47 protein-coding genes and 1 tRNA gene (2 of these 48 only partly in view) are annotated in these 57,671 nt (G+C 66.6%); 6 read left to right on the top strand and 42 right to left on the bottom strand.

Features of this window, described 5'->3' with window-relative positions:
* From gap to polA, 11 genes are all read right to left on the bottom strand, one after another.
* A protein-coding gene (gap, locus tag ACFQB0_RS05145) for a type I glyceraldehyde-3-phosphate dehydrogenase (protein WP_386728394.1) crosses the window boundary here: on the bottom strand, nucleotides 1-797 show its 5' portion. 211 nt of this gene lie to the left of the window's left edge; only the first 797 of its 1,008 coding nucleotides appear in the window; its start codon is at nucleotides 795-797; its stop codon lies off the left edge, out of view.
* Nucleotides 798-891: 94 nt separating this feature from the next.
* Nucleotides 892-1,518: a superoxide dismutase gene (locus ACFQB0_RS05140; protein WP_386728391.1), complete on the bottom strand. Its 627-nt coding sequence runs from the start codon at nucleotides 1,516-1,518 to the stop codon at nucleotides 892-894.
* 106 nt (nucleotides 1,519-1,624) lie between these two features.
* A complete protein-coding gene (gene whiA / locus ACFQB0_RS05135; protein WP_386728388.1) occupies nucleotides 1,625-2,605 on the bottom strand; it encodes a DNA-binding protein WhiA in 981 nt (326 codons plus the stop codon).
* A gap of 52 nt (nucleotides 2,606-2,657) precedes the next feature.
* Complete coding sequence (gene rapZ, locus ACFQB0_RS05130) at nucleotides 2,658-3,530, bottom strand: RNase adapter RapZ (RefSeq protein ID WP_386728385.1); 873 nt, start codon at nucleotides 3,528-3,530, stop codon at nucleotides 2,658-2,660.
* Nucleotides 3,531-3,590: 60 nt separating this feature from the next.
* Nucleotides 3,591-5,450, bottom strand: a complete 1,860-nt coding sequence (uvrC, locus tag ACFQB0_RS05125; RefSeq protein ID WP_386728382.1) for an excinuclease ABC subunit UvrC — start codon at nucleotides 5,448-5,450, stop codon at nucleotides 3,591-3,593.
* Nucleotides 5,451-5,466: 16 nt separating this feature from the next.
* On the bottom strand, nucleotides 5,467-8,367 hold the full coding sequence (gene uvrA / locus ACFQB0_RS05120) for an excinuclease ABC subunit UvrA (RefSeq protein ID WP_386728379.1): 2,901 nt from the start codon (nucleotides 8,365-8,367) through the stop codon (nucleotides 5,467-5,469).
* Nucleotides 8,368-8,455: 88 nt separating this feature from the next.
* Entirely contained in the window at nucleotides 8,456-10,522 is a 2,067-nt protein-coding gene (uvrB, locus tag ACFQB0_RS05115) for an excinuclease ABC subunit UvrB (protein WP_386728376.1), read from the bottom strand.
* Nucleotides 10,523-10,567: 45 nt separating this feature from the next.
* Nucleotides 10,568-11,185: a dephospho-CoA kinase gene (gene coaE, locus ACFQB0_RS05110; RefSeq protein ID WP_386728374.1), complete on the bottom strand. Its 618-nt coding sequence runs from the start codon at nucleotides 11,183-11,185 to the stop codon at nucleotides 10,568-10,570.
* Nucleotides 11,186-11,272: 87 nt separating this feature from the next.
* Nucleotides 11,273-12,727, bottom strand: a complete 1,455-nt coding sequence (gene rpsA / locus ACFQB0_RS05105; RefSeq protein WP_386728372.1) for a 30S ribosomal protein S1 — start codon at nucleotides 12,725-12,727, stop codon at nucleotides 11,273-11,275.
* Between the two features lie 189 nt (nucleotides 12,728-12,916).
* On the bottom strand, nucleotides 12,917-14,593 hold the full coding sequence (locus ACFQB0_RS05100) for a DUF885 domain-containing protein (RefSeq protein WP_386728369.1): 1,677 nt from the start codon (nucleotides 14,591-14,593) through the stop codon (nucleotides 12,917-12,919).
* A 40-nt stretch (nucleotides 14,594-14,633) separates the two neighbouring features.
* Nucleotides 14,634-17,321, bottom strand: a complete 2,688-nt coding sequence (gene polA, locus ACFQB0_RS05095) for a DNA polymerase I (RefSeq protein WP_386728366.1) — start codon at nucleotides 17,319-17,321, stop codon at nucleotides 14,634-14,636.
* 63 nt (nucleotides 17,322-17,384) lie between these two features.
* Here polA and ACFQB0_RS05090 point away from each other — a divergent pair, with 63 nt between their 5' ends.
* On the top strand, nucleotides 17,385-17,801 hold the full coding sequence (locus ACFQB0_RS05090) for a hotdog fold thioesterase (protein ID WP_386729660.1): 417 nt from the start codon (nucleotides 17,385-17,387) through the stop codon (nucleotides 17,799-17,801).
* Between the two features lie 13 nt (nucleotides 17,802-17,814).
* Here the strand turns inward: ACFQB0_RS05090 and ACFQB0_RS05085 are convergent, their stop codons facing one another.
* On the bottom strand, nucleotides 17,815-18,420 hold the full coding sequence (locus ACFQB0_RS05085; RefSeq protein ID WP_386728365.1) for an ANTAR domain-containing response regulator: 606 nt from the start codon (nucleotides 18,418-18,420) through the stop codon (nucleotides 17,815-17,817).
* 37 nt (nucleotides 18,421-18,457) lie between these two features.
* Between ACFQB0_RS05085 and ACFQB0_RS05080 the strand changes: the two genes are divergently transcribed.
* The 5 genes from ACFQB0_RS05080 to ACFQB0_RS05060 all read left to right on the top strand — a co-directional run bounded on the left by ACFQB0_RS05080 (nucleotide 18,458) and on the right by ACFQB0_RS05060 (nucleotide 22,421).
* Nucleotides 18,458-18,540 (top strand) — tRNA-Leu (locus ACFQB0_RS05080).
* Nucleotides 18,541-18,681: 141 nt separating this feature from the next.
* Complete coding sequence (locus tag ACFQB0_RS05075) at nucleotides 18,682-19,620, top strand: ABC transporter substrate-binding protein (protein WP_386728363.1); 939 nt, start codon at nucleotides 18,682-18,684, stop codon at nucleotides 19,618-19,620.
* The gene (locus tag ACFQB0_RS05070; protein WP_386728361.1) at nucleotides 19,617-20,645 is read left to right on the top strand and encodes a FecCD family ABC transporter permease; all 1,029 of its coding nucleotides are present in this window, start codon (nucleotides 19,617-19,619) and stop codon (nucleotides 20,643-20,645) included. Before ACFQB0_RS05075 ends, ACFQB0_RS05070 begins: the two co-directional genes overlap by 4 nt.
* Nucleotides 20,642-21,622, top strand: a complete 981-nt coding sequence (locus ACFQB0_RS05065; protein WP_386728359.1) for a FecCD family ABC transporter permease — start codon at nucleotides 20,642-20,644, stop codon at nucleotides 21,620-21,622. Before ACFQB0_RS05070 ends, ACFQB0_RS05065 begins: the two co-directional genes overlap by 4 nt.
* Nucleotides 21,615-22,421: an ABC transporter ATP-binding protein gene (locus ACFQB0_RS05060; protein WP_386728356.1), complete on the top strand. Its 807-nt coding sequence runs from the start codon at nucleotides 21,615-21,617 to the stop codon at nucleotides 22,419-22,421. Before ACFQB0_RS05065 ends, ACFQB0_RS05060 begins: the two co-directional genes overlap by 8 nt.
* 61 nt (nucleotides 22,422-22,482) lie before the next feature.
* Here the strand turns inward: ACFQB0_RS05060 and pyk are convergent, their stop codons facing one another.
* From pyk to ACFQB0_RS04910, 30 genes are all read right to left on the bottom strand, one after another.
* Nucleotides 22,483-23,925: a pyruvate kinase gene (pyk, locus tag ACFQB0_RS05055; protein WP_386728354.1), complete on the bottom strand. Its 1,443-nt coding sequence runs from the start codon at nucleotides 23,923-23,925 to the stop codon at nucleotides 22,483-22,485.
* A gap of 76 nt (nucleotides 23,926-24,001) precedes the next feature.
* Nucleotides 24,002-25,459, bottom strand: coding sequence for a glutamate synthase subunit beta (locus ACFQB0_RS05050; RefSeq protein WP_386728352.1), 1,458 nt, complete (start codon nucleotides 25,457-25,459; stop codon nucleotides 24,002-24,004).
* Nucleotides 25,452-30,029, bottom strand: a complete 4,578-nt coding sequence (gene gltB / locus ACFQB0_RS05045; RefSeq protein WP_386728350.1) for a glutamate synthase large subunit — start codon at nucleotides 30,027-30,029, stop codon at nucleotides 25,452-25,454. Before gltB ends, ACFQB0_RS05050 begins: the two co-directional genes overlap by 8 nt.
* Before the next feature lie 121 nt (nucleotides 30,030-30,150).
* Nucleotides 30,151-31,122, bottom strand: coding sequence for a prolipoprotein diacylglyceryl transferase (gene lgt, locus ACFQB0_RS05040; RefSeq protein WP_386728348.1), 972 nt, complete (start codon nucleotides 31,120-31,122; stop codon nucleotides 30,151-30,153).
* A gap of 99 nt (nucleotides 31,123-31,221) precedes the next feature.
* Entirely contained in the window at nucleotides 31,222-32,034 is an 813-nt protein-coding gene (gene trpA, locus ACFQB0_RS05035) for a tryptophan synthase subunit alpha (protein WP_386728344.1), read from the bottom strand.
* On the bottom strand, nucleotides 32,031-33,242 hold the full coding sequence (gene trpB / locus ACFQB0_RS05030; RefSeq protein WP_386728342.1) for a tryptophan synthase subunit beta: 1,212 nt from the start codon (nucleotides 33,240-33,242) through the stop codon (nucleotides 32,031-32,033). The genes trpA and trpB overlap by 4 nt, the downstream gene beginning before the upstream one ends.
* On the bottom strand, nucleotides 33,243-34,013 hold the full coding sequence (gene trpC, locus ACFQB0_RS05025; RefSeq protein ID WP_386728340.1) for an indole-3-glycerol phosphate synthase TrpC: 771 nt from the start codon (nucleotides 34,011-34,013) through the stop codon (nucleotides 33,243-33,245).
* A 3-nt stretch (nucleotides 34,014-34,016) separates the two neighbouring features.
* Nucleotides 34,017-34,247: a DUF6704 family protein gene (locus tag ACFQB0_RS05020; protein ID WP_386728338.1), complete on the bottom strand. Its 231-nt coding sequence runs from the start codon at nucleotides 34,245-34,247 to the stop codon at nucleotides 34,017-34,019.
* A 71-nt stretch (nucleotides 34,248-34,318) separates the two neighbouring features.
* Nucleotides 34,319-34,924 carry a Trp biosynthesis-associated membrane protein gene (locus ACFQB0_RS05015; RefSeq protein WP_386728336.1) on the bottom strand — a complete coding sequence of 202 codons (606 nt, stop codon included), beginning with the start codon at nucleotides 34,922-34,924 and terminating at the stop codon, nucleotides 34,319-34,321.
* Entirely contained in the window at nucleotides 34,921-36,474 is a 1,554-nt protein-coding gene (locus ACFQB0_RS05010) for an anthranilate synthase component I (RefSeq protein WP_386728333.1), read from the bottom strand. The genes ACFQB0_RS05015 and ACFQB0_RS05010 overlap by 4 nt, the downstream gene beginning before the upstream one ends.
* Nucleotides 36,475-36,496: 22 nt before the next feature.
* On the bottom strand, nucleotides 36,497-36,859 hold the full coding sequence (hisI, locus tag ACFQB0_RS05005; protein ID WP_386728330.1) for a phosphoribosyl-AMP cyclohydrolase: 363 nt from the start codon (nucleotides 36,857-36,859) through the stop codon (nucleotides 36,497-36,499).
* Entirely contained in the window at nucleotides 36,856-37,620 is a 765-nt protein-coding gene (gene hisF, locus ACFQB0_RS05000; protein WP_386728327.1) for an imidazole glycerol phosphate synthase subunit HisF, read from the bottom strand. Before hisF ends, hisI begins: the two co-directional genes overlap by 4 nt.
* A 10-nt stretch (nucleotides 37,621-37,630) precedes the next feature.
* Complete coding sequence (gene hisG, locus ACFQB0_RS04995) at nucleotides 37,631-38,470, bottom strand: ATP phosphoribosyltransferase (protein ID WP_386728324.1); 840 nt, start codon at nucleotides 38,468-38,470, stop codon at nucleotides 37,631-37,633.
* 55 nt (nucleotides 38,471-38,525) lie between these two features.
* A complete protein-coding gene (locus tag ACFQB0_RS04990) occupies nucleotides 38,526-38,789 on the bottom strand; it encodes a phosphoribosyl-ATP diphosphatase (protein WP_386728321.1) in 264 nt (87 codons plus the stop codon).
* Nucleotides 38,790-38,801: 12 nt separating this feature from the next.
* Nucleotides 38,802-39,470, bottom strand: coding sequence for a ribulose-phosphate 3-epimerase (rpe, locus tag ACFQB0_RS04985; protein ID WP_386728320.1), 669 nt, complete (start codon nucleotides 39,468-39,470; stop codon nucleotides 38,802-38,804).
* A gap of 65 nt (nucleotides 39,471-39,535) precedes the next feature.
* Nucleotides 39,536-40,966, bottom strand: coding sequence for an RsmB/NOP family class I SAM-dependent RNA methyltransferase (locus tag ACFQB0_RS04980; RefSeq protein WP_386728318.1), 1,431 nt, complete (start codon nucleotides 40,964-40,966; stop codon nucleotides 39,536-39,538).
* Nucleotides 40,963-41,880, bottom strand: coding sequence for a methionyl-tRNA formyltransferase (fmt, locus tag ACFQB0_RS04975; RefSeq protein WP_386728315.1), 918 nt, complete (start codon nucleotides 41,878-41,880; stop codon nucleotides 40,963-40,965). Before fmt ends, ACFQB0_RS04980 begins: the two co-directional genes overlap by 4 nt.
* A gap of 3 nt (nucleotides 41,881-41,883) precedes the next feature.
* The gene (locus ACFQB0_RS04970) at nucleotides 41,884-43,872 is read right to left on the bottom strand and encodes a primosomal protein N' family DNA-binding protein (RefSeq protein ID WP_386728313.1); all 1,989 of its coding nucleotides are present in this window, start codon (nucleotides 43,870-43,872) and stop codon (nucleotides 41,884-41,886) included.
* A gap of 2 nt (nucleotides 43,873-43,874) precedes the next feature.
* Nucleotides 43,875-45,068 carry a methionine adenosyltransferase gene (metK, locus tag ACFQB0_RS04965; RefSeq protein ID WP_386728311.1) on the bottom strand — a complete coding sequence of 398 codons (1,194 nt, stop codon included), beginning with the start codon at nucleotides 45,066-45,068 and terminating at the stop codon, nucleotides 43,875-43,877.
* 45 nt (nucleotides 45,069-45,113) lie between these two features.
* A complete protein-coding gene (gene coaBC, locus ACFQB0_RS04960; protein WP_386728309.1) occupies nucleotides 45,114-46,364 on the bottom strand; it encodes a bifunctional phosphopantothenoylcysteine decarboxylase/phosphopantothenate--cysteine ligase CoaBC in 1,251 nt (416 codons plus the stop codon).
* 20 nt (nucleotides 46,365-46,384) lie between these two features.
* Nucleotides 46,385-46,642 (bottom strand): DNA-directed RNA polymerase subunit omega, encoded by a 258-nt coding sequence (rpoZ, locus tag ACFQB0_RS04955; RefSeq protein ID WP_386728306.1) that lies wholly within the window; start codon nucleotides 46,640-46,642, stop codon nucleotides 46,385-46,387.
* A gap of 74 nt (nucleotides 46,643-46,716) precedes the next feature.
* Nucleotides 46,717-47,652 carry a guanylate kinase gene (gene gmk, locus ACFQB0_RS04950; RefSeq protein ID WP_386728303.1) on the bottom strand — a complete coding sequence of 312 codons (936 nt, stop codon included), beginning with the start codon at nucleotides 47,650-47,652 and terminating at the stop codon, nucleotides 46,717-46,719.
* Nucleotides 47,642-48,520, bottom strand: a complete 879-nt coding sequence (gene pyrF, locus ACFQB0_RS04945; RefSeq protein ID WP_386728301.1) for an orotidine-5'-phosphate decarboxylase — start codon at nucleotides 48,518-48,520, stop codon at nucleotides 47,642-47,644. Before pyrF ends, gmk begins: the two co-directional genes overlap by 11 nt.
* The gene (carB, locus tag ACFQB0_RS04940) at nucleotides 48,517-51,804 is read right to left on the bottom strand and encodes a carbamoyl-phosphate synthase large subunit (RefSeq protein WP_386728298.1); all 3,288 of its coding nucleotides are present in this window, start codon (nucleotides 51,802-51,804) and stop codon (nucleotides 48,517-48,519) included. The genes pyrF and carB overlap by 4 nt, the downstream gene beginning before the upstream one ends.
* Entirely contained in the window at nucleotides 51,804-52,994 is a 1,191-nt protein-coding gene (gene carA, locus ACFQB0_RS04935) for a glutamine-hydrolyzing carbamoyl-phosphate synthase small subunit (protein WP_386728295.1), read from the bottom strand. Before carA ends, carB begins: the two co-directional genes overlap by 1 nt.
* A 1-nt stretch (nucleotide 52,995) precedes the next feature.
* Nucleotides 52,996-53,544 (bottom strand): PH-like domain-containing protein, encoded by a 549-nt coding sequence (locus tag ACFQB0_RS04930; protein WP_386728292.1) that lies wholly within the window; start codon nucleotides 53,542-53,544, stop codon nucleotides 52,996-52,998.
* Nucleotides 53,537-54,883, bottom strand: a complete 1,347-nt coding sequence (locus ACFQB0_RS04925; RefSeq protein ID WP_386728291.1) for a dihydroorotase — start codon at nucleotides 54,881-54,883, stop codon at nucleotides 53,537-53,539. The genes ACFQB0_RS04930 and ACFQB0_RS04925 overlap by 8 nt, the downstream gene beginning before the upstream one ends.
* Nucleotides 54,884-55,834, bottom strand: coding sequence for an aspartate carbamoyltransferase catalytic subunit (locus ACFQB0_RS04920; protein ID WP_386728288.1), 951 nt, complete (start codon nucleotides 55,832-55,834; stop codon nucleotides 54,884-54,886). It abuts the gene before it with no gap.
* A complete protein-coding gene (gene pyrR / locus ACFQB0_RS04915; protein ID WP_386729657.1) occupies nucleotides 55,831-56,376 on the bottom strand; it encodes a bifunctional pyr operon transcriptional regulator/uracil phosphoribosyltransferase PyrR in 546 nt (181 codons plus the stop codon). The genes ACFQB0_RS04920 and pyrR overlap by 4 nt, the downstream gene beginning before the upstream one ends.
* A 79-nt stretch (nucleotides 56,377-56,455) precedes the next feature.
* A protein-coding gene (locus ACFQB0_RS04910) for an HNH endonuclease signature motif containing protein (protein ID WP_386728286.1) crosses the window boundary here: on the bottom strand, nucleotides 56,456-57,671 show its 3' portion. The gene runs 50 nt beyond the window's last position; the window shows 1,216 of its 1,266 coding nt (coding positions 51-1,266); the start codon falls outside the window, past its right edge; the stop codon is at nucleotides 56,456-56,458.

The raw sequence follows: 57,671 nt of genomic DNA, 5'->3' as shown, positions 1-57,671 counted from the left end.
GCGGCCTTGTACGCCGCGTTGATCTCGGCGACCGTGACGGGACGCGAGGCCGTGACCGTGAGGTCCGTGATCGAGCCGGTGATGACCGGAACGCGCAGAGCATAGCCGTCGAGCTTGCCGACGAGCTCGGGGAGCACGAGGCCGAGTGCTTTGGCGGCGCCGGTCGACGTCGGGATCACGTTGGCGGCGGCTGCGCGGGCGCGACGCAGGTCGCTGTGCGGTCCGTCCTGGAGGTTCTGGTCTGCGGTGTACGCGTGGACGGTCGTCATGAGGCCGCGCTCGATGCCGAAGCTCTCCATGAAGACCTTGGCGAGTGGCGCGAGGCAGTTCGTGGTGCACGATGCATTCGAGATGACTGCGTGGATCGCAGGATCGTAGCTGTCCTCATTGACGCCGAGCACGATGGTGGCAACATCAGAACCGGTGGCGGGGGCCGAGACGATAACCTTCTTGGCACCGGCCTGGATGTGCTTGCGGGCATCGTCGGACTTGGTGAAGCGACCCGTTGACTCGATGACGACGTCCACCCCGAGAGCGCCCCAGGGAAGGTTGGCCGGGTCGCGCTCCTCGAACACCGTGATCGGCTTGCCGTTGACGATGATCTTGTCTCCGTCGAGCTCGACGGTCGCATCGAGACGCCCCGTGATGGAGTCGTACTTGAGCAGGTGGGCCAGCGTCCTGTTGTCGGTGAGGTCGTTCACCGCCACGATCTCGAGATCACTGCCCTTGGCCAGGGCGGCGCGGAAATAGTTGCGACCGATACGGCCGAACCCGTTGATGCCGATCTTTACGGACACGTATGACTCCTGTTACTGGGGCGCGAACGCACATGGGTAGGGGCGAACAAGAACGGACGGCAGTGTCCCCGGACGGGTCCGGGGACGCCATCCGCTACGACAGTAGCAGCAGGCCGCTCGTCTTTTCACGCGCCGCTTGGAAGCGCTCCTGGACGTTGCCCCAGTTGGCGATGTTCCAGAAGGCTTTCACGTAGTCGGCGCGAACGTTCTTGTAGTCGAGGTAGTACGCATGCTCCCAGACGTCGAGCATGAGCACCGGAACAGTGCCTGCTGCGAAGTTCGCCTGCTGGTCGAAGAACTGCTGCACGATGAGCTGCCGGCCGATCGAATCCCAAGCCAGCACCGACCAGCCGGATCCCTGGACGCCGAGCGCGGTCGCTGTGAAGTGCGCTTGAAACTTCTCGAAGGAGCCGAAGAACTCGTCGATCGCGCTGGCGAGTTCGCCGACCGGCTTGTCGCCTCCGTCTGGCGACAGATTGGTCCAGAAGATCGAGTGGTTCACGTGTCCGCCGAGGTTGAAGGCCAGATCCTTCTGAAGCTTGTTCACGTTGGCGAGGTTGCCGCTGTCGCGGGCCTCGGCGAGCTGCGTCAACGCCGTGTTCGCGCCGGTCACATAGGCCTGGTGGTGCTTGCCGTGGTGCAGCTCCATGATTGCGCCGCTGATGCTCGGCTCGAGCGCCGAGTAATCGTAGGCGAGTTCAGGCAAGGTGTATTCAGCCATTGATCTTCTCCTCATTTCGTGACCGCGAGTCCCACGGACGTTGACGACTTTCCCAGTCTAGTTACGGCAACCCGACGAGCCGCCAGTTCCTTCCCGTGGCAGCTCCTCACACGTCATCGAGGTCGGGGGGCAGGTTCGCGTCCGTTCCCGGGATACCCAGATCGACGGCCTTCTTGTCGGCCATAGCAAGCAGGCGGCGGATGCGACCTGCCACGGCATCCTTCGTCATGGGCGGCTCGGCGTGGTGACCGAGCTCGTCGAGACTCGAGTCGCGGAACCGCAGACGCAGCTCCCCCGCGTACTTGAGGTGGTCGGGGATGCCCTCTCCGAGGATCTCCATCGCGCGCTCGACCCTGGCGCACGCCGCGACGGCCGCCTGAGCGGAACGACGGAGATTGGCATCGTCGAAGTTGACGAGGCGGTTGGCGGTCGCACGCACCTCACGACGCTGACGCAGCTCCTCCCAGCTACGCACCGTCTGAGTGGCCCCCATGTGCACGAGCATCGCGCTGATGGCATCGCCGTCTCGGATCACGACGCGGTGGACGCCGCGGATCTCACGCGCCTTCGCCGAGATCTTCAGGCGGCCTGCGGCCCCCACGAGCGCCATGGCCGCCTCATTGCCGGGGCAGGTCACCTCGAGCGCGGCGGACCGGCCTGGATCGGTCAGACTGCCGTGGGCGAGGAAGGCGCCGCGCCACACCGCCGCGATCTCCTCACGCGAGCCTGTGGTGAGGCGGTTCGGCAGTCCTCGGATGGGGCGACGACGGGCGTCGAGCAGCCCCGTCTGACGAGCGAGCGTCTCACCGCCGTCGAGCACGCGCACGAGATAGTGGCTCGTGCGGCGCAGTCCGGAGGCGGCTATGACGCTCACGTCGCCACGCACCCCGTAGAGCTCCGAGAGATCCTTGCGCACCCGGCGCGCTATCACGGCCGAATCGAGTTCGGATTCGACCGCTATGCGACCCGAGATGAGGTGGAGCCCGCCCGAGAAACGCAGGATCGTCGCCAGTTCGGCCGCCCTGACAGTGGTCTTGCTGACCTCTACTGTTGCGAGTTCTTCTTTGACATCGGCGGTGAGTGCCAATCGTGTTCCATTCTGTTTCTGTTGCTGTGCGGTAGGCCGACGGACGGCCGTCTTATTCGCGTCCGAGGTCCCGGTGCTTCACGCTGACGGCCACCCTCGGGAGGGCGCCGAGCAGCATGGCCAGTTCGCGCGCGATCGCGACCGAACGATGTTTGCCACCGGTGCATCCGATAGCGATCGTGACGTGACGTTTGTTCTCGCGCTGGTATCCCGCGAGCACGGGCTCGAGCGCTTGGGCGTAGCGGTCGATGAACTCGCGGGCACCCGGCTGGCCGAGCACGTAGGCGGCGACATCGGCGTCTTCGCCGGTCTTCGAGCGGAGTTCGGGGATCCAGAAGGGATTCGGCAGAAAGCGGGCGTCGACAACGAGGTCGGCGTCGGCCGGCAGACCGTACTTGAAGCCAAAGCTCATGAGGGTCACCCGCACACCCGCGGTGTTCTCCGCCGCGAACTGTTCGATGATCGTCGTGGCGAGCTGGTGGATGTTGAGATCGGAGGTGTCGACAACGATGTCGCTCGCCTCTCTGATCGTGCTGAGCCGACTGCGTTCGGCGGTGATGCCGTCGAGGATCGTGCCATCGCCCTGGAGCGGGTGCGGCCGTCGCACGGATTCGAAACGTCGCACGAGCGCGGCATCCGTCGCGTCGAGAAAGATCACGCGAAGCTCGGTTCCGCTCCGCAGCGCCTGGATGATGTCCTGCAACTCGAGAAAGAAGTCTCGCCCACGGATGTCGACGACGGCAGCGATCTTCGGAAGGGTGGCTCCCGCGCGCTCGACCAGATCGACGAGCGGACGCAGCATCTGGGGCGGCAGGTTGTCGACGACATACCAGCCCAGATCCTCGAGCGCATTGGCCACCGTAGACCGTCCGGCACCTGACATGCCCGTGACGATCAGCATCTCCTGCTTCTCGTGCTCCGTCATTCTGGGTCGCGCCTTCGGTCGGAGGTGGGTGGGCTTACAGCCTACCGATCCGCGAGGCTTTCAGGAGCGCAAGTGCCGGTGGACGCCCTCCGCGAGAGCCGGTCCGATCCCGCGGACCTCGGCGATCGCCTCAACGTCGGCCCGCCGAAGCTGCGCGACAGACCCGAAATGCCGAAGCAGCACCTTGACCCGTGCAGGGCCGAGACCGGGCACCTCGTTGAGAACGGAGGCGATGTCGCGCTTGCGCCGGGCTCGTTGATGTGTGATGGCGAAGCGGTGCGCCTCGTCGCGGATGCGCTGGAACAGGAAGAGCGCATCGCTGCTGCGCGGCAGAATGACCGGAAAGTCGGAATCCGGCAGCCAGATCTCCTCGAGCCTTTTCGCGATGCCGCAGAGTTGGATGCCTTCGACACCCGATTCGCGAATCGCGCGCGCCGCGGCCTCCACCTGCGGCTGACCGCCGTCGACGATGAGCAGATTGGGCCGGTAGCTGAACTTGCGACGCTTCGGCGCGACCTCGAGAGCGTCGGCCTCCTCCGGATCCGCGAGATAGGCCAGGCGCCTGGCGAGGGTGCGATAGATCGAGTCCGTGTCGTCCGTCGACTCGGGGATGCTGAACCGACGGTATTCGTCTTTGCGGGGCAGGCCGTCCTCGAAGACGACCATCGACGCGACGATGTTCGTGCCGCTCAGGTGGGAGACGTCGTAGCACTCCATGCGCAGCGGAGCCTCGGTCATGCCGAGCGCCTCCTGGATGTCCTCGAGCGCCCTGGATCGCGCCGTGAAATCGGAGCTGCGCCGGGTCTTGTAGAGCATGAGCGCGTGTTTCGCGTTCTGCGTCGCCGTCTCCAGCAAGGCGGCTTTGTCACCGCGCTGCGCGGCACGAAGCTGCACCTTGCCCGTTCCGAGGCCCGTGAGCCATGTTTCGAGCGCGACCGCGTCGTCCGGCAGCTCAGGAACGACGATCTCACGGGGAGGGACGGATCCATCGGAATAGACGGTCTGAACGATCGAGTCGACGAGCTCCCCCATCGAGACGTCGAGCTCCTTGTCGACCATCCACCCTCGCACACCGCGAATGCGACCTCCGCGCACGATGAACTGTTGCACGGCCGCGGCAAGCTCGTCGTGCTCGATGCCGAAGAGGTCGATGTCCACGGAGTCGCGCAGCACGACGGCGCTCTTCTCGAGCACCGCCTCGAGAGCCAAGACCTGATCGCGGCGTTTCGCCGCGAGCTCGTAATTCTGTGCGACCGACGCAGCATGCATCTCCTGAGTGAGTTCGGCGATCATTCGCCGATCCTGGCTCGACATGAAACTCACGAAACGTTTGACGACCTCGCGGTGCTCCTCGATGGTCACCGTGCCGGAGCAGGGACCGAAGCACCGCCCGATCTGGCCGGCGAAACACGGCTTGCCTGTCTGCATCGCGCGCTTGTAGTCCGATTCCTTGCAGGTGCGGATCGGGAACGCCTTGAGCATGAGCTCGATGGTCTCGTAGACGGCCCACACCTTGGGATACGGGCCGAAGTAGCGTGCTCCGCGAATGCCGGTCTTTCGGGTGACGAGCACACGCGGGGCCTCTTCTGCGAGGGTGACGACCATGTACGGATAGGACTTGTCGTCCTTGAACATGACGTTGAACGGCGGGTCGAACTCCTTGATCCAGGTGAATTCGAGCTGGAGCGCCTCGACCTCGCTGCCGACAACGGTCCACTCCACGCTCGCCGCGGTCGTCACCATGCGTCGCGTGCGCTCGTGCAGGCTCTCGAGCGGCGCGAAGTAGTTGCTCAGTCGTGCGCGGAGACTCTTTGCCTTGCCGACGTAGAGCACTCTCCCCGAGAGGTCGCGGAAACGGTACACCCCCGGCTCTGTGGGAATCTCACCGGTCTTCGGTCGGTAGCTCAGCACATTCGCCATGCCGCAGGTCCTGCTGCTACCCCGCGGCCTTCGCCAACGCCGTCGTCCCGGCGTCCGCCGCGAGGATCTCGCGCAGAAATACTCCCGTGTGGCTCTTCTTGTTCGCCGCCACGTCTTCGGGCGTTCCGGTGGCGATGACACGCCCGCCACCTGAGCCTCCCTCCGGCCCCAGATCGATCACCCAGTCCGCCGATTTGATCACGTCGAGATTGTGCTCGATCACGACGACCGTATTGCCCTTGTTGGCGAGCTCGTTGAGCACGATGAGCAGCTTGCGCACATCCTCGAAGTGGAGCCCCGTCGTCGGCTCGTCGAGCACGTAGACGCTGCGGCCGTTCGAGCGCCTCTGCAGCTCGGTCGCGAGCTTCACCCGCTGAGCCTCACCACCTGACAGGGTCGTAGCGCTCTGTCCGAGCGTGACGTAACCCAGTCCGACTTCGACGAGCGTCTTGAGGTAGCGGTGAATCGCCGAGATCGGCTCGAAGAACTCGGCCGCTTCGCTGATCGGCATCTGGAGGACTTCGGCGATGTTCTTGCCCTTGTAGTGCACGGTGAGCGTGTCACGGTTGTAGCGGGCGCCGTGGCAGACCTCGCAGTCGACGTAGACGTCCGGCAGGAAGTTCATCTCGATCTTGATCGTCCCGTCGCCGGAGCACGCCTCGCAGCGGCCCCCTTTGACATTGAAGCTGAAGCGCCCCGGCAGGTAGCCGCGCGCCTTCGCCTCCGCCGTCTCCGCGAACAGCGTGCGGATGCGGTCGAACACGCCCGTGTACGTCGCCGGGTTCGAACGCGGCGTACGCCCGATCGGTGCCTGGTCGACATGGATGACCTTGTCGAGGTGGTCTACTCCTGTGACCCTGGTGTGCTTGCCCGGCAGCTTCCTGGCACCGTTGAGACGGTTGGCGAGAACCCGATAGAGGATGTCGTTGACGAGCGAGGACTTTCCGGAGCCGCTCACGCCGGTGACCGCGATGAAGGTTCCGAGCGGAAAGCTCACGGTCACCTTGCGCAGGTTGTTCGCTTCGGCGCCAACGACCGTGATCTCACGCGCCGGATCGACCGGTCGACGGGTGTGCGGCGTGACGATCTCCCTGCGGCCCGCGAGATAGTCGCCGGTAACGGAACGCTTGTTGTCGAGGAGGTCCTCGTACGAGCCCGAGTGGACGACACGACCCCCGTTGATCCCGGCCCCCGGGCCGATGTCGACGATCCAGTCTGCCGTGCGGATGGTGTCCTCGTCGTGCTCGACGACGATGAGAGTGTTGCCGAGATCGCGTAGCGCGACGAGTGTCTCGATGAGACGCCGGTTGTCGCGCTGATGCAGGCCGATGCTCGGCTCGTCGAGCACGTAGAGCACCCCCGTCAGACCGGAGCCGATCTGCGTCGCAAGACGGATGCGCTGCGCCTCACCGCCCGAGAGCGTCGCGGCGGCCCGAGCGAGGTTGAGGTAGTTGAGCCCGACGCGGATGAGAAAGTCGAGGCGGAGCTTGATCTCGCGCAGCACCTGCGCGGCAATCGCCTGCTCGCGGTCGGTGAGTTCGAGCTTGTCCATGAAGGCGCGCGCCTCGATGAGACTCAGCTCGCAGACATCCGCAATGCTCTCTTCGTGCACGAGCACGGCAAGCACCTCGGGCTTGAGACGTTTGCCCTGGCAGACTGGGCAGGGGATCTCACGCAGGTACTCCGACCAGCGCACGCGCTGCGTGTCTGTCTCGGCCTGCAGGTATTGACGTTCGATGTAGGGCACGACGCCCTCGAAGCCGGAGGTGTAGCTCATCTCGCGACCGTAGCGATTCTTCCATTTGACCCGGACCTCGAAGTTGTCGCCCCGCAGCACGGCATTGCGCACCTCGGGACTCAGCTCCTGCCATGGGGTGTCGAGCGAGAAGTCGAGATCGCGTGCGAGTCCCTCGAGGAGCTTCTCGTAGTAGTTGAAGAGTCCCTTGCCCTGGGTCGTCCAAGGCAACACGATCCCCTCGGCGATGCTCAGTTCCGGGTCTCCGAGCAGCAGGTCTTCGTCGACGGACATCCGGGTGCCGAGACCGGAGCATTCCGGACAGGCGCCGAAGGGGGCGTTGAACGAGAACGTGCGCGGCTCGATCTCGGTGAGCTGGATCGGATGGTTGTTGGGGCAGGAGAGCTTCTCAGAGAAGGTCTGCCACGAGCCGGGACCTTCGTTGTCGACGAAGTTGATCGTGACGAGACCATCGGTCAGGCGGAGCGCTGTCTCCAGGGAGTCGGTCAACCGGCTCAGGATGTCGGGCGACGCGACGAGGCGGTCGACGACGACAGCGATATCGTGCTTGACCTGCTTCTTGAGCTTCGGTGGCTCACTGAGCTGGATCTGCTCGCCGTCGACGAGCGCACGCGAATATCCCGCCGCCGCGAGCTCTTTGAACAGGTCGACGAACTCGCCCTTCTTCTGAGACACGACGGGGCTCACCACTTGATAACGGGTTCCCGTCTCGAGTTCCATGAGCTGGTCGGCGATCTGTTGCACCGTCTGGCGCTGGATCTGCTCCCCGCAGGTCGCGCAGTGCGGAACGCCGATGCGCGCCCAGAGCAGGCGCATGTAGTCGTAGACCTCCGTGATCGTGCCGACGGTGGACCGCGGATTGCGGTTGGTCGATTTCTGGTCGATCGAGACGGCCGGGCTGAGACCCTCGATGAAGTCGACGTCGGGGCGATCGACCTGCCCGAGAAACTGGCGAGCGTAGGCCGAGAGAGACTCGACGTAGCGACGCTGCCCCTCTGCGAAGATCGTGTCGAAGGCGAGAGAGGACTTGCCGGAACCTGAGAGGCCGGTGAAGACCACGAGGGAGTCGCGCGGGATCTCAAGGTCGACATTCCGCAGGTTGTGCACGCGGGCACCGCGGACACTGAGTTTGGAGGTCGACTCTACGCGTGAAACTGACACCTCAGAAGTCTATGCACTGCCTCCGACACTCGGCGCTCAGTGCCGCATGCCCGTAGCGAACGCGCTCCGAACGACCCTGCTCGGAGCGTCAGCCCAGGTGCCCGGCCTTCTCCATCTGCCGAAGCTCCCGCTTCAGATCGGAGAGCTCGTCGCGCAACCGCGCGGCGAGCTCGAACTTGAGCTCACCGGCGGCCTCGAGCATCTGTCCGTTGAGATCGGCGATGAGCGTTTCCAGCTCGTTCGCACCCTCGGCGGCGATACCCTCGCGGCGCAGCTTCGGGGTCGGCGACTTCTTGCGCGGGTCGCGCCCCGCGAGCAGTGCCGCGGTGTCCGCCTCTTCCCTGGCCAGGACCTCGGTGATGTCCGCGATGCGTTTGCGCAGAGGCTGCGGGTCGATGCCGTTGGCCGTGTTGTAGGCGACCTGCTTCTCCCGGCGCCGGTTCGTCTCCTCGATGGCACGCTCCATGGAGTCCGTCACTCGGTCAGCGTACATGTGCACCTGACCGGAGACGTTGCGTGCGGCACGTCCGATGGTCTGGATCAGCGATGTCGACGAACGCAGGAAACCCTCCTTGTCGGCGTCGAGAATCGAAACGAGCGAGACCTCCGGCAGGTCGAGACCCTCACGGAGCAGGTTGATGCCGACGAGTACGTCGTATACCCCCTGGCGCAGTTCTGTGAGCAACTCCACCCGGCGGAGGGTGTCGACGTCGGAATGCAGATAGCGCACGCGCACGCCGGCCTCGCCGAGAAAGTCGGTGAGCTCTTCGGCCATCTTCTTGGTGAGCGTTGTGACGAGCACGCGCTCGTCGCGCTCAACGCGGATCCGGATCTCCTCGAGCAGGTCGTCGATCTGACCCTTCGTCGGCTTGAGCACGACTTCGGGGTCGATGAGACCCGTCGGACGGATGATCTGCTCGACCACTCCGTCGGCGATGCCCATCTCGTATTTGCCCGGCGTCGCCGAGAGGTAGACGGTCTGGCCCACGCGGTTCTTGAACTCGTCCCAGGTGAGCGGCCGGTTGTCGAGGGCGCTCGGGAGCCGGAAACCATGCTCGACCAGGGTTCGCTTGCGCGAGGAGTCACCCTCGTACATCGCGCCGATCTGAGGAACCGTGGCGTGCGACTCGTCGATGACGACGAGGAAGTCGTCGGGGAAGTAGTCGATCAGGCAGTGGGGGGCCTCCCCCGGCTCACGCCCGTCGATGTGCCGCGAGTAGTTCTCGATGCCGGAGCAGAAACCGATCTGCTCCATCATCTCGAGGTCAAAGGTCGTGCGCATGCGCAGGCGTTGCGCCTCGAGCAGTTTGCCTTCACGCTCGAGCTGGGCGAGTCGCCACTCCAACTCTTCGCGGATCGTCACGATCGCGCGTTGCATGACCTCCGTGCTCGCAACGTAGTGCGAACCGGGGAACACGGCCACCGAGTCGAGCTTGCGCACGACATCGCCCGTAAGCGGGTGCAGGCTGTAGAGCGCCTCGACCTCGTCGCCGAACATCTCGATGCGGATCGCGAGCTCCTCGTACATCGGGATGATCTCGATCGTGTCTCCGCGCACTCGGAAGTTGCCGCGCGAGAAGTCGACGTCGTTGCGCTGATACTGCATGGAGACGAACTTGCGGATGAGCCAGTCGCGGTCAACGCGCATCCCCACCTGGAGCGCCATCATCGCGTTCAGATATTCGTCGGGAGTGCCCAAACCATAGATGCACGACACGGTCGAGACCACGATGACGTCACGTCGGCTCAGTAGGGAGTTGGTCGTGGAATGCCGTAATCGCTCGACCTCGGCATTGATCGACGAATCCTTCTCGATGAAGGTGTCCGTCTGTGGAACGTAGGCTTCCGGCTGGTAGTAGTCGTAATAGGAGACGAAGTACTCGACCGCGTTGTTCGGCAGGAGTTCGCGGAACTCGTTGGCGAGCTGAGCAGCCAGCGTCTTGTTGTGCGCGAGCACCAGGGTCGGGCGCTGGACGGCCTCGATCAGCCAGGCGGTCGTCGCGGACTTTCCCGTTCCGGTCGCGCCAAGCAGGACGACATCGGCTTCTCCTGCGTTGATGCGGTTGGCGAGGTCGGCGATGGCCACGGGCTGGTCGCCGCTCGGGGTGTAGTCGCTGATGACCTCGAAGGGGCGGACGGAGCGCGTCGGTTCCATGCCCTCCAGTCTAAAGACCGGGTCCGACACCGGAACGGCCGCGAGTCAGGAGGCGCGAACGGCACTCTCGTCTTTGATGCGCTGCCAGAGGGCGTCCGCCTGGCTCATCGTGTTGGCGAGAGAGCCGTCGGTGTCGATCACGACATCGGCGATCGCGAACCGCTCCGCGTCACTCGCCTGGGCGTCGACTCTGGCCCGCGCGTGTTCTCCGCTCAGCCCGCGTTCCTCGACGAGACGCTGGACGCGTGTCTTCTTCTGGGCATGAGCAACGACGACCAGGTCGAAGGGGTGATCGACGGCAGCCTCGACGAGCAGCGGCACGTCGTACACGACGATCGCGTCGGGGTCCTCCGCCTCAGCCTTCGCAAAGAGCTCGCTCGAAAGTCGTCGCACCGCCGGGTGCACGATGGCATTGAGCTTGTCGCGCTCGGCGGCATCCGAGAAGACGATCGCGCCGAGCGCCTCTCGGTCGAGGGTTCCATCCTTGCCGACGACCGAGTCCCCGAAGACCTCGCGGATCTTCGCGAGCCCCTCCGTGCCCGGCTCGACGACGCGACGAGCGAGCTTGTCAGCGTCGATGTGCACGGCTCCATGCTCGACGAGTCGCCTCGCGACCGTCGACTTTCCCGAGGCGATACCGCCTGTGAGTCCAATAACATACACGGAGCCAACTCTATCCATGCCAGACTCGAATGACCCCTGACAGCCCGATCGAGGAGGCCGGGTCCAGAAGGACCCGGCCCCAACGGATCAGGAGTTGCTGGAGAGCTTCTCGCGCAGAGCAGCGAGCGACTCGTCGTCCGCGAGCGTGCCGCCGACGGCGGTCTCGCTCGAGAAGGACGCGCCGGCCGAAGCGACATCGCCGCCGACGACAACCTCCTCGTTCGCGGTAGCAACCTGCTTCTTGTGCGCTTCCCAACGAGCCTGGGCCGCAGCGTACTCCTGCTCCCATTTCTCGCGCTGGGCGTCGAAGCCTTCGCGCCACTCGTTGGTCTCCGGGTCGAAGCCCTCGGGATACTTGTAGTTGCCCTGATCGTCGTACTCCGTGAGCATGCCGTAGAGGGCCGGGTCGAACTCGGTTCCCTCGGGGTCGACGCCCTCATTGGCCTGCTTGAGGCTCAGCGAGATACGGCGACGCTCGAGATCGATGTCGATGACCTTGACGAAGACCTCATCGCCCACCGACACGACCTGCTCGGCGAGCTCGACGTGCTTGCCCGACAGCTCGGAGATGTGGACGAGGCCCTCGATGCCCTCGGCGACGCGAACGAACGCACCGAAGGGGACGAGCTTCGTGACCTTGCCCGGCGCGACCTGGCCGATGGCGTGGGTACGGGCGAAGACCTGCCACGGGTCCTCCTGGGTCGCCTTGAGCGACAACGAGACACGCTCGCGGTCGAGGTCGACTTCGAGGATCTCGACGGTGACCTCCTGGCCGACCTCGACGACTTCGCTGGCGTGTTCGATGTGCTTCCACGACAGCTCGGAGACGTGCACGAGGCCGTCGACGCCGCCGAGGTCGACGAACGCGCCGAAGTTGACGATCGACGAGACGACGCCTTTGCGTACCTGACCCTTCTGGAGGTTGTTCAGGAAGGTGGTCCGGCTCTCGGACTGCGTCTGCTCGAGAAGCGCACGACGCGAGAGAACGACATTGTTGCGGTTCTTGTCGAGTTCGAGGATCTTCGCCTCGATCTCCTGGCCGAGGTACGGCGTGAGGTCGCGCACGCGGCGGAGCTCGATGAGCGACGCCGGAAGGAAGCCGCGCAGGCCGATGTCGACGATGAGACCACCCTTGACGACCTCGATGACCGAGCCGGTGACGACGCCGTCGGCGTCCTTGATCTTCTCGACATCACCCCAGGCGCGCTCGTACTGCGCGCGCTTCTTGGACAGGATGAGACGACCCTCCTTGTCCTCCTTCTGGAGAACGAGGGCCTCGACGGTGTCGCCGACGTTGACGACCTCGCTGGGATCGACGTCGTGCTTGATGGAAAGTTCGCGGGAGGGGATCACACCCTCGGTCTTGTAGCCCACGTCGAGCAGAACCTCGTCGCGGTCGATCTTCACGACGGTGCCCTCGATGAGGTCTCCGTCGTTGAAGAATTTCAAAGTCTTCTCGACCGCGGCAAGAAAGTCCTCAGCAGAGCCAATGTCGTTGACAGCTACCTGCTTGGGTGCCTTTTCGGTCGTTGCGATTGTCATGTAGTAGTTGCTCCAGTACGGACGGGATCGGGCCGCTCGTGGTAAGAAAAATTGAGTCCGCGAGAGGCATGCGAATAGGACATCACAAACGTGACATCCTAGCTTAGCCGGATTCCGCGGACTGCGGCAAGCCGAGACATTTCTGCATGATCTGGCGCGGTGCAGGCTCGGGGCTCCCCGCCATCCGGGCTACTTCTGCAGCGCCGACTTCAGGGTGTCGAGGCCGACACCGCCGAGGTCGAGCGCACGACGGTGAAATTCCTTGACAGAGAATGCCGAGCCCTCGCGAGCCTCGGCCTCATCGCGCAGCTGCTCCCAGATGCGCTGTCCCACCTTGTACGACGGCGCCTGGCCGGGCCAGCCGAGATAGCGATTGACCTCGAACCGCACGAACTGATCGCTCATGTTGACGTTCCTGCCCATGAACTCGAAGGCGTACTCCGCCGTCCACGGGCCGGAGCCATCCGGCAGCCGCTTCTGGAGATGCACGCCGATGTCCAGAACGACCCGCGCTGCACGCATCCGCTGGCCGTCGAGCATGCCCAAGCGATCAGCCGGGTCGTCGAGGTAGCCGAGCTGTTCCATGAGACGTTCGGCGTAGAGCGCCCACCCTTCGGCATGACCGGAGGTGCCTGCCAGCTGGCGCCGCCAGGTGTTGAGCTTCGCACGGTTGTAGACGGCCTGGCCGATCTGCAGGTGATGCCCGGGCACGCCCTCGTGGTAGACGGTGGTGAGCTCGCGCCACGTGTCGAACTCGGTCACCCCCTCGGGGACCGACCACCACATCCGGCCCGGGCGAAAGAAGTCGTCGGTCGGCCCGGTGTAGTAGATCCCGCCCTCCTGGGTTGGGGCGATCATGCACTCGAGGGTGCGGATCTCCTCAGGGATGTCGAAGTGCGTGGCACCGAGTTCGGTGATCGCCCGGTCGCTCGTCTCCTGCATCCATCTCTGCAGGGCGTCCGTTCCGTGCAGTTTGCGACTCGCGTCACCGTCGAGGAATGCGATCGCCTCTTCGACGGACGCGCCGGCCTTGATCTCGTTCGCGATCGATTCCTGTTCCACGACCATGCGGGCCAGCTCCTCGACACCCCATTCGTAGGTCTCGTCGAGGTCGATCTTCGCCCCGAGGAAGCGGCGGGACTGCAGGGCGTAGATGTCGCGTCCGACGGCATCGCGTTCCGTCGCGGCCTGTTCGAGCTCGTCGGCGAGGAAGGCGGCAAGCTTGCCGTAGGCGGACGCGGACGTGACCGCGCCGTTCGCGAGCTCCCGCGTCAGGGACGCGGACAGCTCCCCGTCTTCGATGGCTGCGCCGGCGACGAAGCTCGCGAAGAAGCCATCGGGCGCCGCGTGCTTGCGGGCCTGGTCCGCGACTTCGCGCACCTGACGCTTGGCCGGCGTGACTCCGTCCGCGATGCCTTTGCGGAGCGTCTCGATGTAGCCGTCGACCGCCGCCGGCAGTCTGCTGAGCCGCGCACTGACGTTCTCCCAGTCGTGCACGGTGCCGGTCGGCATGAGGTCGTAGACCTCACGAAGCCCCTGAGCGGGAGAGGCGATCACATTGAGGTCGCGGAGGTGGAGGCCCGCCTCCGAGCTCTCGACCTCGAGGGCGAGCTCGGCACGGAGATCCGTCCTCGTCACCTCATCGACAGTATCGACAGGAGTCGCTCCGTCGAGCTTCGCGATGACCTTCTTGGCCTCGGCCATCAGCTGCTCGTGCCCGGACGGCGAGTAGTCCCCGTAGCTGTCGTTCGCTTCGTCGCGACCGATGTACGTGCCGAGGGATGGCACGAGTTCGACGAGGGTATCGACCCAGTCCTCGGCGATCTGGTCGATCGCCGAGGGTGTTCGCTGCTGTTCAACCGTCATGGATCGAGACTATGGCAGCGAGCACGGATCTCTCGACGCCTCAGTGCGCGGCGTCGTCCCAGTTGGCGCCGTGTCCGAGTTGGACGTCGAGAGGCACGAGCAGCTCGGCACCCCCGCCCATTCCGGCCCTCACGATCTTCTCGAGGGCATCGGCCTCTCCGTCCGCGACCTCGAAGATCAATTCGTCGTGCACCTGCAGGAGCATGCGCGACTCCAGTTTCTGTGCGGCGATGTCGCGTTCGATCGCGATCATCGCGAGCTTCATGATGTCGGCGGCGGAGCCCTGGATCGGCGAATTGAGCGCCTGGCGCTCCGCCGCCTCGCGATGCACCCGATGAGGACTCTGCAGGTCGGGGAACGGGCGCCGACGCCCGTAGATGGTGGTCGTATATCCGTCGACCCTCGCCTGCTCTACGACGTTGCGCAGGTAGTCGCGCACCGCGCCGAAGCGGGCGAAGTAGTCGGTCATGAGCTGCCTGGCCTCCGCTGTCTCGATCCGCAGTTGCCTCGACAGACCGAAGGCGCTGAGACCGTATGCGAGCCCGTAAGACATGGCCTTGACCTTCGTGCGCATGATCGGCGACACCCCCTCCGGAGCGACTCCGAAGATGCGGGCGCCGACGAAACGGTGCAGGTCCTCGCCGGCGTTGAACGCCTCGATGAGTCCTGGGTCCTCGGAGAGGTGCGCCATGATGCGCATCTCGATCTGCGAGTAGTCGGCGGTGAGCAGCGTCTTGTAGCCTTCGCCGACGCGGAAGGCGGCGCGGATGCGACGACCGTCCTCGGTGCGGACCGGGATGTTCTGCAGATTCGGGTCGTTCGAAGCGATCCGGCCTGTCGCGGTGCCGATCTGCACATAGGTCGTATGGATGCGTCCACTCGCGTCTATCGCCTTGTCGAGGGTCTCGACGATCTGCCTCAGCTTCGTCGCGTCGCGGTGCTCGAGGAGCAGCCCCAGAAAGGGGTGCGGGTTGCTCTCCTGAAGGTCGGCGAGTGCTCCGGCGTCCGTGGAGAAGCCCGTCTTGGTGGCGCGCGTCTTGGGCATCCCGAGCTGGTCGAAGAGCACCTCCTGGAGCTGTTTTGGCGAGCCGAGGTTCACCTCGTGACCGATCTCGGCATAGGCCTTCGCCGCGATTCCGGCGACACTCTCGCCGAGCTCCTCTGAGAGGGCGGCGAGCTGGGAATGGCTCACGGCGACACCGCGGAGCTCCATCTCAGCGAGAACGGCGAGCGTCGGCATCTCGATCGCGTCGAGAACGTGCCGCGAACCGTCGTCGAGCGATGCGAGCACCACCGGCGCGACCCTGAGGGTGTACCAAGCCTGCGCCGGCGCCCCAGACGGCGAGTTCTCGTCGGGGACCAACTGGTTGACATCGGTCTGCGGCAGGGTCTCGTCGAGATAACGCTGAACGAGATCGGCGAGCGACTTCTCCTGGCCGCCCGGACGGATGAGCCATCCGGCGACGAGCACGTCGGTCGCCAGGCCGTCGAAGGCGAGGCCGGACCGACGCATCGCCTTGAGCTGCGTCTTGGCGTCGCTCATGATCTTCGGCGCGTCGCTCGCAAGCCAGGCCTCGAACGGAGCGTAGTCGGCTCGCTCCGGAATCCAGGGAAGCGTCACCGTTTCGCTCGACGTCGCGATTCCGAAGCCTATGGCCTTGCCGTCCATGAGCTCCACAGAGAGCCCGAGTCCACCCGGATGCGCGACGACCGCACGCGCAAGCCATCCGGCGAGCTCCTCGTCGAGAAGGCTCTGGGCGACCGGGATCGCGGGAGCGCCATTGCGCGCCTCGTCGACGACGGCGTCGGAGATGGCTGCCGCCGCGAGGATGCCCTCGCCACCCTCCTGCTTGAGCACGCGCTCGAGAATGCTGCGGAACTCCAGCCTGGCAAAGATGTCGCGCACGGCCTGTTCGTCGATGGGCCGACGTTCGAGTTCTGGAAGGTCGAGCGGAAGCTCGAGGTCGGTGATCAGATGGTTGAGTCTCCGGTTGCGGACGGCGTTGTCCTTCTGCTCGCGCAGGTTGTTGCCGACGACGCCCGCGATCTCGTCGGCGTGTTCGAGGATGCCGTCGAGGCTGCCGTAGAGGCCGAGCCATTTCACGGCGGTCTTCTCGCCCACCTTGGAGATGCCGACGAGATTGTCGCTGGCCTCTCCGACGAGCGCCGCGATATCGGGGTATTGCTCCGGACGGATGCCGTAGCGCTCCATGACCGCGTCCGGATCGTAGCGTTTGAGCTGCGACACCCCCTGCGTGTTGGGGTAGAGCAGCGTGACGTCGTCGTTCACGAGCTGGATCGTGTCGCGGTCCCCCGAGACGATCAGCACCCGGTACCCCTGCTCGACCCCCCGCACCGAGAGGGTGGCGAGGATGTCGTCGGCCTCGTAGTCCTCTTTCACGATCGTGCGGATGCTCAGGGCCGCCAGGGCCTCCTGCAGGAGGGGGATCTGTCCGATGAACTCGGGGGGTGTCTCGCCCCGTGTGCCCTTGTACTCGGGGTATTCCCGGGTGCGGAACGAATGGCGCGAGATGTCGAAAGCGACGGCGAGGTGGGTCGGTTTCTCGTTCCTGAGCAGGTTGATCAGCATCGAGAGGAACCCGTGGATGGCGTTCGTGTGCTGCCCGTCCTGCGTGCGGAAGCTATCGACCGGCAAGGCGTAGAACGCCCGGAATGCCAGGGAATGACCGTCGATGATGAGGAGGGTAGGCTTTTCTGCGTCCGACACAGCCCCAGCCTACAAGTCGCCCCAGACACCGGTTGGCCCGATTCGAAGGTGAACATGACCGAGATGACACAGGATGCCCTCGACTGGGCGTTGAAGCGCGGCCTGGGCACTCTCGCCGACAAGATGGGTATCGAGCTCACCGAGTTCACCGTCGAACGTGCGGTGGGACGTATGCCCGTCGACGGCAACACTCAGCCGGCGATGCTCCTGCATGGCGGCGCCTATGTGGTGCTCGGGGAGTCGCTCGGATCGATGGCCGCCAACCTCTGGGCTGGGCCGGGCAAGCTCGCCGTCGGTATCGAGATCAATGCGACCCATACCCGCTCGGCGACATCCGGCTGGGTCACCGGAGTCTGCACGCCGATCCACTTGGGCCGAACACTGACGACGCACGAAATCGCCGTGAGCGACGAGCAGGGGCGGCGCTGCTCGACCATTCGCATCACGAACCTCGTCAAGGACCTCCCGATGGGGAGCTAGCGCCCGCTTCTCGTTACTTCTTGGCGGAGAGCTGCTCGATGATCGCCTGAGCGACATCGTGCATCGTCAGGCGACGGTCCATCGACGCCTTCTGGATCCAGCGGAACGCCTCGGGCTCCGTGAGACCCATCTTCTCGTTGAGCAGTCCTTTGGCGCGGTCGACGAGCTTGCGGGTCTCGAAGCGCTCGACCATGTCGGAGACCTCTGCCTCGAGGGCGATGATCTGCGCGTAGCGCGCGAGGGCGATCTCGATGGCCGGCAGCAGGTCGTTGGGGGTGAACGGCTTGACGACGTAGGCGAGGGCGCCCGCTTCGGTCGCACGCTCGACGAGCTCCTTCTGGCTGAAGGCGGTGAGGAGGACGACGGGGGCGATGTGCCCTTTGCTCAGACGTTCCGCCGCGGAGATCCCGTCGAGCTGGGGCATCTTGACGTCCATGATGACGAGGTCGGGGCGCAACTCTGTGGCGAGGGCGACGGCCGTCTCGCCGTCGCCGGCCTCGCCGACGACCTCGAATCCGTTGTCACGAAGGATCTCGACGATATCGAGACGGATGAGGGATTCGTCTTCTGCAACGACCACGCGTCGTGGCGCAACGGGGGAGGTGTCTGTGTCGGTCACGGTGAAAGCCTACGGTATTGTGGTCGAGGTCTTGTGCGCCGGTGTGGCGGAATGGCAGACGCGGAGCACTCAAAATGCTTTGTCTGAAAGGGCGTGTGGGTTCGAATCCCACCACCGGCACGACCTCGAAGGCCCCCACTTCACCGTATTTACGGTGAAGTGGGGGCCTTCGTTCTTCTCGTCGTAGGCGACAACACGGCCTGTCATAGAATAAGGTTAGCCTTACCTAATCGGTTATCAATTCAACGACAGGAACAAACTGTGCACCGACCCGTCCGCCTCATCACAGCCGTCTTCACCGCTGCGGCACTTCTCCTCGCTGCCACCGGCTGCGGCGCATCCGCCGGCCCCTCGACGAAGTCGGCTGAGCAACGCAGCATCGCACACGAGCTGGGCGAGACCGAGATCACCGGCACGCCTGAGCGCGTGGTCGCCCTCGAGTTCTCCTTCGTCGACACGCTCCTCGTCCTGGGCGTCGACCCCGTCGGCATCGCGGACGACGACGACGAAAGCCGGGTCACGCAGCTTGCCGGGGACAAGATCGACTACGACTCGGTCGGTACCCGCTCGGAGCCGAACCAGGAGATCATCGCGAGCCTCGCCCCCGACCTGATCATCGCGGACCTCGATCGGCACTCGGCGATCTACGAGCAGTTGTCGGCCATCGCGCCGACGGTGGTGTTGAACAGCCGCGAGGGCAGTTACAAGGACATCCGCGACGGCGTGCTCACGATCGCCGACGCGCTCGGCGACGAGCCGAAAGGCGAGGCCGTGCTGGCGGCGCACGACAAGACGATGAGCGGATACGCCGACCTCATCCCGAACACGGAGACACGCACGTTCCAGCTCGCCGTCGCTCGAGACGACTCGCTGCGGCTGCACACGAGCGGTTCCTTCGACGGGGCCGTGCTGAACGCTCTCGGTCTCACGGTCGCTGTGCAGTCCGAAAAGCCCTACGAGGACGTCGATCTGGAGCGCGTCGCCGGAGTGAACCCCGGCGTGCTTCTCATCGCGACCGACGCGAACAACCCGATCACCGCGCAGTGGGCTAAGAACGCCGTCTGGACCGGCATGACCGCCATCGCGAACGGCTCCTCCTACGACGTCGACCGCAACGTCTTCACACGCTTCCGCGGCCTCCGCTCCGCCGAGCTCGTCGCGCGGGACATCCTGAGCCACGTGTACGGCACCCGCGTGTGACGACCCTCGTCAACCGTCCGCTGCCCGCGGGCGTCGTCGCGCCCGCGGGCCGTCGGCGCCCGCTCCTCACGGCGACCGTGCTGCTCGCGGTTCTGCTCGCGGGGGTCGTCGGCAGCGTCGGCATCGGCTCGAGCGCCGCGGATCCGCTGAGCTCTTTGGCCGGTCTCGCCCGCCTCGACGACGCGACCATCCTCACGATTGCGAATGTGCGTTTGCCACGCACCGTGCTCGGGATCGCCGTCGGCGCGGCTCTCGCTGTCGCCGGCTCTCTCATGCAGAGCCTGACCCGAAACCCACTGGCCTCGCCGCAGACGTTCGGCGTCACCGCCGGCGCCAGTGTCGCGATGGTCGCCACCATCGTCTACACGCCGTGGACCTCGACGCTCGGCGCCTTTCCTGCGTTGCTCGGCGGAGTGCTCGGCGGAGTGCTCGTCTGGTCGCTCGCCTCCCGCGGCAGCCTCGGTCTCGCCGCGCTCGCACTGGCCGGCATGTCCGTCCACCTCCTCCTCACCGCGCTCGTGCAGGGTATGGCCGTGCTGAACGACGCATCCGTCGACATCGTGTTCTGGCTCGCCGGCTCGATCTCGGGAGCGCAATGGAACGATGTCACCCTCGCCACTCCCCTGATCGGTCTCGGCGTCGCCACCGCGGCCGTGATGGGCAGACAACTGTCCATCCTGGCGCTGGGTCCTGAGACGGCCACGACCTTCGGGCAGAACTATGGACTCGTGTCTGCGCTCGTCGGCGCCCTGGTCGTCCTCCTCGCCGGTGCCGCGGTCGCCGTTTCGGGTCCGATCGGCTTCGTCGGTCTCATCGTCCCTCACCTCATCCGTCTGGCCGCCGGCCACCAGGAACGCTGGTCCATCCCCCTGTGCGCGCTCAGCGGGGCCACGATGGTCACCACGGCCGACGTCCTCGGGCGAGTGCTGTTCTTCCCGAGCGAGTTCCCCGCTGGGATCGTCACGGCGCTGGTCGGCACTCCCCTCTTCCTGGTGCTCGTGCGCCGGAGCCGGAGAACGTCATGACCGTCGGGATCGTGCGCATCGCCGTGCTCGCGGTCTGCCTCGTCGCGCTGTCCGTGCTCGGTATCGGAATCGGCGCCGTGTTCGTGCCGCCCGAGGCGGTGATCGCCGCGCTCGCCGACCCGAGCGCTCCTGGATCGTTCATCGTGGTGCAGTACCGACTGCCGCGGGTCGTCGGCGGCGTCCTCGCCGGAGCCGCACTCGCGGTGTCAGGGGTTCTGCTCCAGGCCGCGCTGCGGAACCCGCTCGCCTCCCCCGACGTGATCGGCGTGAGCAAGGGCGCTGGCCTCGGCGCACTGCTGGCCATCATGCTTCTGCCCGCGAGCACTGTTGCAGTGATACCGATCGCGGTCGTCGTCGGCGCGGCCGTCGCCGCGGCTCTACTCCTTCTCCTCGCCCGCGGCCGATCGGGGGTCGCCTCGATCGCCCTCACCGGGATCGCGGTGGGTGCGTTGTGCCAGGCCGGCATGCAGTTCCTGCTCGTGTCTTTCCCCGGCGACACCAACCAGGCGATGATCTGGCTCGCCGGCTCGCTCTACGGCACGACGATGCCCGAGGTGGTCCTCCTGGGCGTCTGGCTGTTCGTGTGCGCACCCCTGGTCGTTCTCGCGGGCCGCCGGCTCGACCTCGCCGGGTTGAACGAGACGAGCATGATCAGCCTCGGCACCGCACCGAACCGGCTCCGCGGCGAGTTCATCGCCCTCGCCGTCGCCCTCGCAGCCGGCGGCGTCGCCGTGGTCGGCGGGATCGGTTTCATTGGCCTGCTCGCCCCTCACCTCGCCGGTCGTCTCGTGGGCCGGCGCGCCCACCTCCTCCTGCCCGCCGCCGCCCTCCTCGGCGCGCTCCTGCTTGGCGTCGCCGATGTGCTCGGGCGCATCGTCGCCACACCGAGTGAGGTTCCGGCCGGCATCGTCACCGCCGTCGTCGGCGCACCCTACCTGCTCCACCTCCTCGGAAGGGAAACCCGCATCCGTGCCTGACACCATCAGCGCTGAACGCGCAACTGAGGCGCGCCTGCGCGCCGACGACGTGACCGTCGGCTACACCGAGACGCCCGTGTTGTCTGGCGTCACCCTCGACATTCCGACCGGCAAGATCACCGCCCTGATCGGCGCGAACGGATGCGGCAAGTCGACACTACTCGCCGCGCTCTCCCGCGTTCGTCCGCCCCGCGACGGCACCGTCCTCCTCGACGGCGCGTCAATCGCCCGCATGCCGTTGCGCGAGGTGGCGAAGAGCCTGACCATCCTGCCGCAGACCCCCATCGCTCCCGAGGGTCTGACCGTCAGGCAGCTGTGCCGGCTCGGACGAAACCCGCACCGCGGTCGGTTCGGACGGGCGAACACCGACGACGAGACGATCGTCTCCCGTGCCATCGCTGCCTGCGGCCTCCTCGAACTGCAGGACCGTGCGGTCGACGAGCTCTCCGGCGGGCAGCGTCAACGCGCGTGGATCGCGGTGGCCCTCGCGCAGGACACCCCGCTGCTGCTTCTCGACGAGCCGACGACCTACCTCGACCTCGCGCACCAGGTCGAGGTCCTGGAGCTGCTGCGCACGCTCAACCGCGAGCACGGACGCACGATCGTGATGGTGCTGCACGACCTCAATCAGGCCGCGCGCTACGCCGATCACGTCGTGGCGCTCAGCGGTGGCGGCATCCACATTGAAGGCACCCCGGCCGAGACGCTCACGGAACAGACGATCCGGCTCGTCTACGGACTCGACTGCCGGATCGTGCCGAACCCGATCGACGGGACGCCTCTGTGCATTCCGCTGTGACATGAGCGTCGCCCTCGCCGGGCCACCGTCTCCAGCATCCGCTCAGCGCTTGTAGGCCGGATCAGCGCTTGTAGGCCGGAGCGACCTCGTTGTGCGCGTCACCCACCTTGTGGACTCGGATGTCGTTGGTGGATCCAACGATTCCGGGAGGAGATCCGGAGATCACGACGACCTTGTCGCCGACTTCCGCCATGCCGTTTCCGAGCAGCACGTCGTCGATCTGGCTGAACATGAGGTCGGTGTGCGAGACACGATCGACGAGATAGGTCTGCACTCCCCAGGTCATCGCCAGCCGGCGGCGGATGCCTGGCTCCGGGGTGAAGGCGAGCATGGGGATCTTCGAACGGAGGCGGGACATGCGTCGCGCCGAATCGCCAGACTCCGTGAAGATGCAGAGATACTTGGCGTCCACGAAGTCAGCCACCTCCTTCGCGGCGAGCGTGATCGCACCGCCTTGCGTGCGCGGCCTCGCCGTGACGGGAAGGATCCGCTCGAGACCGTGCTCCTCGGTCGAGTCGATGATACGGGCCATGGTCTGCACCGTGATGACCGGATACTCCCCAACGCTGGTCTCTCCCGAGAGCATGACGGCGTCGGCCCCGTCGAGCACGGCGTTCGCGACATCCGAGGTCTCGGCGCGCGTCGGAACCGGGCTGTGGATCATCGACTCGAGCATCTGCGTCGCGACGATGACGGGCTTCGCCATACGGCGAGTGAGCTCGACGGCGTGCTTCTGCACGATCGGAACCGCTTCGAGAGGCAGCTCAACGCCCAGGTCGCCGCGGGCGACCATGATCGCGTCGAAGGCGTCGACGATCTCCTCGAGATGGTCGACGGCCTGCGGCTTCTCGATCTTGGCGATCACCGGAACGCGGCGTCCGACCTCGGCCATGATCTCGTGTACCTTCACGATGTCGTCCGCACTGCGCACGAACGAGAGCGCGATGAGGTCGGCACCGAGCTCGAGGCCCCAGCGCAGGTCGGCCTCGTCCTTCTCGGAGAGCGCGGGAACGTTGACGGCGACGCCGGGCAGGTTGATGCCCTTGTTGTTCGAGACCGGGCCGGCGACGATGACCTCGGTCCTGACGACCGTGCCATCGGTCTCCAGCACCTTGACACGCACCTTGCCGTCGTCGATCAGCAGGAAGTCCCCTGGCTTGACGTCATTCGGCAGCCCTGTGAAAGTCGTGCTGCATATCTCCTTGTTTCCGATGATGTCCTCGGTCGTGATCGTGAAGACGTCTCCTTCGGCGAGCTCGTAGGGGCCGTTCTCGAACTTGCCGAGCCGGATCTTGGGACCCTGCAGGTCGACGAGCACTGCAACGGCGCGGCCTGAGTCGTTGGCGGCCTTGCGCACGTTCTGATAGACGGTCTCGTGCACGGCGTAGCTGCCGTGACTGAGATTCATACGGCATACGTCGACGCCGGCATCGATCAGGGCTCTGATCTGCTCATAGCTCGACGACGCCGGACCGAGGGTTGCGACGATTTTCGCGCGTCTCATTCTGTTCTGCTCCGTGATTCCTGCCCTGTAGGGCGCTCGGGGATATGTTCCGTGAACGGTTCGGACAGATCTAGATCTAGATGGTGAAGCCGCGGTCGGTCGGCTTGACCGGCGACGGCAATTGCGTCTCCCCTTCAAGGTAGCGGTCGACGGCGGCTGCCGCAGCCCTGCCCTCTGCGATCGCCCAGACGATGAGCGACTGGCCACGACCGGCATCGCCGGCAACGAAGACGCCCGAGTGGCTCGTCTGGTAGGCGCCGTCGCGCTCGAGATTTCCGCGCACGTCGAACGGCACCTCGAGCTGAGGGGCGAGGTCCTGCTGTTCCGGACCTGTGAAGCCGAGGGCCAGGAGCACGAGGTCCGCCGGGATCTCACTCTCTGTTCCCGTCTTGGGAACCCGGCGGCCGTCGAGATATTCGGTCTCGGCCACCCGGATCGCCCGCAGTTCCCCCGCATCGTTCGCCAGGAATTCAACCGTCGAGGCCAGATACTGCCGCATTCCGCCCTCTTCATGGGCGCTCTGCACCTCGAACACAGTGGGGTCCATGGGCCAGGGCTGATGCTCAGGGCGACCGATCGACGGTTGCCTGCCGATGGCCAGGTTGGTGACGGAAGCCGCCTGCTGGCGGTGCGCCGTGCCGATGCAGTCGGCACCGGTGTCGCCGCCGCCGAGCACGACGACGTGCTTGCCCTCAGCCGTGATCTGGTTATCCACGTGGTCACCGGCCCCGACACGATTGGCCTGCACGAGGTATTCCATGGCGAAGTGCACGCCCAGCAGGTCACGACCGGGGATCGGCAGATCGCGCGGAACCATCGCACCGGTCGCGATCACAACGGCGTCGTAGCGGGTGCGCAGCTCGTCCCAGGTGATGTCGACGCCGATGTTCACCCCGGCACGGAAACGGGTTCCCTCCGCGATCATCTGCTGCAGACGCGCCTCGAGGTGCCGCTTCTCCATCTTGAAGTCGGGGATGCCGTAGCGGAGTAGTCCGCCGATACGGTCGTCGCGCTCGAACACGGCCACAGTATGGCCTGCGCGGGTGAGCTGCTGCGCTGCTGCGAGACCGGCCGGGCCTGAGCCGACGACCGCGACGGTCTTGCCGGTGAGTCGTCCAGGCGGGTGCGGCTGCACCCAACCGTTGGCGTACGCCTGGTCGATGATCGAGACCTCGACCTGCTTGATCGTGACGGCAGGCTGGTTGATGCCGAGCACACAGGAGGACTCGCAGGGTGCCGGGCAGAGGCGACCGGTGAACTCGGGGAAGTTGTTCGTCGCGTGCAGGCGCTCGATCGCGTCGCGCCCTTCACCCCGGTACATCAGGTCGTTCCACTCAGGGATCAGATTGCCGAGGGGGCAGCCCTCGTGGCAGAACGGGACACCGCAGTCCATACAGCGTCCGGCCTGGCGACGGAGCTGGGCAGGGTCGCCCGGCTCATAGACCTCTTTCCAGTCCATGAGACGCACCGACACCGGACGACGGGCGGGAAGCTCCCGTTCGGTCGTCGTGAGGAAGCCCTTCGGGTTAGCCACCGGTCACCTCCAGGATTCGGGTCCACACGATGTCGCCATCGGGGTCCAGTCCCTCGTCGAGGGCGTGCCGACGGGTTTCGAGCACCGCGGCGTAGTCGCGCGGCAGCACCTTGACGAAGCGATCCATCGTCTCGTCGAGAGTGGCGAGGAGCCGGTCGGCCAGCGCCGACTCGGTCTCGGCACGATGCTGTTCGAGCAGGTCGCGCACGATCTCGCGGTCCGCGCTGCCGAGCTCGTGCAGCTCGAGTTCGCCACTATCGAGCGAATCACGGTTGACCCGTTCGCGCTTGAGGTCGTACACGTAGGCTGTGCCCCCCGACATCCCCGCGCCGAGGTTGCGTCCGGTGCCACCGAGGATGAGGGCGAGACCACCCGTCATGTATTCGAGTGCGTGGTCGCCGACGCCCTCGACGACCGCGGTCGCTCCAGAGTTGCGCACGAGGAACCGTTCACCGACGATGCCGCGGATGAACATCGTCCCCTGCGTCGCGCCGTAGCCGATCACATTCCCGGCGATGACGTTGCGCTCCGCCGGGAACACGCTGTGCCGGTCCGGTCGAACGACGATCTGACCGCCAGAGAGCCCCTTGCCCACATAGTCGTTGGAGTCGCCTTCGAGCCGCAGGGTGATGCCGCTCGGTAGGAAGGCGCCGAGGGACTGCCCGGCCGATCCGGTGAGCGTGACCTCGATCGAGCCGCTCGGCAGGCCGTTCTCGCCGTGCCGCACTGTCACCTCGTGACCGAGCAGGGTGCCGACAGCGCGTTCGGTGTTGCGGATCGGCAGGGCGATCGATACGCGCCCACCGTGGTCGAGCACATTGACGCTCCGGCGGATCAGTTCGTTGTCGAAGTGCTGGGCGATCTCGTGCTCCTGCCCGCGCCGATTCTGGCGTGGCTCGGCATCCGAGAAGTCCGGTCCGACGAGTATCGGGGTGAGATCCATACCCGATGCCTTCCAATGCTCGACCGCGGCGTCGACGTTGAGCACCTCGCGGTGGCCGATGGCCTCCTCGAAGCTGTGGAAACCGAGTTCCGCGAGATACTCGCGCACCTCCTGGGCGATGAACTCGAAGAAGTTCACGACGAACTCCGGCTTTCCGCTGAAGCGTTTGCGCAACTCGGGGTTCTGGGTCGCGACGCCGACAGGGCAGGTGTCGAGATGGCAGACGCGCATCATGATGCATCCCTCGACCACGAGCGGCGCCGTGGCGAAGCCGAACTCCTCCGCGCCGAGCAAAGCACCGATCACGACGTCACGGCCGGTCTTGAGCTGGCCGTCGACCTGCACGACGACGCGGTCGCGCATGCCGTTGAGCATGAGCGTCTGCTGGGTCTCGGCAAGGCCGAGTTCCCACGGCGTCCCGGCATGCTTGAGAGAGTTCACCGGGCTCGCGCCGGTTCCGCCGTCGTGGCCCGAGACCAGGATCACGTCGGAGAGCGCCTTGGCGACTCCGGCCGCAACCGCGCCGATCCCCGACTGGCTTACGAGCTTGGTGTGGATGCGGGCCTTGGGGTTGGCACGCTTGAGGTCGAAGATGAGCTGTTTGAGGTCCTCGATCGAATAGATGTCGTGATGCGGCGGCGGCGAGATGAGTCCGACCCCCGCCGTACCGTGGCGTGTGCGCGCGATCCACGGGTAGACCTTCGTCGATGGCAGCTGACCGCCCTCACCGGGCTTGGCCCCCTGCGCGAGTTTGATCTGGATGTCGTCGGCATGCGTGAGGTACATGCTCGTCACGCCGAAGCGGCCGGAGGCGACCTGCTTGATGGCGCTCCGACGCTCCGGGTCGAGCAGACGGTCGAGATCCTCGCCGCCCTCGCCCGTGTTCGACTTGGCGCCGAGCCGGTTCATCGCGATCGCGAGCGTCTCATGCGCCTCCTTCGAGATCGAGCCGTAGCTCATCGCGCCGGTCGAGAACCGCTTGACGATCGATTCGACCGACTCCACCTCGTCGATCGGCACGGCGGGGCGCTGGCCCGCGTTGAAGGTGAACATGCCACGAAGGGTCATGAGCGTCGCCGCCTGGTCGTCGACGAGCTTCGTGTACTCGCGGAACACATCGTACCGGCGCGTGCGCGTCGAGTGCTGCAGGCGAAAGACCGTCTCCGGGTTGAACAGATGCGGCGATCCCTCGCGGCGCCACTGGTACTCGCCACCGGTCGCGAGACGCTCATGAACGGTGACAGCGGCATCCGCCGGGTAAGCGGCGCTGTGCCGAGCGAGGGTCTCGGCCGCGACCACGTCGAGACCGATGCCGCCGAGCTTGGAGATCGTTCCGGTGAAGTACTCGGCGACGAACTCGTCGTTCAGGCCGATCGCCTCGAACGCCTGAGCACCCGCATACGACGAGATCGTCGAGATGCCCATCTTGGACATGATCTTGAGCACGCCCTTGCCGAGCGCCTTGATGACGTTGCGCACGGCCTTCTCCGGCGTGACTCCGGTGATGACCCCGGTGCGCACGAGGTTCTCACAGCTCTCCATCGCCAGATAGGGGTTGACGGCGGACGCCCCGTAACCGATCAGCAACGCGACATGGTGCACCTCGCGCACATCGCCCGCTTCGACGATGAGCCCGACCTTCATTCGGTTCTCAGCCCGGATGAGGTGGTGGTGCACGGCAGCGGTCATGAGCAGCGACGGGATCGGCGCGAGGTCCTTGTTGGAGTCGCGGTCGCTCAGCACGAGGAAGCGCGCTCCGGCCGCGATCGCGTCGTCGGCTTCGCCGCAGAGCGCGACGAGCCGGTCGTGGAGGGCATCCGGCCCCTCATCGAAACGGTAGAGACCGCGAATGGTGGCCGTGGTGCGACTGCCGGGCTTGGGATCGATGTGCTGGATCTTCGCGAGCTCGTCGTTGTCGATCACCGGAAAGGTGAGCGACACCTGGCGCGCGTGTTCCGGTCCGGCGTCCAGCAGATTGCACTCGGGGCCGACAGAAGTGCCGAGCGAGGTGACGACCTCCTCGCGGATCGAGTCGAGCGGCGGGTTCGTCACCTGCGCGAACTGCTGGGTGAAGTAGTCGAAGATGAGTCGCGGACGCTCCGAAAGCACGGCGATCGGTGTGTCGGAGCCCATGGCCCCGAGCGGCTCGGCACCGGTTCTGGCCATGGGGGCGAGCAGGATGCGCAACTCCTCCTCGGTGTACCCGAAAGTGCGTTGACGGCGCACGACGGATGCCGGCGGGTGCACGATGTGCTCACGCTCCGGAAGGTCGGCGAGTTTGATTCTGCCGGTCTCGAGCCACTCGCCCCACGGTTCGGCGGCCGCCAGCTCCGCCTTGATCTCGTCGTCCTCTATGAGCCGGCCGGCGATGGTGTCGACGAGGAACATCTTGCCGGGGCGCAGACGACCTTTGCGTACGACTTTGCTCGGATCTATGTCGAGCACGCCGATCTCGCTGGCCAGCACGACGAGTCCGTCGTCGGTGACGAGGTAGCGTCCAGGGCGGAGCCCGTTGCGGTCGAGAGTCGCGCCGACGAGGGAGCCGTCGGTGAAGACGATCGCGGCCGGGCCATCCCACGGCTCCATGAGCATCGAATGGTACTCGTAGAACGCTCGACGCTCCGGATCGATGTCACTCTGGTTCTCCCACGCCTCGGGGACCATCATCATGACGGCGTGTGGCAGCGAACGGCCGGAGAGGGTGAGGAGTTCGACGACCTCGTCGAAGGAAGCCGAGTCGCTCGCCCCCGGGGTGACGATCGGCAGAAGCGGTGACAGCTCCCCGAGCAGCTCGGACTCGAGCTGCGACTGGCGGGCACGCATCCAATTGCGATTGCCCTGGATTGTGTTGATCTCTCCGTTGTGCGCGATCATCCGGAACGGCTGCGCAAGCGGCCAGGACGGGAAGGTGTTCGTGGAGTAGCGCGAGTGCACGAGGGCAAGCTTCGACGCGAACCGCTCGTCGGAGAGATCGGGATAGAACGGCTCGAGCTGCAGAGTAGTGACCATGCCCTTGTAGACGAGCGTGCGACAGGACAACGAGGCGAAGTAGATCTCAAGTTCGCGTTCGGCCCGTTTGCGCAGACGGAAAGCCTGACGGTCGAGCTGGATGCCGCCGGCCACCGCACCGCTCTCGGTCGTGTGGGTGCTCTGCACATAGAGTTGCTGGATGGCCGGCATGGCGGCACGCGCCAGATTGCCGACCTCGTCGGGGCGGACGGGCACCTCACGCCAGCCGAGGATCGTCAGTCCTTCCTCGACTGCGATCGTCGCGATCGCACGCTTGATCGAACTGCGCGCGGTCGGGTCGGTGGGCAGGAAGGCATTGCCAACGGCGTAGCGACCGACAGGGGGCAGCGCGAAGTCGGTGACGGCACGCAAGAATGCATCAGGAATCTGCGTGATGATGCCGGCGCCGTCGCCGGTGCCCGCGTCGGAGCCGACCGCCCCGCGGTGCTCGAGGTTGCGCAGGGCGTCGAGCGCGGCCGTGATGATGTCGTGCCCGGCCGTGCCACGAAGAGTCGCGACCATGGCGAGGCCACACGCGTCCTTCTCGTGGGCGGGGTCGTAGAGCCCCTGACGTTCAGGTGTTGTGCCGAACCTCGAAAACGTCGGTTGAAGCGCCATCAAAGACCGTCCTCACGAAGTGGAAACCAGGATGGGACGACGTCGGCCCGAGAACAGAGGATGTTTGCACGGCAGCCTCGGTGCAGCCGGTGCCGTGAACAGGATCGGGGGTTGCCTGGATCTAGACGCGCGCGCCGTTTGTGCTTGTGGCCTCGGCTCCGCCCGACTCCGACGATTCTGCGGCATCCTCGCTGCTCTCATCGTCATCCGAGTCGGTGTCGTCAAATTCTACATCAGGGTCGGGTCCCTTCCACTCACGCCCCGGTCGGTAAAGGGTGAGTTCGTCGCCGGCGTGTCGGCGCGCCTGCACGGCGATGACGACGATGCCGACGATCACGGCGAGCCAGGCCGCCCAGACATTTGTGCGGATTCCGAGGAACATCTCGCTCGGGTCGACGCGGATCGACTCGAAGAAGCTGCGACCCAGACCGTACCAGATGAGGTAGACGCCGAACGCCTTGCCCCAGCGCAGGCTCATTCGGCGTTCGAGGAAAAGAATGACCGCGACACCTGCGAGATTCCAGATGATCTCATAGAGGAAGGTCGGGTGGAACAGTGTCCCGGCGGGCAGTCCGACCGGGAAGGCCGGATTGCTGGACTCGATCTCGAGGCCCCAGGGCAGATCGGTGGGCAAGCCGAAGAGCTCATGGTTGAACCAGTTGCCGAGTCTGCCCATAGCCTGCGCGACGAGCATGCCGGGCGCGAGCGCGTCGGCGAACGACCAGAATCGGATGCCTGTGAGCCGGCAGCCGATGTAGGCGCCGACGGCGCCGCCCAGGAGCGAGCCGAAGATGGCGTTGCCGCCCTCCCAGATATAGAGCGTGCGCAGCAGGTCGGCGCCGGGATAGAAGTAGTCGCCGGGGTGGGTGAGCACGTGGTAGATACGCGCGCCGACGATACCGAGCGGCACGGCCCACAGGATGATGTCGAGCACGATGCCGGGCTCCGCGCCGCGCTTGGTGAGGCGGCGGCTCGTCATGATCGTCGCGACGATGATGCCGGCGAGGATGCAGAGGGCGTAGGCGTGGACTCGGAAGATCCCGATGTCGAAGTAGCTCCAGTCCGGGCTCGGAATGCTCAGAGGTGCAAACACCAGTTGATTAACCTTTCTTCGCGGCCGCACGTTGGGCGTGGCCGGCCGTAGCCTTCGGCGACTGCATCAGCCGGCGCAGTCCGCCTCGGTCAATTTATCTTAGTTCGCCGTGTTCGCGGTCCGGGTGCCGGCCGCGAGGTCTCTCGCGAGGGCGCCGACCGCGTCGACTCCGCCATCGCCGAGCGCCTTGACGAGCGCAGAGCCCACGATCGCGCCGTCCGCGTAGCCGAGGATCTCGCGCACCTGCTCGGCCGTCGACACTCCCAGGCCGACGCAGGCGCTCGTCGATCCCGCGGCGCGCAATCGTCCTACGAGGGCGCGGGCGGCTGTGTCGACGTCGCTGCGGGCGCCCGTGATTCCCATCGTCGAGACGGCGTAGACGAAACCACGGCTGGCTTCGACGGCCTGATGCAGTCGTTCGTCCGAGGAGGAAGGCGCGGCGAGGAAGACCCGGTCGAGGCCGGTGCGTTCCGACGCCGCGATCCAGTCGGCTCCCTCGTCGGGAATGAGGTCCGGCGTGATGAGACCGGCTCCCCCGGCATCCGCGAGGTCGTCGGCGAAACGGTCGACACCGTACTGCACGACGGGGTTCCAATAGGTCATGATCAGCACGGGTGCCTGGACTTGCGCGGCGATGGCCGAGACGGCCGCGAAGCCGTCGCGCAGCCGGAAACCGCCGGCGAGGGCGCGCTGCGTCGCCGCCTGAATGACCGGCCCATCCATGACCGGGTCGGAATAGGGCAGACCCAGTTCAAGCGCATCGACGCCGTTCTCGACGAGCGCGACGGCGGCGTCGATGCTCTCGGCGAGGCTCGGAAAGCCGACGGGCAGGTAGCCGATCAACGCTCCGCTGCCGGCGTCGACACGAGCGCGGATGACGTTCTCGACGCCTCTGCTCGCCGCGTTGCTCATGACTGCTCCGCCCCGGCGTCGATGAGGTCGAAATATCGGCCCGCCGTCTCCATGTCTTTGTCGCCGCGGCCACTGAGGTTGACCAGGATCGTCGTGTCTGCGCCGAGCGCCGTTCCGAGTTCGAGAGCGCCGGCGAGGGCGTGCGCCGACTCGATCGCCGGGATGATCCCCTCCGTGCGGCTCAACAGGCGCAAGGCGCTCATGGCCGCGGCATCCGTGATCGGCAGATAGGAGGCCCGGCCGATGCTCGCGAGCCAGGCATGCTCCGGGCCGACGCCCGGATAGTCTAGGCCGGCTGAGATGGAGTGCGACTCGATCGTCTGGCCGTCGTCGTCCTGCAGCAGGTAGCTGCGTGCGCCGTGCAGCACCCCGGGACGGCCTTTCGTGATGGTCGCCGCGTGACGGAGCGTTTCGGAGCCCTCGCCACCGGCCTCGAAGCCATAGAGCGCGACCGAGGGGTCGTCGAGGAAGGCGTGAAAGATGCCCATCGCGTTCGAACCGCCGCCGACACAGGCCACGACCGCCGTAGGCAATGCGCCGGTGAGGTCGAGCACCTGCTGACGCGCCTCTTCGCCGATGATCTTCTGGAAGTCGCGGACCATCGCGGGGAACGGGTGCGGACCGGCGACGGTTCCGAAGATGTAGTTGGTGTTCTCGACGTTGGTGACCCAGTCCCGCATCGCGTCGTTGATGGCGTCTTTGAGGGTGCGCGAGCCGGTCTTCACCGGGATCACCTCTGCGCCGAGCAGACGCATGCGGGCGACGTTGAGCGCTTGGCGCTCGGTGTCGACCTCGCCCATGTAGACGACGCAGTCGAGGCCGAAGAGAGCGGCGGCCGTCGCCGTCGCGACGCCGTGCTGACCCGCTCCGGTTTCGGCGATGACACGCGTCTTGCCGATGCGCTTGGTCAGGAGTGCCTGCCCGAGAACATTGTTGATCTTGTGCGAACCCGTGTGGTTGAGGTCCTCGCGTTTGAGGATGATGCGCGCGTCGCCCGCGTGCCTGGCGAACCGCGGCACCTCGGTGACGATCGACGGGCGGCCCGTGTAGTTCTTGTGCAGTTCGGCGAGCTCGGCCGCAAAGGCCGGGTCCTGCCGGGCGAGGGCATACGCCTCGGAGAGTTCGTCGAGGGCCGCGACGAGGGACTCGGGGACGAAGCGTCCGCCGAAGTCGCCGAAGTACGGCCCGCTTTCATTGCGGAGAGACATTTAGACCGCCAGGAATTCGGAAAGGACATGGATCGGGTCGCCCGTGACGAGCGCTTCGCCGACGAGGACGACATCGGCGCCGGCAGCCCGGTAGCGCGCGACATCCGCCGCCGTCTTGACGGCGGACTCGGCGACACGGACGACACCGGCCGGAAGCCGGCCGGCGAGTGCGCCGAACAGGTTCTGGTCGAGCTCGAAGGTGGAGAGGTCGCGGGCGTTGACGCCGACGAGCCTGGCTCCGATGTCGAGAGCTCGGTCGACCTCGTCGGCGCTGTGGGTCTCGACGAGTGCCGTCATCCCGAGCCCCGTAACGAGTTCGTGCAGCGAGGCGAGCACCGGCTGCTCGAGCGCTGCGACGATGAGGAGAACCATATCGGCACCTGCTGCTCGCGCCTCGAAGACCTGGTAGGGCGTCGCGACGAAGTCCTTGCGCAGCACGGGAATTCCCACGACTGCCCGCACGGCCTCGAGGTCGGCGAGCGATCCGCGGAACCGCCTCTCCTCGGTCAGGACGCTGATCGCGCTCGCTCCGCCCACCTCATAGGCGGCGGCGAGCGCTGCCGGATCGGGGATCTCGGCGAGAACACCCCTCGAGGGGCTGGAACGCTTGACCTCGGCGATGATCTTCACTCGGTCGGCAGGCTGAAGCGCCGACAACGCGTCGATTGCCGGTGACCGTTCGAGCGCTTGCGCTTCGACGGTGGCGAGTGGGCGGATCAGCGAACGACGCTCGGCGTCTTCAACCGCCCCGGCGGTGAGCTCGGAGAGCACCCGCTAGTGGTCTTTCGGTGAGTACTTCGGTCCGTTCACACCGTAGCCGGATCGAGCAAGGATCCAGCCGACGATGAGCCCGGCCGCGAGCAGAGCGGCCGACGCCCAGACCAGCCAGGACAGGTTGAGAACGAAAGCAATGGTGCCGATCGTGAAAGCGGCGAGCATGATGATGACAGAGGTCCACGCGGCCGGCGAATTGCCGTGGCCTGGCTCGACTGACTCTGTGCTCATGGTTCTCCTTAGGTGGATCGTCGTGCGAGGAAAGTCTAGCGGTTGGCGAGCGTTTGCCTGGGCAGGCACGGTCACACGGTCGGGTCGTCGCCGCGGCTGAGCTCGTCCCAGGTGTCGACCGAGTGGTCCGCGGCGTCTTCGAGAGCCGGCTCCACCGGCTCGAGGCGCACCGCCTGATAACGACGAGACGACTGCGGCCATCGCCGGGCGGTCACGATCGCGGCCAGCCCGGCGACGACCATGAGAGGGGCGGCGATCATCGCGACCACTGGCCACCCGGTCGCTGAGGAGGAGACGACAAGCGAGGCGATCGACTCCCGGCCCGCGACCCCGGTCGCCGCCGTGACGGCCGACGACGCAGACCCGGCCGGGTCTGCGAACGCAAATGCCGCCGCGAGGAAAACGCTGGCACCGAGCAGGATCTCGAGCAACCCGAGAACGGTGCGGAAGACCACTCCGGCAATGGCGAGAGCCCCCGCGAGGGCGAGGCCGGAGAGCGCGAAGGCGGTGAGCGCGGGGGCGGCTACGGCACCTGGGATGTCGAGTGCGAGCGTCGCATCGTTCGCCTCGGCCAGGTTCACGGTGAACCATGTCTGGGTCCATGCGAGCAGCGTGAGCCCGCTCGCCAGCACGACAAGCAGCATGGTGCCGTACTTGAGACGCTTCGGCGACATCATTCCGCGCCGACTCGGCGCATGGCGTTGGCGACGGCGATGGCGCGAAGCGGCGCAGCGGCCTTGTTCTGCGACTCCTGGAACTCGCTCGCGGGATCCGAGTCGGCGACGAGGCCGCCGCCGGCCTGCACGTGCGCGACTCCGCCGATGATGGTCGCCGTGCGAATGGCGATGGCGAGATCAGCATCCCCGGCGAAGCCGAAGTATCCGACGACACCGCCATAGACACCTCTCTGGGCGGGTTCGAGCGCGTCGATGATCTGGAGCGCGCGAGGCTTGGGTGCCCCAGACAACGTGCCGGCCGGGAACGTCGCGCGGAAGACATCGATGGCATTGGCCGATGGGAGGAGATCGCCCTCGACCGAGGAGACGATGTGCATGATGTGGCTGAACCGCTCGATGCGCATGAACTCGGTCACCTCGACGGACCCGGCCGCGCAGACCTTGAGCAGGTCGTTCCTGGCCAGGTCGACGAGCATGAGGTGCTCCGCCCGCTCTTTTGCATCGGCGAGCAGTTCGATCTCGAGGTCGGCATCCTCCTCGGGTGTCGCACCTCGCGGCCTGGAGCCGGCGATCGGATGCGTGAACACCCGGTCGTTCTGCACCTTGACGAGCGCCTCGGGCGAAGAGCCGACGATCCAGTATGGCTCCCCTGCCGGCGACTCGAGGCTCAGCAGGTACATGTACGGGCTCGGGTTGAGGCTGCGTAGCACTCGGTAGACATCGATCGGGTGCGCCGTGCATTCCTCGTCGAAACGTTGGGAGATGACGACCTGAAAGATGTCGCCGTCACGGATGTGCTCCTTGGAGCGGTCGACGGCCGCGAGAAAGTCCTCGCGGCGGGTACGCGGGCGCGAATGCGCCGGGGTGTCGAGGTCGACCTCGGCGAGCCAGGCCTCTGACGGTCGGGCGAGCCTGGTCTGCAACGCGTCGAGTCTCGCCTGGGCGTCCGCCCAGAGGGCGTCCACGGACTCGGTCCCGTCGTTGAGCACGTTCGCGATGAGCTGGACCGTGCCGAACTTGTGGTCGAGCACGACGAGGTCCGCGACGAAGCTGAAGGCCTGTCCTGGCACGTCGTAGTCGGCGGGCGGGCGATTCGGCAAGCGCTCGATCTGACGGATCGCCTCCCAGCCGATGAAGCCGACGAGCCCACCGGTGAGCGGGGGCAACCCTGGGATGCGCGGCGTCTGCCAGCGTTCGTAGAGGTGCTCGAGCGCGGCCAGCGGCGGGAGCTCGGCCGCCGCGCCGAGAGCGCGATCGGCCGAGACTCCGTAGTCGATCCAACGCACGACGTCATCGTCTTGACTCAGAACTCCGAAGGACGAGACTCCGACGAAGGAGAACCGCGACCAGATGCCACCCTGTTCAGCCGATTCGAGCAGGAAGCTGCCCGGTCGGCCCGCTGCGAGCTTGCGATAGATCCCGACGGGCGTCTCGCCATCGGCGAACAGCTCACGGAGCACCGGGATGACCCGGTGATCGGCGGCGATCGCGTCGAAGCGAGAACGCGTGGTCGAGCCTGCCGTGGTCATGCCTGCCGGGGCATCCGTCATGTCGTGGACTCCTGAGCGTTCGTTACGGGAAGACGACGGGGTCGAGCGGATCGACGTCGAAGCAACTGCGTGCACCCGTGTGACAGGCGACACCCACCTGTTCGACCTGCACCAACAGGGTATCGCCGTCGCAGTCGAGCGCGGCTGCGCGCACGAACTGGGCGTGCCCTGAGGTGTCGCCCTTGCGCCAGTACTCCTGGCGCGAGCGTGACCAGAAGGTCACCCGCCCCTCTGTGAGTGTGCGGCGCAGAGCCTCGGCGTCCATCCACCCCATCATGAGCACCTCGAGGGTGTCCCACTGCTGGATGATCGCCGGGAGCAAGCCGTCGGCCGAGAACACGGCACGGGCCACGACCTTCTCGGTCGCGGCGGACTCCACGTTCATGTGCGCACCATCATGCCTTCCCGCGCGAGTTCGCGCTTGACGTCGCCGATCGTGAGTGCTCCGTTGTGGAACACGGATGCAGCGAGCACGGCATCCGCCCCGGCGGCGATCGCCGGCGGGAAGTCCTCGACCCTGCCCGCGCCGCCCGAGGCGATCACCGGCACGGTTGCGAACTCGTGCATGAGCGCGATCAGCTCGAGGTCGAAGCCCTGCTTCATGCCGTCCGCGTCGATGGAGTTGACGAGCAGCTCACCCACTCCCAGCTCGATGGCTCTGCGCGCCCAGTCGAGGGCGTCGAGCTCGGTCTCCGTGCGTCCGCCGTGCGTCGTCACGACGAAACCGGACTCCGTGCGTTCCGAGCGTTTGACGTCGAGCGAGAGCACGAGCACCTGGGATCCGAAGCGGTCGGCGATCTCGGCGATGAGCGCCGGACGCGCGATCGCGGCGCTGTTCACGCCGACTTTGTCGGCACCGTTGGCCTGCAAGCGGGAGACATCCTCTACACCGCGCACTCCCCCGCCGACGGTGAGAGGAATGAAGACCTGCTCGGCGGTCGCCCGCACCACCTCGTAGGTCGTCGAGCGGTTGTCGACGGTCGCGGTCACATCGAGGAAGGTCAGCTCGTCGGCACCCTGCTCATAGTAGGAGCGTGCGAGTTCGACCGGGTCCCCGGCATCGCGGAGGTTCTGGAAGTTGACACCCTTGACGACACGACCGTCGGCGACGTCGAGGCAGGGGATCACCCGCACGGCGAGGGTCATGACCTTCTCCCTACAGCCGCGCGGCGTGGATCGAGCTGACGAGGATCGCGCGCGCACCGAGTTCGTAGAGCTCGTCCATGACATGATTGGTCTCCGCTCGCGGGACCATGACGCGCACGGCCACCCAATCGGGGTCGTGCAGGCTCGAAACCGTCGGGGATTCGATGCCGGGGGCGAGTTCGCAGGCGTCGTCGAGGAGAGCGACCGGGATGTCGTAGTCCATGATCACGTACTGGCGCGCGACGAGCACCCCCTGCAGCCGACGCAGCAACGTGGACGAGCCCGGCTTCTCGTTGCCGGAGCTGATGAGCACCGCGGTCGACTCCAGGATGACCGGGCCGAAGATCTCGAGCCCGGCCTTGCGTAACGTTCCTCCCGTTGAGACGACGTCTGCGACCGCGTCGGCCACGCCGAGGCGCACGGCCGACTCGACCGCCCCGTCGAGTTTGACGAGCTCGACCTCGACGCCGTTCACGGCGAGGAAGTCGCCCACGAGACCGGGGTAGCTCGTGGCGACACGCACCCCGCGGAGATCATCGAGGGAGGCGAAGCGCTCGGCGGGCCCGGCGAAACGGAAGGTGGACTCGCCGAAGCCGAGTTCCGCGGTCTCCTCGGCTGCCGAGCCGGAGTCCAGCAGCAGGTCACGACCGGTGATTCCGACGTCGAGGGCGCCGGAGCCGACGTAGGTGGCGATGTCTCGCGGGCGCAGGTAGAAGAACTCCACGCCGTTGCGGGGGTCGGCCGTATGCAACTCGCGTGGATCGCGGCGGCCGGTGTATCCGGCCTCGAAAAGCATCTGCGCGGCTGTCTCGGACAAGGAGCCCTTGTTGGGCACGGCAATTCTCAGCATCTGAGCACTCTCTGGGGTCATCGGGAAGGTGGACATCGTCGCAGCTGTCAGCGCGTTACAGATGTCGGTACACATCGGCTGGTGTGAGCCCCTTGGCCAGCATGAGCACTTGCAGGTGGTAGAGCAGTTGCGATATCTCCTCCGCGGTCTCGGAGTCACCCTCGTGCTCGGCTGCCATCCACACCTCTGCGGCCTCCTCGACGATCTTCTTGCCGATGGCATGCACGCCGGCGTCGAGTTCGAGCACGGTGCCGGACCCTTCCGGCCGGGTGCGTGCCTTCTCGCTCAGCTCGGCGAAGAGGTCGTCGAAAGTCTTCACCCCTACAGGCTACTAGTGCCGATGAGGGTGTGATGCCGCTGCGGCCCGCAGACGGGCGATCTGCTCGGCGGGATCGTCTGCGTTGAAGACGGCGGAGCCGGCGACGAAGGTGTCCGCTCCCGCTTCGGCGGCGACAAGAAGGGTCTCCTCGGTGATTCCGCCGTCGACCTGAAGCCAGATGTCGAGCCCTGCAGCCCCCACGGCGTCCGCGACCCGGGAGAGCTTGGGCATGACGGAGGAGATGAACCGCTGGCCACCGAAACCCGGCTCGACCGTCATGACGAGGATCTGATCGAACTCGGGAAGCATCTCCAGGTAGGGTTCGACCGGTGTGCCCGGTTTGATGGCGAGGCCGGCGCGCGAGCCGATCGAGCGGAGCGCTCGGGCGAGCGCGATCGGCTCCCCCGCCGCTTCGGCATGAAAGGTCACCGAGAACGCGCCGGCCTCGGCATACCCGGGCGCCCACCGGTCCGGGTCGTCGATCATGAGGTGCACGTCGAGCGGAAGCGGCGAAACCTCCTGCAACCGCTGCACCATCCCGAGGCCGAAAGTGAGGTTCGGCACGAAGTGATTGTCCATGATGTCGACGTGCACGAGGTCGGCGCTGTCGATGCGGCCGAGCTCGCTCTCGAGGTTCGCGAAGTCGGCGGAGAGAATGCTCGGGTTGATCCTGGTCGACATGCTCTCACCCTAGCGACCCCGATCTATCTGGCGACAGTGACTGGCGACAGTGAAGGGATGAGGACTCAGCTCTTGCGGATCAGCGCGATGAACATGGCGTCGGTGCCGTGACGATGCGGCCACAGTTGAACGGTCGACCCGTCACCGGGGAGGTCGAGCGGATGTCGCACGATCCCCTCGACAACGGCACGGGTCGGCATGTGCGCGATCACGTCGCCCCAGCGGGCGAGACCACCACGTACGACGCCGACGGTCTCGCCCATGTGCGGCGAGCAGGTCACATACGCGAGGATGCCGCCCGGTTTGAGCGCTTTCACGGCCGAGTCGAAGAGTTCGCCCTGCAGGGCGGAGAGCGCCGCGACGTCGCGAGGCGACTTGCGCCAGCGTGCCTCGGGGCGGCGTCGCAGCGCGCCGAGGCCCGTGCACGGAGCGTCGAGCAGGATACGGTCGAAGGTCTTCGGATGCTCGTCGCCGATCGTCGTCCCGTCGAGCTCCCACACGGGAACCTCGACGGGAACTCCCTCGAGGGCCTTGCGCACGAGCTGAGCCCTGGCCGGCACGGGCTCGTTGGCCACGAGTTCGGCACCGCCGAGGCGGGCCTCCGCTGCGAGCAAGGCAGCCTTCCCTCCTGGACCGGCGCACAGGTCGAGCCACCGCTCGCCCTCGCGCACGGCCGCCGCACGGCTGAGTGCGAGCGCGGCGAGCTGGGAGCCTTCGTCCTGGACCCGAACCGCACCGCCATGTCGTCTCATGACGGCGAGCGGATCGCCTGAGGCGAGCTCGTGGCCGATCGGCGAGAAGTGGTCGGCGGGGCCGAGCCTCGCCGCGTCGACCTCGTCGATCAGCCCCGGAAGCGCGACCAGGTTCACCGCAGGGGCGGCGTTGTCGGCGTCGAGCAACGCCTCGAGCTCGCCTGCCCGCCCTTCGGCGTCGAGAGCCTGCCGCAGCACACGCACGACCCATTCCGGGTGGGAGTACACGGCGGCGATGCGATCGTCGTCGCTCGCGGCCTCATCGCCGACCCAGCCGCGCCACTCCTCCAGGGAACTGCGCGAGATCGTACGGAGGACGCCGTTGGCGAAACCCGTGGCCGAACGGGATGCGACCCCCCGCACCAGCTCGACCGACTCGTTCACGGCGGCGTGCGTCGCAACGCGCGTCGCGAGCAGCTGATGCGCACCGAGCCGCAGCGCATCGAGCACGGGAGGGTCGATCTCGTCGCAAAGCCGGCCGGCGGCGAGCTCGATCACCCGATCGTAGAAGCCCCGCATGCGCAGGGTTCCATAGCTGAGCTCGGTCGCGAGCGCCGCGTCCGCGGTGCCGAGGCCGGCTCTCCGAATACGGGTCGGCAGGAGCAGGTTCGCGTAGGCGTCTGAGTCACGCACCGCAGAGAGCACCTCATAGGCGACCCGCCTGGCGGGCTGCACGGGCGATGAGACAGTTCCCGAACGTCGACGCCGGCCACCCGGCCGCCCAGCCCCAGTGCCGTCGCTCATCGTGCGATCACCTCGTCTGCCGTCACGCCGCGCCACCAATCGGCGGCGGGCATCCCGGTTCTCCCGAATGGTTGCACTCGCACCAGCTCGAGCGGCTCGGTTACCGTTCCGACCAGGACACGACCGGCGAACGAGCGGATGACACCAGGGGGAGGCGATGCGGCGCCCCGCACCCGGCGCATCTCGAGCACCTTGAGTCGAGTGCCGTCGATCGTTGTGAAAGCGCCCGGCTCGGTCGTGACTCCGCGGTACCGGTCATAGACGGCTGCCGCTGGCCTCATCCAATCCATCCGGGCGTCGTCGAGGCTGAGCTTGCCGGCCGAGGTCGGCGGACCGTGCTGAGGCCGGGCGACCGCGGTGCCGTCGGCCAGGGCGGCGACAGTGCCGACGAGCACTCCGGCGCCGAGTCCGCTCAGCCTCTGCAGCAGCACGTGAGCCGTCTCGTCGTCGTCGATCGGCTGCTCCTCCGCGGAGAACACGTCGCCAGCGTCGAGTTCCTGCACGAGTTGAAACACGGACACCCCCGTGACCCGATCGCCGGCCATGATCGCTCGTTGCACCGGGGCGGCGCCCCGCCAGCGCGGCAGCAGCGAGAAGTGCAGATTGATCCAGCCGAGACGCGGCGAGGAGAGCAGCGGTTCGCGCACGAGTCCGCCGTAGGCGACGATCACACCCAGATCGGGCCGCAGTTCTTCGATCCGTGCGGTGACGCCCTCGTCGAGGCGATTCGCCGCGACGACGGGCAGACCGAGCTCCGCGGCCGCCTGAGCGATGGGAGACGGGGTCAGCACCCGCTTGCGTCCGAGCGGGGCGTCCTCCCGGGTGATCACGGTGACGACCTCGTGCTGCGTGGACGCGAGCGAGCGCAGGCTCGGAACCGCGGCTTCCGGGGTTCCGGCGAAAACAAGTCTCATGCTCTAAAGGATCTCCGGATCGTCGAATCGTACTTTGAGTGTAGGCGCGGGACGATACCCGTCGCCGCGCGGGGACTTGCGACGCCTGCTCGCGACGCGGACGATCGCCGCGCGCAATCGGCCGGCCACCTCGGCGCCAGCACCGTAGTCGAAACGCACTATCGCCCGCACGAGCCCGTCGCCGGCTGGCACGGGACCGAGAACATCGACACCGCCCGGTTCGCCAAGCTCGCCGAGAGCGTCACCGACGACCTCGGCCGTGCCGGCGACGGACGCCGTACGCACGGCCGGCGGAAACCGTAGCGATCGCCGGTCCGCGAGTTCGTTGGCCGCCCAGGCCTCCTGCCGCCAGGTGCCGAGGGCGGTCGCGAGCGCCCCCCCGACCCCGACGAGGAGCACGGGAGCACCCTGAGCGGCAAGGGCTGCCGCGTTCGACCACCACCGCAGACAGTCCTCACCGACACGCAACGACTCGCGCGCGAGCATCCGTTCGCCGTCGAGGAGCAGCACCGCGCGATAGCCGCCATCAGCGATGGGTTCAGCACCGCGAGTGGCGATCACGAGAGCCGGACCGTCACCGACCGTGAGAAGCGGCCGTTCGCCGTCCGCTACGACGATACGCTCCCCTGGGAAGGCACGACCGAGGTCTTCGGCCGTGCGCCCCGCTCCGATCGTGACGGTGCGCAGACCGCGTCCGCCACAGTTTCCACAGGACCAATCGCCCACAATGGCTCCGCACCAACGACACGACGGCGCCGAATGCGCAGAGGCCAGACCGAGCGGACCCTGGCACCGAGCGCATCGGGCCGCGTCGCGGCATTGCGCGCACGCGACAACCGGCGCATACCCGGGATGAGCCACCTGCACGAGGACCGGGCCGTGCTCGAGGGCGGCGCGCGCCTCGCGCCACGCCGTCGATGGGATGCGCGCCGCCTGCGCGAGCGGTTCGTTCGCAGCCTGCTGTGCGGTTGCGACGATCTTCGGACGAAGCATGCGATCGGGGGCGGCCTCCTGCAGCCAGCCGATCTCCACGAGTCGCTGCGTCTCCGCGCTGCGCGAATGGCTCAGGAGCACGAGACCGCTCCCGCTCTGCTCCTGGCGCACGAGCGCGACGTCCCGCGCGTGGGCGTACGGACTGAGCGGTTCGGCGTACAGGGGGTCGCCGTCGTCCCAGAGTGCGATGAGACCCACATCATGCGCCGGGGCATAGAGAGCGGATCGATTGCCGATGACGATACGCGGCCTCGCTTCGAGACAAGCGAGGAAGGAGCGATAGCGATCCGGGTTCGACTGACGCGCATCGAATCGGGTCACGAGCGTGACGGGGACCACAGCGGCGAGTGCGGCCTGCAGTTGCTCCTGGTCGCGAAAGTCGGGAACGGCGAGGATCGCGCTGCGACCCTGGGCGACTGCGGCGGATCCCAGTTGTGCGAGCGTGAGCGCCCATTGCCCGATCCAAGTGCCGTCCGCACCCCGGACGAGATTCGGCATGGCCTTCACGGCGAGCCTCTCCCCCGCAGCGACCGCCTCCACGAGAAGGGCGTCCGAATATCCTGTGATCTCGGTCGAAGACCGGGCTGACACGACGCGGGCGCTACCATCCGCGGATACCGCGGCATCCTGCGCCGCGACCCATGCCCTCTCCACCCGTACCTGTCGTGGCGGGACGGCGAGACGCACCACGTCGATCGCGCTGCCTGCGCCGCGATCGGCTACCCGGCGCGCGAGCGCCCACACCTCCGGTCGCAGCACCGGCACGGTCGACACGATGGCCTCGATGTCGCTCAAGGCGCCCTCGAAGCCCGCGTCGTCGGCGAGTTCGACGATGTAGCCGTCGGCGATCCGGCCGGCTGAGCGGAACGGCACCTTGACCCGCACACCCGGCGAAGCCTCGTCGGCGAGCTCCGACGGAACCCGATAGTCGAAGAGGTGGTCGAGTTGCGGCAGCGGCGTGTCGATCAGCACCCGAGCCACGAGGCCGGTGCGCGCCATCGTCAGAGCCCGGCTGCGCTTCTCAGATCGTCGACGCGGTCGAGGCGCTCCCAGGTGAAGTCGGGAAGTTCCCGACCGAAATGCCCGTAGGTCGCCGTCTGGGCATAGATCGGTCGGAGCAGATCGAGTTCCTGGATGATCGCCGCCGGTCGCAGATCGAAGACCTCGCGGATCGCCGCGGTGATCCGCGCATCCGAGAGTCTGCCGGTGCCGAATGACTCCACATAGAGGCCGACGGGGGCCGCCTTGCCGATCGCGTAGGCGACCTGCACCTCGAGGCGGTCGGCGAGACCGGCCGCCACCGCGTTCTTCGCGACCCAGCGCATGGCGTAAGCCGCGGAACGATCGACCTTCGAGGGGTCCTTGCCGCTGAATGCCCCCCCACCGTGACGGCTCGACCCACCGTAAGTATCGATGATGATCTTGCGACCGGTGAGCCCAGCATCCCCCTGCGGCCCGCCAACCTCGAACCTGCCGGTCGGGTTGATGAGGACCTTGAGGTCGTCGGTCGTGAGCTCGACGGCGCCGAGCAACGGGCGAATGACGAGTTCGTCGATCTCGCTGCGCAACTGTTGCTGGCTGACCTTCGGCGAATGCTGTGTGGAGAGCACGACCGTGTCGATCGACCGCGGGACGATGCCGTCATATCCGATCGTGACCTGGGTCTTGCCATCCGGTCGCAGATAGTCGACCTCGCCGGACTTTCGCACCTCGGCGAGACGCTCGGCCAGTCTGTGGGCCAGCCAGATCGGAAGCGGCATGAGCTGCGACGTCTCGGTCGTGGCGTAGCCGAACATGATGCCCTGGTCTCCGGCGCCCTGGCGGTCGTAGTCGTCGACGCTCGCCAGCTCACGACGCTCGTAGGCGTTGTCGACGCCCTGTGCGATGTCCGGCGACTGGCCGCCGATCGAGATGGAGACGCCGCACGAGCGGCCGTCGAACCAGACGTCTGAGGAGTCGTAGCCGATCGAGGTGACGCGGTTGCGCACGATCGAGGGAATCTCGACGTAAGCATCGGTCGTGACCTCGCCTGCGACATGCACGAGTCCCGTGGTCACCAGGGTCTCCACGGCGACACGGCTGTACGGATCCTTGGCGAGGAGCGCGTCGAGGATGCTGTCCGAGATCTGATCGCAGATCTTGTCCGGATGACCTTCTGTGACCGATTCCGAGGTGAAAAGGCGAAGCTCGCTCATCTGGCCTGTCTCTGTTTGCGGTGGAAGTCTGCTGGTGCTGAGGTTCTAGGTCCGGGAGTCGCGCACCAGCAGGGATGCGACGATGTCGAGGATGCCGTTCGCCACCGACGATTTGCTGCCGGAGGCCTCAACCACCTTATCCCCGGTCGCATCGAGCACGATCACTTCATTGCTCTCGGTGGCGAAACCCTCGTTCCAGCCGACCCTGTTGAGGACGAGAAGGTCGGTTCCCTTGCGCAACGCTTTTGCGCGTCCGAGATCGAGCAGCCTGGCGTCGTCACGTTCCGTCTCGGCCGCGAAACCGACCAGGACCAGACCGGGCGCGCGAGCCTCCGCGAGCCCGGCGAGGATGTCCGGGTTGCGCACGAGCTCGAGGCTCAGAGTGTCTCCCTGCTCTTCCTTCTTGATCTTCTCGTTGCGTACCTCGGCTGGACGGTAGTCGGCGACGGCCGCCGCCATGATCACGACGTCGGCGCCGCTCATGGCCGCGGTCACGGCCACCTGCAGCTCGAGGGCCGTCGACACCTGGACGACCTCGATGCCAGCAGGTACCGGAACCTCGAGATGAGCGGCGACAAGCACCACACTCGCGCCCCGCGCTCTCGCCGCCTCGGCGACGGCGACGCCCTGACGGCCACTCGAGCGGTTGCCGAGGAACCGCACGGGATCGAGCGGCTCACGCGTACCGCCGGCACTCACCACGACGCGTCGGCCGGCGAGGTCCTGCGTGATCCTGGTCGGTCCTCGGCTAGTACCCACGCCTCCGACGACAGCGAGTGCCGTGGCGACGATCATGTCCGGCTCCTCCATGCGCCCTGGACCGGAGTCCTCTCCTGTGAGCTGACCGACCGCCGGCCCGACGATCGTGACGCCGCGAGAACGCAGCGTCGCCACGTTGGCGATCGTCGCCGGGTTCTGCCACATCTCGGTGTGCATGGCGGGGGCGATGACGAGCGGGGCCGCGCTCGCGAGGATCGTGTTGCCGAGCAGGTCGTCAGCCAGTCCGGCGGCGAGTTTGGCCATCGTGTTCGCGGTCGCCGGCGCGACGACGATGAGGTCGGCTGATCGGCCGATAGCCACGTGCCGCACTTCAGCGACGCCTTCGTAGAGCTCGCTGTGCACCGGGTTGCGCGAAATCGCCTCGAGGGTCGGGCGGCCCACGAAACGAAGCGCCGCATCCGTCGCCACGACGTGCACAGAATGCCCGGCGAGAACGAAGGCGCGCACGACGTTGACAGCCTTGTAGGCGGCGATGCCGCCGCTGACTCCGACGACGATCGTGAGAGGCGACGACATATGCTGCGGGCTTTCGCCGACTATTCCGCGTTCGGGCGAACCGTCAGCTTGTCCTCGTTGATCTCATGCAACGCGACGGAGAGCGGCTTGTCGTCGATCGTCGAATCGACGAGCGGTCCGACGTTGTCGAACAGGCTTCCCTCGTGCAGATCGGCGTAGTAGTCGTTGATCTGACGGGCACGCTTGGAGGCGAAGATCACCAGTGCGTACTTGGAGTCCACTTTCGAGAGCAGCTCGTCGATGGGTGGGTCGATGATGCCGGTGAGCTTGTCAGCCATGTAATAACACTCCTCAGTGTGTTCGCATCTCAGTGTGTTCGCATCCGATGCGTCGTCCAGGAGTCGACACCCCGTCAGCGCCGCGTCTTGCGAGTCTGCATCAAGTCTACGACCTCTTGGGCCGCCTCGCCCACGTCACGGTTCACCACCCGGTGGTCGAACTCATCGACCGCGGCCAACTCGACCTTCGCCGTCTCCAGCCTGCGCTGCTGTTCTGAGACCTCCTCCGTACCACGGCCTACGAGCCTGCGAACGAGTTCTTCCCAGCTCGGCGGCAACAGGAACACGAGTTTCGCCTCGGGCATCGCCCGCCTGACAGAGCGCGCTCCCTGAATGTCGATCTCGAGCAGAACGCTCTCACCTGCCTCGAGCGCATCCTCGACCGGCTTGCGCGGGGTGCCATAGCGGTAGGCGTTGTGCACGGTCGCCCACTCGAGCAGTTCACCGGCCGCGATCATCCGATCGAACTCGTCGTCGTCGACGAAGTAATAGCTCACGCCATCGACCTCTCCGGGTCGCGGTGCGCGCGTCGTCGCCGACACTGAGAGGGCGACGTCGGGATGGTGCGTGCGGATGTGAGCGGCGACGGTTCCCTTGCCGACCGCCGTGGGTCCGGCGAGCACGACCAGCCTGCTCTGCCGACCGCCGCGAGAGGCGATCCTATCGGCGAGATACTCACGCAGACGATGCCGCTGATGGCGCCCGAGCCCGCCGAGCCGCTTCGCGGGAGAGATTCCCAGATCGGCCATGATGCGGTTCATCTTCGTGACGCCGATGGCAGGCACGCTCGTGAGGAACTCGGTGGCGCGAAGCTTGCCCTCCGCACTCGCGGGCTCCTCGGACGCGGCCCGCAAGACATCGAGCGGGCTGCGCTCCCCGGCGTTCATCGCCGCTTTGACGGCGGCACGGGCGCGGCGGGCGGCGACAGCGGCTCTCGAGGCCGCTACCCGGTCGACCTCAGGCGGGTGCAGGTATGCCGGCCGGCCGTCGGATGTGGCGTCATCGACCACGTTGTGCCTCCACTTCCTCTGCACGCCGGGCTACGGCGTCCTCGATTCCTTCCGGCCCCGCTCCGAGCAGACCGCGCGACTCCGAGACGATCACGCCGGGGCTCAACGTCCCGTAGATACGGCGCGTCTCGCTGACCGAGGCGCCTTGGTGGCCGAACCCCGGCGCGAGCACAGGCAGGATCGCTCCGCGCTCCTCCTCCTCGGTGTCGACTCCGAACGACGCCAGATCCAGCGTCGCACCCAGGACGACGCCAGCCGAACCGAAACGCTCATCCGGCCGGACCGCGTTCCATTCCCTGATCTCCGCCATGATCGCGCCCGCCACCGTGGACCCGGCCGAACTGCCCTCGCCGACACGGGCACGCTGGAGGGCGGCCGCCTCGGGGTTGGAGGTCGCTGCGAGCACGAACAGGCCTTTGTCGGCCGCCATCGCCAGGGCGAAGGGCGCTGCGAGCGAGCCGACCCCTTGGAAGGCGCTGATCGTCATGGCGTCGGACTCGAGTGGCGATCCCCGGGTCAGCCATGCCTGCGCGTACGCCTCGACGGTCGAGCCGACATCGCCACGTTTCGCGTCGGCGATCACGAACAAGCCGGCGGACCGTGCCTCGGCGAGCACTCGCTCGAGGCCGAGATAGCCCGCGGAGCCGTACCGTTCGAAGAAGGCCACCTGAGGCTTGACGATTCCCGCGCGGTTCCAGACCGCCTCGACCACCCGCAGACCGAACTCGCGGGCACCGTCGGCGGTGTCGGCCAGACCCCAGCGATCGAGAAGCCATGGGTGCGGATCGATGCCGACGCAGAGATGCCCGAAACGGTCGAACGCCGCACCGAGGCGCTCTCCATAGTTCAGCGGCGGGTTCGCGGTCATGCGCGTCCGGCCCGCTGGATCGCATACTCCTGAAGCGAGGTCACCTCGAAGCCCGTGCGTACGGCGTCGAGCGAGCCGACGGCGGCGCTGAGTTCTGCGATGGTCGTGAACAAAGGGATGTCCGCGGCGACGGCCGCGGCACGGATCTCATACCCGTCCGCACGCGCCGAGCGCCCGTTCGGCGTATTGATGACGACCTGGACCTCCGAACGGTGGATAAGCTCCACGATCGAGGAATCAGTCACGTCGACCTTCTCGCTGAACTTCTGCACGAGTCGCGCGTCGATTCCATTGCGGCGCAGCACCTCCGCGGTGCCGGCCGTCGCGACGATATCGTAGCCGAGCTCGCGCAAGCGCAGCACCGGGAGGATGATCGCGCGCTTGTCACGGTCAGAGACCGACACGAAGACGGTTCCCTCGAGCGGCATGCCGCCGTAGGCCGCGAGCTGACTCTTGGCGAACGCACGCGGGAAGTCCTTGTCGATGCCCATGACCTCGCCGGTGGAGCGCATCTCCGGGCCGAGCACCGAATCCACCATGTTCCCGTCCCTGGTGCGGAAGCGCTTGAACGGCAGGACAGCCTCTTTGACGGCGACGGGCGAGTCGAGCGGCACGCGCGAGCCGTCGACCTCAGGCAGCAGAGCGTCGGCCTTGAGCTCGGCGATCGACTTTCCGACCATGACGAGGGATGCGGCCTTCGCGAGCGGGATGCCGAGCGCCTTGGAGACGAACGGGACCGTACGCGACGCGCGAGGGTTGGCCTCGAGCACGTAGAGCACTCCGGCGCCGATCGCGAACTGCACGTTGAGCAGACCGCGAACGCCAATCCCCTGCGCGATCGCAAGCGTCGCATCGCGCACCTGGTCGATCTGACCGCGTCCGAGGGTGACGGGCGGCAGGGTGCAACTCGAGTCGCCGGAGTGGATGCCCGCCTCCTCGATGTGCTCCATGACGCCACCGATGTAGAGCTCGGTGCCATCGTAGAGGGCGTCGACGTCGATCTCGATCGCGTCGTCGAGGAAACGGTCGACGAGCAAGGGATGCGACGGGCCGACGATCCCCTGTCCGGAGATGCGCTCGAAGTAGTCGGCGAGGGACGGGCTGTCGTAGACGATCTCCATGCCGCGTCCGCCGAGCACGTAGCTCGGGCGGACCAGCACGGGATAGCCGATCTCCTCGGCGACGGAGACGGCGCCGACGAAGTCGATCGCCGTGCCGTTGCGAGGGGCGAGCAGTCCGGCATCCGCGAGAATCCCCGAGAAGAGCCCACGCTCCTCGGCGAGGTCGATCGCAGCCGGGGAGGTGCCGAGGATCGGGATGCCCTCGGCCTCGAGACCCTTCGCCAGCCCGAGCGCGGTCTGGCCGCCGAGCTGCACGACGACTCCGACGAGCTCGCCGCTCTGACTCTCCGCGTGGATGACCTCGAGCACGTCTTCCAGCGTGAGCGGCTCGAAGTAGAGGCGGTCGGAGGTGTCGTAGTCGGTCGAGACCGTCTCGGGGTTGCAGTTGACCATGATCGTCTCGTATCCAGCCGCCGAGAGCGCGAACGAGGCGTGCACGCAGGAGTAGTCGAACTCGACGCCCTGCCCGATGCGGTTCGGGCCGGAACCGAGGATGACGACCTTCTTGCGGTCGCTCGGCACGACCTCCGTCTCGAGGTCGTAGCTCGAGTAGTGATACGGCGTGAGCGCCGGGAACTCGCCTGCACAGGTGTCGACGGTCTTGAAGACGGGACGGACGCCCAGGATGTGCCGGACCTTCCGCACGTCGGCTTCGCCGAAGCCGCGCAGCTGGCCGATCTGAACGTCCGAGAAGCCGTGGTCCTTGGCGTGACGCAACACCTCGGTGTCGAGCGTCTCGGCCGAGGCCACAGCGCCGGCGACCTCGTTGATGAGCACGATCTGATCGATGAACCACGGATCGATCCCGGTCGCCTCGAAGAGCTGCTGGATCGTCGCGCCCTTGCGCAGAGCCTGCTGCACGGTCACGATCCTACCGTCCGTTGGCGTCCTCGCGATCTCGAGCAGTTCCTCGAGCGAGCGAGATTCCTCGCGCCAGTGGAACGACGAGCCCTTCTTCTCGAGCGACCGCAGAGCCTTCTGCAATGCCGAGGAGTAGTTGCGGCCGATCGCCATGGCCTCCCCTACCGACTTCATGGTCGTGGTGAGGGTGGGGTCGGCTGCTGGGAACTTCTCGAAGGCGAATCGCGGAACCTTGACGACGACGTAGTCGAGGGTCGGCTCGAAGCTCGCCGGGGTGACCCGCGTGATGTCGTTGGGGATCTCGTCGAGACGATAGCCGATCGCGAGCTTCGCGGCGATCTTCGCGATCGGGAACCCGGTGGCCTTCGAAGCCAGCGCCGAGGACCGCGAGACGCGCGGGTTCATCTCGATGACGATGATGCGGCCGTCTTCAGGGTCGATGGCGAACTGGATGTTGCAGCCACCCGTGTCGACGCCGACGGCGCGGATGATGTCGATGCCGATGTCGCGCAGTTTCTGGTACTCGCGATCGGTGAGGGTGAGCGCCGGCGCGACCGTGATGGAATCCCCCGTGTGCACGCCCACCGGGTCGACGTTCTCGATCGAACAGACGACGACCGTGTTGTCGGCCGTGTCGCGCATGAGCTCGAGCTCGTACTCCTTCCAGCCGAGGATGGACTCCTCGAGCAAAACCTCGGAGCTCGGGCTCTGGTGCAGCCCGTCTCCGACGATCCGGCGCAGCTCCTCCTCGGTATGGGCGAAACCGGAGCCGAGGCCGCCCATCGTGAACGACGGCCGCACCACGAGCGGATATCCAAGGTCCTCGGCGAAGACCACGGCCTCGTCCACCGTCGTCGCGATGTGCGAACGAGCGACATCCGCACCGGCCTCGATGACGAGGTCTTTGAAGATCTGGCGGTCCTCGCCCTTCTGGATGGCCTCGAACGTTGCGCCGATGAGCTCGACGCCGTACTTCTCGAGCACGCCGTTCTCGTGCAGTTCGATCGCCGCGTTGAGCGCCGTCTGGCCGCCGAGTGTCGGCAGGATCGCGTCGGGCCTCTCCTTGGCGATGATGGTCTCGATGATCTGCCAGGTGATCGGCTCTACATAGGTCGCGTCGGCGAAGTCGGGATCGGTCATGATCGTAGCCGGGTTCGAGTTGACCAGGATGACGCGCACGCCCTCCTCACGCAGCACCCGGCACGCCTGGGTGCCCGAGTAGTCGAACTCGCAGGCCTGCCCGATGACGATCGGGCCGGAGCCGATGACGAGGACACTCTGGATGTCTTCCCTGCGTGGCATTACGTGTCGTCTCCGTTCGTGACGACCGGGTTCTGGGCGATGACGAGGTCGCGGAAACGGTCGAAGAGGTAGTTGGCATCGTGCGGGCCGGCGGCCGACTCGGGGTGATACTGCACGCTGAACGCGGGGATGTCGAGGCAGTTGAGCCCCTCGACGACATTGTCGTTGAGGCTGTAGTGGCTCACCTCGACACGCCCGAAGCCCTCGCTCGAATCGCTCACGCCTTCGATGGGCAGGTCGACGGCGAATCCGTGGTTCTGACTCGTGATCTCGACACGGCCCGTGGCCTTGTCGAGAACCGGCTGGTTGATCCCGCGATGGCCGAAGGGTAGCTTGTACGTGCCGAAGCCGAGCGCGCGGCCGAGCAACTGGTTGCCGAAGCAGATGCCGAAGTAGGGCACACCGGCACGCAGGACCTCGCGCAGCAGTTCCACGTGACGGTCGGACGCCCCGGGGTCACCGGGTCCGTTCGAGAAGAACAACGCGCTCGGCTGCAACGCCAGCACCTCGGCGGCCGTCACCGTCTGAGGCAGTACGACGACCTCGAAACCGCGCTCGGCGAGGAAGCCGAGCGTCGAGGTCTTCACGCCCAGGTCGAGTACGGCGACGGAGCCGACGCGTTCGCCGCGCGCCTCGAGAGTGAACGACTCGCTCGTCGACACCTCGGCAGAGAGGTTTCGGCCGGACATCTCCACGCCCGAACGTACCTGGTCGAGTTGCTCACCGTCTGAGAGGCCGAAGCCCCCGCCCGAGAAGATCCCGGCCCGCATGGCTCCGGCGGCGCGGATGTGCCGGGTGACGGCACGCGTGTCGATTCCGCTGATCCCCACGATGCCGCCCGCTTCGAGGTCGTCACCGAGACCGCGCTCTGCACGGAAATTGGAGACGACACGGGAGGGGTCCCGAACGACGAAGCCTGAGACCCAGATGCGCGACGACTCCATGTCCTCGTCGTTGACGCCTGTGTTGCCGATGTGCGGCGCCGTCATGAGCACGATCTGCCCGGCATAGCTGGGGTCGGTCAAGGTTTCCTGATAGCCCGTCATGCCCGTTGCAAAGACGGCTTCGCCGAAGGTGCTGCCGACGACTCCGTATGCGCGGCCGACATAACGCGATCCATCCTCGAGCACGAGCACGGCAGGGCCGCTCGCGGTGGATCCGGGGTTGTCCACAATGCTCTCAGCGGTCATCTCAGGCCTCGCTTTCCGTGCCGGCACCCGCTCGAGCCGGCGAAATGTCGTTGATCGCGTCGATGACACGGCCGCGGTCGGCCGGGTCTGTGACGCGGAAGTAGGAGTCGACGGTCTGCTCACCGGACGCCTTCGATGGGTCCGCCCGGACGCCGAGCAGCCAGCTCAGGCGAAGCAGGCCGTCGCCCTCCACAACGCGGTCGATCGTCCAGGTGGCCGGCCGGATGCCGCGGATCGCCGCCCGCGGCACGAAGACGGGAGCTTCTCCCCTGATGCCGATGGTCACACCGTCCGCCGCGACCGCCAATTCGGCACGCGACCGGAACCCCAGACCGGCGATGGCCAGCCGTTCGAGCGGTTCGCCGTGCCTGGTCGTCGCGACGTAGAGCGTCTGGGCCCTCAGCGAGGCCGGCAGTGCGTCCTCCGGAACCGGGTAGGGTGCGAGCGTCGCGTCGCGTCGTCGTCGTGCACGCCAGCCGCGCCACATGAGAAAGAACAGCAGGGCGAGTACCGCAGCGATGAGCAACGTCGGGATGAGCCGCTCAGGCATGCGTCACCGCCCGCCGCGATGCGGCGGCCTCCGCGATGTCGTGCACGGGCAGAAGCACGCCGTCGAGGACGGTCGCGTAGCCATTGTGAAAGGTGGCGACCACCCGGCCGGGCAGCGTCATCGATAGGTAGGGCGAGTTGACACCCTTGCCTGCGAGGTCGTTCGTGCCGAACTCACGGCTCGCGGCAGGGTCGTAGAGGGTGATCTCGGCGACGGCACCGGCCTCGATCTGCTCCCCCTGCCCACTCAGCCGCCCGATGCGGGCAGGAGCTGCGGAGAGCACGCGAGCGACATCGGACCAGTCCAGGAGCCCGTTCCGCACGACGGAGGCGTGCACGACGGAGAGGGCGGACTCGAGCCCGACCATGCCGTTGGCCGCGGCATCCCATTCGCAGTCCTTGGCCTCGACAGGATGGGGGGCATGATCGGTCGCGACGATGTCGATCGTGCCGTCCACGAGGGCTGCACGCAACGCCTCGACGTCCTCTCGGCGGCGCAGCGGCGGGTTCACCTTGTAGCGCGCGTCGTAGCTCGAGACGAGCTCCTCGGTGAGCAGCAGGTGGTGCGGAGTGACTTCGGCGGTCACGGCGATGCCGCGCGCCTTCGCCCAGCGGATGACGTCGACCGATCCGGCCGTCGACACGTGGCATACGTGCACACGGGAGTTGACGTGTTCGGCGAGCAGCACGTCGCGTGCGATGATCGACTCCTCTGCGACCGCCGGCCAGCCGACGAGACCGAGCTCGCCGGAAAGCGCGCCTTCGTTCATCTGTGCCTTCTCGGTCAGTCGCGGCTCCTGCGCGTGCTGGGCGACGACACCGTCGAAAGCCTTCACGTATTCGAGGGCGCGCCGCATGAGCAGCGGGTCCGACACGCAGAAGCCGTCATCGGAGAACACCCGCACCCTGGCGCGAGATTTGGCCATGGCTCCGAGCTCAGCAAGCCGCTCCCCGGCGAGGCCGACGGTGACCGCGCCGATCGGACGCACGGTCGCGTAACCGGCCTGCTCTCCGAGAGAGAGCACCTGCTCCACGACACCGGCGGTGTCGGCGACGGGCGAGGTGTTCGCCATGGCGAACACGCTTGTGAAGCCACCGGCGGCCGCGGCGCGCGTTCCCGTGAGCACCGTCTCGCTCTGTTCGTAGCCGGGCTCGCGCAGGTGCGTGTGCAGGTCGACGAGACCCGGTAGCACGATGAGCCCATCGGCATCGATGACGACGGCGCCGCCGGAGGCGAGCCCTGTGCCGGTCTCGACGATGCGTCCGCCGTCCAGCAGAAGGTCGCTGCGGTTGCCGTCTGGGAGCGTCGCACCCCGGATGAGGAAGGTCTGAGCCGACATCTATGCGACCTCCCGATCGCCCGACAACAAGAGATACAACGCGGCCATTCTCACCGAAACTCCATTCGCCACCTGCTCGAGTACGGTCGACTGCGCAGAGTCGGCCGCCGCGGAAGAAATCTCCAGGCCTCTGTTCATCGGGCCGGGGTGCATGACAATGCTAGTCGGCGCGAGGCGGCTGAACCGTTCGTCGTCGAGGCCCCAGGTGCGGGAATACTCCCGGCTGTTGGGGAAAAACGCTGCATTCATGCGTTCCGCCTGAATGCGGAGCATCATGATGACGTCTGGCGCTGCGTCCACTACGGCATCGAGGTCGTAACCGACGGTCGCGGGCCATCCGGTCGTCTCGACCGGGAGGAGGGTCGGCGGTGCGACGAGGGCGACCGAGGCGCCGAGCGTGTTCAACAGCCACACATTCGACCGCGCGACGCGTGAGTGCAGCACGTCGCCGACGATGGCAACGGACACGCCGTCGAGATTCCGACCGCGCGACGCGGTTCCATGCAGTCGTCGCCTGATCGTGAAAGCATCGAGCAGGGCCTGGGTCGGGTGCTCGTGCGTGCCGTCTCCGGCGTTGATGATGCCCGCGTCGATCCAGCCGCTGTCCGCGAGCACCTGAGGCGCGCCGGAGGCATGATGCCGGATGACGACGCCGTCGACGCCGATCGCGGCGAGCGTCTGCGCGGTGTCCTTCAGGCTCTCGCCCTTCGACACGCTCGATCCCTTGGCGCTGAAGTTGATGACGTCGGCGCTCAACCGCTTCGCGGCAGCCTCGAAGGAGATGCGCGTTCGGGTGGAGTCCTCGAAGAAGAGGTTGACGACTGTCTTGCCGCGCAACGTCGGCAGTTTCTTGACCTCGCGCTGCTGCACGTCGGCCATGTCCTCCGCGACGTCGAGCAGCTCGATGACGGACGAACGGTCGAGGTTCCTGGTCGAGAGCAGGTGTCTCACGAGACTGCACCCCCGTCGATGCTCACCGAGTCGTCACCGTCGGTCTCCGCGAGGCGCACGTTGACCCGCTCCCCCGTCGAGCTGGGCAGGTTCTTGCCGACGAAGTCGGCCCGAATCGGGAACTCACGGTGGCCGCGATCGACGAGCACGGCGAGACGCACGGCGCGCGGCCTGCCGATGTCGCTCAGAGCGTCGAGGGCGGCCCGGATGGTGCGACCGGAGTAGAGCACATCGTCGACGAGCACGACGGTCTTGCCGTCGACTCCGCCTGGCAGCTCCGTGGGCGACGGCGTGCGCGTGCGGGTGCGGGAGAGATCGTCGCGGTACATCGTGACGTCGAGCGAGCCAGCGAGCTGCGCCGGCGCATCCGCTTCGATGTGCTGGATGATAGCGGCGATGCGACGGGCGAGATGCACCCCTCGTGTGGGGATGCCGAGAATGACGAGACCACTCGTTCCACGGTTGGATTCGAGGATCTCGTGGGATATCCGGGTCAGCGCCCGGGTGATGTCAGCGTGAGTGAGCACGGTGCGTGCCATCAGACCGACCTCCTTCCCCGCCTCACCGGACGGCTCTTAAAGGATGTCAACTCCACCATCATAGCGGCCGGACTTCCGAACGCTAAAACGGCGGAGGGTCGGCGTTCCTGACCCGTCCCGTTGGACTCTTCCAGGCGAGCCGGCCGTTCGTGTCCCGTTCGAGCGACCATTTTCCCTCGTGTTTGAGCCGATGATGATGTCGGCACAGATGTGCAAGGTTGTCGACGGCGGTCGTGCCACCCGACGCCCAGGCGACGGTGTGATCGAGATCGCAGCGCCTGGCACTGCGCCCGCAGCCGGGAAAGACGCAGCCACCGTCACGGACGCCCAACCAGCGCTTCAGGTCGGCGGGAACCCTATAACTCGTGCGATCGACATTGAGCACCGTTCCATTGACCGGGTGGGTGAGGATCCGGGTGAATGACGGCGCGTGCCCGGCGATCCGACGGGCCGTGGCCGCGTCGATCGGGCCATACCCTTCCAGCAGGGCAGGCTCCTCGGAGCGGCCCAGAAGGGTCAGAACGGGAACGGTCACCGCCACGCTCACGCCGACCCCAGTAGGCGAGGCGGTGACACCGCCCAGAAGGTCGGCCGCGACGTCGGCTCTCAGCTGGGCAAGAGTCCTGCTCTCCTCGGGTCGCTCCGCCAGCTCGGGTCGCTCCGCCAGCTCGGGTCGCTCCGCCAGCACGGCGGCGAAGTGGTCGAGTCGAGCCATCGCCTGCCGCGCAGCAAACGCCGGCAGATACGCCGTGAGGTAGGCCATTCCATCGAGATCGGCGTCGACCCAGACGCCCCGCTGTTCCGCGGCGTGCGCATGGCGGTTCGAGAGCGAAAGGCTGTGCACCTGTTCTCGCACCGCGCGTGCTTTCGATCGGAAGGCGCCGGGCGTGAGATTTCGAGCGGCATCGGCGAGCCGCTCGTCGAAGGCGGCCAACGCCTCGGGCGCATCACCGGGCAACGAGCCGGCCAGTCTGGCCGCTGTTGCCGCATTCGCCACCGAGACGTCGCCCTCGTGGAAACGCGCCCAGATCGTCGGGGTGCGGTGTCGGAGTGTGTCGGCCTGGTGTGCACGGTTGCGCACGGCCTGCTCGGACACGTTCAGCCGAATCGCGAGGTCGGCCGCAGCGGACCGCTCCGCGAACTCGGAAATCTCCCTCTCGCTCCCCCGCACACTCGGTCCGACGAAAAGCCGCGGGTGCTCCCTCGCCTCCCGCAACGTCTCGCTCAGGGCCGCCCACTGATCGGCGGCCACACGGTTGGCCGCGTGCGAGGCGACCTCCGCGCGGGCGATGGCAAAC

This window comes from Luethyella okanaganae (genome assembly GCF_042660285.1).
In the GTDB taxonomy this organism is placed as follows: Bacteria; Actinomycetota; Actinomycetes; order Actinomycetales; family Microbacteriaceae; genus Luethyella; species Luethyella okanaganae.
The sequence above is the reverse complement of the archived record's forward strand: the minus strand, read 5'-3'. Positions and strand labels throughout refer to the sequence as shown.

Excerpts from the sequence above, each read along its gene's own strand:
- ACFQB0_RS05140 (WP_386728391.1), bottom strand. The coding sequence starts at position 1,518 with ATGGCTGAATACACCTTGCCTGAACTCGCCTACGATTACTCGGCGCTC.
- rapZ (WP_386728385.1), bottom strand. The coding sequence starts at position 3,530 with ATGACGGAGCACGAGAAGCAGGAGATGCTGATCGTCACGGGCATGTCA.
- uvrC (WP_386728382.1), bottom strand. The coding sequence starts at position 5,450 with ATGGCGAATGTGCTGAGCTACCGACCGAAGACCGGTGAGATTCCCACA.
- uvrB (WP_386728376.1), bottom strand. The coding sequence starts at position 10,522 with ATGGAACCGACGCGCTCCGTCCGCCCCTTCGAGGTCATCAGCGACTAC.
- rpsA (WP_386728372.1), bottom strand. The coding sequence starts at position 12,727 with ATGACAATCGCAACGACCGAAAAGGCACCCAAGCAGGTAGCTGTCAAC.
- ACFQB0_RS05100 (WP_386728369.1), bottom strand. The coding sequence starts at position 14,593 with ATGACGGTTGAACAGCAGCGAACACCCTCGGCGATCGACCAGATCGCC.
- ACFQB0_RS05090 (WP_386729660.1), top strand. The coding sequence starts at position 17,385 with ATGACACAGGATGCCCTCGACTGGGCGTTGAAGCGCGGCCTGGGCACT.
- ACFQB0_RS05065 (WP_386728359.1), top strand. The coding sequence starts at position 20,642 with ATGACCGTCGGGATCGTGCGCATCGCCGTGCTCGCGGTCTGCCTCGTC.
- pyk (WP_386728354.1), bottom strand. The coding sequence starts at position 23,925 with ATGAGACGCGCGAAAATCGTCGCAACCCTCGGTCCGGCGTCGTCGAGC.
- gltB (WP_386728350.1), bottom strand. The coding sequence starts at position 30,029 with ATGGCGCTTCAACCGACGTTTTCGAGGTTCGGCACAACACCTGAACGT.
- trpA (WP_386728344.1), bottom strand. The coding sequence starts at position 32,034 with ATGAGCAACGCGGCGAGCAGAGGCGTCGAGAACGTCATCCGCGCTCGT.
- trpB (WP_386728342.1), bottom strand. The coding sequence starts at position 33,242 with ATGTCTCTCCGCAATGAAAGCGGGCCGTACTTCGGCGACTTCGGCGGA.
- ACFQB0_RS05020 (WP_386728338.1), bottom strand. The coding sequence starts at position 34,247 with ATGAGCACAGAGTCAGTCGAGCCAGGCCACGGCAATTCGCCGGCCGCG.
- ACFQB0_RS05015 (WP_386728336.1), bottom strand. The coding sequence starts at position 34,924 with ATGATGTCGCCGAAGCGTCTCAAGTACGGCACCATGCTGCTTGTCGTG.
- ACFQB0_RS05010 (WP_386728333.1), bottom strand. The coding sequence starts at position 36,474 with ATGACGGATGCCCCGGCAGGCATGACCACGGCAGGCTCGACCACGCGT.
- hisI (WP_386728330.1), bottom strand. The coding sequence starts at position 36,859 with ATGAACGTGGAGTCCGCCGCGACCGAGAAGGTCGTGGCCCGTGCCGTG.
- hisF (WP_386728327.1), bottom strand. The coding sequence starts at position 37,620 with ATGACCCTCGCCGTGCGGGTGATCCCCTGCCTCGACGTCGCCGACGGT.
- hisG (WP_386728324.1), bottom strand. The coding sequence starts at position 38,470 with ATGCTGAGAATTGCCGTGCCCAACAAGGGCTCCTTGTCCGAGACAGCC.
- rpe (WP_386728320.1), bottom strand. The coding sequence starts at position 39,470 with ATGTCGACCAGGATCAACCCGAGCATTCTCTCCGCCGACTTCGCGAAC.
- ACFQB0_RS04980 (WP_386728318.1), bottom strand. The coding sequence starts at position 40,966 with ATGAGCGACGGCACTGGGGCTGGGCGGCCGGGTGGCCGGCGTCGACGT.
- fmt (WP_386728315.1), bottom strand. The coding sequence starts at position 41,880 with ATGAGACTTGTTTTCGCCGGAACCCCGGAAGCCGCGGTTCCGAGCCTG.
- ACFQB0_RS04970 (WP_386728313.1), bottom strand. The coding sequence starts at position 43,872 with ATGGCGCGCACCGGCCTCGTGGCTCGGGTGCTGATCGACACGCCGCTG.
- metK (WP_386728311.1), bottom strand. The coding sequence starts at position 45,068 with ATGAGCGAGCTTCGCCTTTTCACCTCGGAATCGGTCACAGAAGGTCAT.
- coaBC (WP_386728309.1), bottom strand. The coding sequence starts at position 46,364 with ATGTCGTCGCCTCTCACGATCGTCGTCGGAGTCAGCGGCGGCATCGCC.
- rpoZ (WP_386728306.1), bottom strand. The coding sequence starts at position 46,642 with ATGGCTGACAAGCTCACCGGCATCATCGACCCACCCATCGACGAGCTG.
- pyrF (WP_386728301.1), bottom strand. The coding sequence starts at position 48,520 with ATGACCGCGAACCCGCCGCTGAACTATGGAGAGCGCCTCGGTGCGGCG.
- carB (WP_386728298.1), bottom strand. The coding sequence starts at position 51,804 with ATGCCACGCAGGGAAGACATCCAGAGTGTCCTCGTCATCGGCTCCGGC.
- carA (WP_386728295.1), bottom strand. The coding sequence starts at position 52,994 with ATGACCGCTGAGAGCATTGTGGACAACCCCGGATCCACCGCGAGCGGC.
- ACFQB0_RS04930 (WP_386728292.1), bottom strand. The coding sequence starts at position 53,544 with ATGCCTGAGCGGCTCATCCCGACGTTGCTCATCGCTGCGGTACTCGCC.
- ACFQB0_RS04925 (WP_386728291.1), bottom strand. The coding sequence starts at position 54,883 with ATGTCGGCTCAGACCTTCCTCATCCGGGGTGCGACGCTCCCAGACGGC.